At 66.1% G+C, this 42241-nt stretch carries 42 protein-coding genes and 1 tRNA gene; 20 read left to right on the top strand and 23 right to left on the bottom strand.

Going from position 1 to position 42241, the window contains the following annotated elements:
• Positions 1–540: acyl-CoA dehydrogenase family protein (locus VIR09_RS17515; RefSeq protein ID WP_332014026.1), on the top strand; the 540-nt coding region annotated here is incomplete at its 5' end.
• Between the two features lie 23 nt (positions 541–563).
• Positions 564–1349 (top strand): crotonase/enoyl-CoA hydratase family protein, encoded by a 786-nt coding sequence (locus VIR09_RS17510; protein ID WP_332014025.1) that lies wholly within the window; start codon positions 564–566, stop codon positions 1347–1349.
• A 45-nt stretch (positions 1350–1394) separates the two neighbouring features.
• On the opposite strand, the gene VIR09_RS17505 is transcribed toward VIR09_RS17510, so the two are convergent.
• The 3 genes from VIR09_RS17505 to VIR09_RS17495 all read right to left on the bottom strand — a co-directional run bounded on the left by VIR09_RS17505 (position 1395) and on the right by VIR09_RS17495 (position 4380).
• Positions 1395–1730: an SDR family oxidoreductase gene (locus VIR09_RS17505; RefSeq protein WP_332014024.1), complete on the bottom strand. Its 336-nt coding sequence runs from the start codon at positions 1728–1730 to the stop codon at positions 1395–1397.
• A 47-nt stretch (positions 1731–1777) separates the two neighbouring features.
• Positions 1778–3358, bottom strand: coding sequence for a sensor domain-containing diguanylate cyclase (locus VIR09_RS17500; RefSeq protein WP_332014023.1), 1581 nt, complete (start codon positions 3356–3358; stop codon positions 1778–1780).
• A 107-nt stretch (positions 3359–3465) separates the two neighbouring features.
• Positions 3466–4380 (bottom strand): LysR family transcriptional regulator, encoded by a 915-nt coding sequence (locus tag VIR09_RS17495; RefSeq protein ID WP_332014022.1) that lies wholly within the window; start codon positions 4378–4380, stop codon positions 3466–3468.
• Between the two features lie 143 nt (positions 4381–4523).
• On the opposite strand from VIR09_RS17495, the gene VIR09_RS17490 reads away from it, so the two are divergent.
• Together VIR09_RS17490 and VIR09_RS17485 are read left to right on the top strand one after the other, a co-directional pair.
• A complete protein-coding gene (locus tag VIR09_RS17490) occupies positions 4524–5540 on the top strand; it encodes a tripartite tricarboxylate transporter substrate binding protein (RefSeq protein ID WP_332014021.1) in 1017 nt (338 codons plus the stop codon).
• A gap of 10 nt (positions 5541–5550) precedes the next feature.
• On the top strand, positions 5551–7155 hold the full coding sequence (locus VIR09_RS17485) for a gamma-glutamyltransferase family protein (RefSeq protein WP_332014020.1): 1605 nt from the start codon (positions 5551–5553) through the stop codon (positions 7153–7155).
• A 156-nt stretch (positions 7156–7311) separates the two neighbouring features.
• On the opposite strand, the gene VIR09_RS17480 is transcribed toward VIR09_RS17485, so the two are convergent.
• Positions 7312–7998, bottom strand: a complete 687-nt coding sequence (locus VIR09_RS17480) for a LytTR family DNA-binding domain-containing protein (protein WP_332014019.1) — start codon at positions 7996–7998, stop codon at positions 7312–7314.
• A gap of 113 nt (positions 7999–8111) precedes the next feature.
• Between VIR09_RS17480 and VIR09_RS17475 the strand changes: the two genes are divergently transcribed.
• Complete coding sequence (locus tag VIR09_RS17475; protein ID WP_332014018.1) at positions 8112–9191, top strand: sensor histidine kinase; 1080 nt, start codon at positions 8112–8114, stop codon at positions 9189–9191.
• Positions 9192–9213: 22 nt separating this feature from the next.
• On the opposite strand, the gene VIR09_RS17470 is transcribed toward VIR09_RS17475, so the two are convergent.
• Genes VIR09_RS17470 through VIR09_RS17445 form a run of 6 tightly spaced genes read right to left on the bottom strand, consistent with a single transcriptional unit; the run spans position 9214 to position 14144 of the window.
• Positions 9214–9633 carry an Lrp/AsnC family transcriptional regulator gene (locus VIR09_RS17470; RefSeq protein WP_332014017.1) on the bottom strand — a complete coding sequence of 140 codons (420 nt, stop codon included), beginning with the start codon at positions 9631–9633 and terminating at the stop codon, positions 9214–9216.
• Positions 9634–9647: 14 nt separating this feature from the next.
• Positions 9648–10388 (bottom strand): arylmalonate decarboxylase, encoded by a 741-nt coding sequence (locus tag VIR09_RS17465; RefSeq protein WP_332014016.1) that lies wholly within the window; start codon positions 10386–10388, stop codon positions 9648–9650.
• Entirely contained in the window at positions 10385–11188 is an 804-nt protein-coding gene (locus VIR09_RS17460) for an ABC transporter ATP-binding protein (RefSeq protein ID WP_332014015.1), read from the bottom strand. Before VIR09_RS17460 ends, VIR09_RS17465 begins: the two co-directional genes overlap by 4 nt.
• 2 nt (positions 11189–11190) lie before the next feature.
• Complete coding sequence (locus VIR09_RS17455; protein WP_332014014.1) at positions 11191–12168, bottom strand: ABC transporter substrate-binding protein; 978 nt, start codon at positions 12166–12168, stop codon at positions 11191–11193.
• Between the two features lie 23 nt (positions 12169–12191).
• Positions 12192–12947 (bottom strand): ABC transporter permease, encoded by a 756-nt coding sequence (locus tag VIR09_RS17450; RefSeq protein WP_332014013.1) that lies wholly within the window; start codon positions 12945–12947, stop codon positions 12192–12194.
• Between the two features lie 57 nt (positions 12948–13004).
• Positions 13005–14144 carry a Xaa-Pro peptidase family protein gene (locus tag VIR09_RS17445; RefSeq protein ID WP_332014012.1) on the bottom strand — a complete coding sequence of 380 codons (1140 nt, stop codon included), beginning with the start codon at positions 14142–14144 and terminating at the stop codon, positions 13005–13007.
• Positions 14145–14269: 125 nt separating this feature from the next.
• Here VIR09_RS17445 and VIR09_RS17440 point away from each other — a divergent pair, with 125 nt between their 5' ends.
• The gene (locus VIR09_RS17440; RefSeq protein ID WP_332014011.1) at positions 14270–15160 is read left to right on the top strand and encodes a LysR family transcriptional regulator; all 891 of its coding nucleotides are present in this window, start codon (positions 14270–14272) and stop codon (positions 15158–15160) included.
• 30 nt (positions 15161–15190) lie between these two features.
• Here the strand turns inward: VIR09_RS17440 and VIR09_RS17435 are convergent.
• Positions 15191–15265 (bottom strand) — tRNA-Cys (locus VIR09_RS17435).
• Between the two features lie 170 nt (positions 15266–15435).
• On the opposite strand from VIR09_RS17435, the gene VIR09_RS17430 reads away from it, so the two are divergent.
• On the top strand, positions 15436–17700 hold the full coding sequence (locus VIR09_RS17430; RefSeq protein WP_332014010.1) for an Orn/Lys/Arg decarboxylase N-terminal domain-containing protein: 2265 nt from the start codon (positions 15436–15438) through the stop codon (positions 17698–17700).
• A 179-nt stretch (positions 17701–17879) separates the two neighbouring features.
• Entirely contained in the window at positions 17880–19175 is a 1296-nt protein-coding gene (gene ptsJ, locus VIR09_RS17425; RefSeq protein ID WP_332014009.1) for a transcriptional regulator PtsJ, read from the top strand.
• Between the two features lie 12 nt (positions 19176–19187).
• Here the strand turns inward: ptsJ and asd are convergent, their stop codons facing one another.
• From asd to VIR09_RS17410, 3 genes are all read right to left on the bottom strand, one after another.
• Positions 19188–20033 (bottom strand): archaetidylserine decarboxylase, encoded by an 846-nt coding sequence (gene asd, locus VIR09_RS17420; protein WP_332014008.1) that lies wholly within the window; start codon positions 20031–20033, stop codon positions 19188–19190.
• Between the two features lie 105 nt (positions 20034–20138).
• The gene (locus VIR09_RS17415) at positions 20139–20705 is read right to left on the bottom strand and encodes a redoxin domain-containing protein (RefSeq protein WP_332014007.1); all 567 of its coding nucleotides are present in this window, start codon (positions 20703–20705) and stop codon (positions 20139–20141) included.
• A gap of 59 nt (positions 20706–20764) precedes the next feature.
• Complete coding sequence (locus VIR09_RS17410) at positions 20765–21310, bottom strand: carboxymuconolactone decarboxylase family protein (RefSeq protein WP_332014006.1); 546 nt, start codon at positions 21308–21310, stop codon at positions 20765–20767.
• Positions 21311–21432: 122 nt separating this feature from the next.
• On the opposite strand from VIR09_RS17410, the gene VIR09_RS17405 reads away from it, so the two are divergent.
• The 6 genes from VIR09_RS17405 to VIR09_RS17380 all read left to right on the top strand — a co-directional run bounded on the left by VIR09_RS17405 (position 21433) and on the right by VIR09_RS17380 (position 26371).
• Positions 21433–22299, top strand: a complete 867-nt coding sequence (locus VIR09_RS17405; RefSeq protein WP_332014005.1) for an AraC family transcriptional regulator — start codon at positions 21433–21435, stop codon at positions 22297–22299.
• A gap of 112 nt (positions 22300–22411) precedes the next feature.
• On the top strand, positions 22412–23254 hold the full coding sequence (locus VIR09_RS17400; protein WP_332014004.1) for a YggS family pyridoxal phosphate-dependent enzyme: 843 nt from the start codon (positions 22412–22414) through the stop codon (positions 23252–23254).
• A 5-nt stretch (positions 23255–23259) separates the two neighbouring features.
• Entirely contained in the window at positions 23260–23532 is a 273-nt protein-coding gene (locus VIR09_RS17395; RefSeq protein WP_332014003.1) for a cytoplasmic protein, read from the top strand.
• A gap of 11 nt (positions 23533–23543) precedes the next feature.
• Entirely contained in the window at positions 23544–24239 is a 696-nt protein-coding gene (locus tag VIR09_RS17390) for a glutamine amidotransferase (RefSeq protein WP_332014002.1), read from the top strand.
• A gap of 262 nt (positions 24240–24501) precedes the next feature.
• A complete protein-coding gene (locus tag VIR09_RS17385; RefSeq protein ID WP_332014001.1) occupies positions 24502–24987 on the top strand; it encodes a cupin domain-containing protein in 486 nt (161 codons plus the stop codon).
• A 37-nt stretch (positions 24988–25024) separates the two neighbouring features.
• Positions 25025–26371: an MFS transporter gene (locus VIR09_RS17380; protein WP_332014000.1), complete on the top strand. Its 1347-nt coding sequence runs from the start codon at positions 25025–25027 to the stop codon at positions 26369–26371.
• Here VIR09_RS17380 and VIR09_RS17375 read toward each other — a convergent pair.
• From VIR09_RS17375 to VIR09_RS17360, 4 genes are all read right to left on the bottom strand, one after another.
• Positions 26343–27020, bottom strand: a complete 678-nt coding sequence (locus VIR09_RS17375) for a GntR family transcriptional regulator (RefSeq protein WP_332013999.1) — start codon at positions 27018–27020, stop codon at positions 26343–26345. The two genes, VIR09_RS17380 and VIR09_RS17375, sit on opposite strands and share 29 nt — an antisense overlap.
• A 144-nt stretch (positions 27021–27164) precedes the next feature.
• On the bottom strand, positions 27165–27908 hold the full coding sequence (locus VIR09_RS17370; protein WP_332013998.1) for a GntR family transcriptional regulator: 744 nt from the start codon (positions 27906–27908) through the stop codon (positions 27165–27167).
• Between the two features lie 33 nt (positions 27909–27941).
• Positions 27942–28919, bottom strand: a complete 978-nt coding sequence (locus tag VIR09_RS17365) for a tripartite tricarboxylate transporter substrate binding protein (RefSeq protein WP_332013997.1) — start codon at positions 28917–28919, stop codon at positions 27942–27944.
• Positions 28920–29018: 99 nt separating this feature from the next.
• Entirely contained in the window at positions 29019–29465 is a 447-nt protein-coding gene (locus VIR09_RS17360) for a cupin domain-containing protein (protein WP_332013996.1), read from the bottom strand.
• Between the two features lie 174 nt (positions 29466–29639).
• Between VIR09_RS17360 and VIR09_RS17355 the strand changes: the two genes are divergently transcribed.
• Together VIR09_RS17355 and VIR09_RS17350 are read left to right on the top strand one after the other, a co-directional pair.
• Entirely contained in the window at positions 29640–30521 is an 882-nt protein-coding gene (locus VIR09_RS17355) for a dihydrodipicolinate synthase family protein (protein ID WP_332013995.1), read from the top strand.
• Positions 30518–31483, top strand: coding sequence for a tripartite tricarboxylate transporter substrate binding protein (locus VIR09_RS17350; protein ID WP_332013994.1), 966 nt, complete (start codon positions 30518–30520; stop codon positions 31481–31483). The genes VIR09_RS17355 and VIR09_RS17350 overlap by 4 nt, the downstream gene beginning before the upstream one ends.
• 9 nt (positions 31484–31492) lie before the next feature.
• Here the strand turns inward: VIR09_RS17350 and VIR09_RS17345 are convergent, their stop codons facing one another.
• Both VIR09_RS17345 and serC read right to left on the bottom strand, forming a co-directional pair.
• Complete coding sequence (locus VIR09_RS17345; RefSeq protein WP_332013993.1) at positions 31493–32398, bottom strand: LysR family transcriptional regulator; 906 nt, start codon at positions 32396–32398, stop codon at positions 31493–31495.
• A gap of 54 nt (positions 32399–32452) precedes the next feature.
• Entirely contained in the window at positions 32453–33535 is a 1083-nt protein-coding gene (gene serC, locus VIR09_RS17340; RefSeq protein ID WP_332013992.1) for a 3-phosphoserine/phosphohydroxythreonine transaminase, read from the bottom strand.
• A gap of 131 nt (positions 33536–33666) precedes the next feature.
• Between serC and VIR09_RS17335 the strand changes: the two genes are divergently transcribed.
• Positions 33667–35163: a PLP-dependent aminotransferase family protein gene (locus VIR09_RS17335; RefSeq protein ID WP_332013991.1), complete on the top strand. Its 1497-nt coding sequence runs from the start codon at positions 33667–33669 to the stop codon at positions 35161–35163.
• Positions 35164–35169: 6 nt separating this feature from the next.
• On the opposite strand, the gene VIR09_RS17330 is transcribed toward VIR09_RS17335, so the two are convergent.
• The 3 genes from VIR09_RS17330 to VIR09_RS17320 form a co-directional block, all read right to left on the bottom strand.
• Positions 35170–36492 (bottom strand): serine hydroxymethyltransferase, encoded by a 1323-nt coding sequence (locus VIR09_RS17330; protein ID WP_332013990.1) that lies wholly within the window; start codon positions 36490–36492, stop codon positions 35170–35172.
• Between the two features lie 19 nt (positions 36493–36511).
• A complete protein-coding gene (locus VIR09_RS17325) occupies positions 36512–37711 on the bottom strand; it encodes a benzoate/H(+) symporter BenE family transporter (RefSeq protein WP_332013989.1) in 1200 nt (399 codons plus the stop codon).
• A gap of 157 nt (positions 37712–37868) precedes the next feature.
• Entirely contained in the window at positions 37869–38762 is an 894-nt protein-coding gene (locus VIR09_RS17320) for a LysR family transcriptional regulator (RefSeq protein ID WP_332013988.1), read from the bottom strand.
• A gap of 102 nt (positions 38763–38864) precedes the next feature.
• On the opposite strand from VIR09_RS17320, the gene VIR09_RS17315 reads away from it, so the two are divergent.
• The 3 genes from VIR09_RS17315 (at position 38865) to VIR09_RS17305 (ending at position 42160) form a co-directional block, all read left to right on the top strand.
• Positions 38865–39473: an NAD(P)H-dependent oxidoreductase gene (locus VIR09_RS17315; RefSeq protein WP_332013987.1), complete on the top strand. Its 609-nt coding sequence runs from the start codon at positions 38865–38867 to the stop codon at positions 39471–39473.
• Positions 39474–39507: 34 nt separating this feature from the next.
• The gene (locus tag VIR09_RS17310; RefSeq protein ID WP_332013986.1) at positions 39508–40521 is read left to right on the top strand and encodes an NADP-dependent oxidoreductase; all 1014 of its coding nucleotides are present in this window, start codon (positions 39508–39510) and stop codon (positions 40519–40521) included.
• A gap of 103 nt (positions 40522–40624) precedes the next feature.
• On the top strand, positions 40625–42160 hold the full coding sequence (locus VIR09_RS17305; RefSeq protein ID WP_332013985.1) for an argininosuccinate lyase: 1536 nt from the start codon (positions 40625–40627) through the stop codon (positions 42158–42160).
• Positions 42161–42241 lie beyond the last annotated feature (81 nt).

The raw sequence follows: 42241 nt of genomic DNA, 5'->3' as shown, positions 1-42241 counted from the left end.
ATGCGCTGGGAGCCGACCCAGGTCGCGACCGCGCCGCTGGTGGCGATCGACGCGGCCATCGACATCCGGACCTTGCAGGCCTGCGTGGTCGCGCCGCAGATGGCCGGCGCGCTCGGCAGCGTGCTGGAACGCACCTTGCAGTACGCGAATGAACGCCAGCAGTTCGGCCGGCCCATCGGCAAGTTCCAGGCCATCCAGCATCAACTGGCCGTCATGAGCGAGCATGTCTGCGCTGCGCGCATGGCGGCGCAGCTGGGTTGCCATGCCGAGGGCGTGGCGCCGGACCGACTGCGGGTCGCGGTCGCCAAGGCGCGTTGCAGCGAGGCGGCGCTGGTGGTGGCCGAACTGGCGCATGCGGTGCATGGCGCGATAGGCTTTACGGAAGAATACGATTTGCAGCTCTACACGCGCCGCCTGCATGCCTGGCGTCAGACGGCGGGCAGCGAGGCCTACTGGCAGGACGCGGCCGGCGTAGCGCTGTTCGCGCACGCAGGCCCGACGCTGGACCTGGTGCGCGCGATTACCGACGTCCCGGCTTAAGCTGGCTTAGAGGAGATTCTTGCATGGCATTCCTGCAGATTGAACGCGACGGCGGTATCGTCGTCGCCACCATGAACCAGCCGGAAACACGCAATGCGCTGACCGGCAACACCGCCATCGAAGAAATCGTCCAGCTGTGCGCTGACATACGGCAGGACGCAGGCGTGAAAGTGTTGATCCTGACCGCTGCGGGACCGATCTTCAGTTCGGGCGGCAACGTCAAGGACATGCGCCGTTTCTTCGACGATGCGCTGACGCCAGAACGCATCTGCGAAGAATATCGTCAGGGCATCCAACGCATTCCACTTGCGCTGCATGGCCTGGACGTGCCCGTCATCTGTGCCGTCAACGGCCCGGCCATCGGCGCCGGCCTGGATATCGCCTGCATGTGCGATATCCGCATCGCTGCCGATACGGCCACCTTCGCCGAGAGCTTCGTGCGCGTCGGCATCGTGCCCGGCGATGGCGGTGCCTGGCTGTTGCCGCGCGCGGTGGGCATGGCCAAGGCCAGTGAAATGGCCTACACCGGCGAGGCCATCAGCGCGCAGGATGCGCTGGCCTGCGGCTTGGTCAGCAGGGTGGTGCCGGCGGCGGAGCTGCTGCCGGCCGCCAGGACGCTGGCCGCGAAGATCGCCGCCAACCCGGGCGGCGTCATGCGCATGACCAAGCGCCTGCTGCGTGAAGGGCAGCAGAGTAGCCTGGCGTCGTTGCTGGAGTTGTCCGCCAGCTATCAGGCGCTGGCCCACAAGACAGCCGAACATCGCGAGGCGGTCACCGCATTCATCGAGAAGCGCGCGCCGAAGTTTTGAAGGGCGGCGCTGCCGATGCGTCAATGCATCGGCAGCGCCGGGTGTTCAGTGCGTGGCCATCCTGTGCAGGCCGCTGCCCAGATGCGCGGCGCCGTCGATCTGCAGGAGCTGGCCCGTCATCAGGTGGCCAGCCGGCGTGGCCAGCAAGGCAACCAGCTCGGCGACTTCTTCGACCGACGTGGCCCGCCCCATCGGCGTGGCGGAGACCAGGCGGTCCAGCATGGCTTGCGCGGCCTCGCCAGCCAGCCCCTCCGTGATCACCGCTCCGGGGCCGATGCAATTGAGCGCGATATCGTCAGCGGCCCATTCCAGCGCCTGAAATCCAAGAACCTCGAAACGTTGGCGGCCCTCATGCAGCGATACGCCGAACGGGTCGCGCACGCCTTGGCCGCGAGGTATACGCGGCGGCCCGCGGATCAGGGCTAGGGCTACGGACTCGCAGCCGACCAGACCTGCACCCGATCGCGCCCTGAATTCTTCGCCTGGTACAAGGCTTGATCGGCCTTGGCCATGACCTTGTCGATATCGGGGTCATCGGCCGGCCACAGCGCGATGCCGATGGAAACCGAGACATGGCCTACCGCCTGCGGCATGAGTTGGCTTGCCGTCGCCGCCCGGATGCGTTCGGCCACCTTCCCCGCGATGTCGCGCGAAGCGTCCGGCATCAGGATCAGGAACTCTTCGCCGCCGACACGGCACGGCGCGTCCTCCGCCCGGACGCAGGTCCTGAGAATGCCGGCCAGTGCGATCAGCACCTGATCGCCGGCGGCGTGCCCGAAGGTATCGTTCACGCGCTTGAAGTGGTCCAGGTCCAGCGCCAGCACCGCGAACGGTTGCTGAGTCCGCTGCAGCGCGGCGATCTGTAATGCCAGGCCTCTTCGATTGATGAGGCCGGTCATCGGGTCGGTGATGGTGTCGGAGCTGAGCTTGTCGATGCGCCTGGTCTGGGAATTCTGGCTCATGGTGACGGCGTTCCTGAGCCGCGCCGCCTCGTAGTACCAGCCCTTGATCTTGCCGAGGTCGCCGCCCGAGGCGCCGGGCTGGTCCCGTTCGATGACCTGCGCCAACTCCTCCAGGGGTCTGGAGATCCAGCGGCCCAACAGATAGATGAGCAGGAACATGAGCAGGCCCACCGGCAGGGCATAGAGCACGATCCTGTTGGTCAGGCTCTGCAGCGGGCGGAGCGTTTCGTCCAGGGGGCGCTGCGCCACCACGCCGCCGCCGCCGTTCTTGAGCGCGGCGTATCCGGCCAGCAGGTGCGTGCCGCGGGTGTTGACCACGGGCATCGCCCCGGTCTCGCCTCGCAGCACCGCTTCGACCACCGCGTTGTGCCTTTCGCTGGTGCCGATGCGTTCCTTGTCCTTGTGATAAATGATGTTCCCGTCGCCATCGATGACGTACAGGTAGGAGCCGTCGCGATAGAAATGGTCGCCCACCAGCTTGTCGAATTCATTGCCTTGCTGCAGGGGGAGGGCGGTGATGATCGTGCCGGCAAAGGTGCCCGCGGAATCCAGGTAGGGCTCTGAAAATGCCAATATCAGGTGGCCCGCCATGCCCACATAGGGCGTCGAGATCTGTCCCGACAGCCTTTTCTGGCCGGCTGCCAATTGCTGCCCGACGAGCGTCTTGCCCTCGAAGTCCGGATTGGCCGGGGCGGTGGCCAGGACGGTGCCGCTCTTGTCGGCGATGGCGGCGGTCATGGCGCCGTCGGTCTGATGTACAAGGCGCGCGAGCTCGTCCTCCATGGCGGACTTCGATCCCAGCAGGCCGGGGGCGCGTTCGGCGGAGAGGACCAGTTGCCGCTGTATGGATTCGATGTAGATGTCGGTGACCTCGGCCAGCTTGACCGCGTAGGCCCGGTTGGCCTCCAGGGTATTGGCGATCAGCTGTTCGCGCTGGACCAGGTAGGCCGCGTATAGCGTATTGGCGAAGGCAATGACTCCGCTGGCGAGCGCCAGCACGGTGACCAGCCGGCGCAACTTCAGTCTGGGCATCGCTGCAGGGGTCAATGCAAAGCTCCTTCGATCATTCTCTCTGACCATTGAATCGGGGCCTGCCGCGCCCGGCCATGCCTGCGCGCGTGGAGCTTTGAGTTTTGCGGCAAGCCTGCGGCAAGTCAAGAATCGCGTGGAGGGTGGCCCGCGGAGAGCGCCTCGATCAGGTGCTGTATGAATGCGTCCGTCGCTTCGGGCAGCCGGGCATGGCTGGCGGTCTGCACTTGCAGCGTGCGTTCGGCGAACACGGCTTGCTGCAACGCCACGGCCACCAGCGCGCCGTGGCGCAGCGGTTCGGCGAGCGTAATCTCGCCGGCCAGCGTGACGGCGTGTCCAGCCTCGACGATGGCGCGGATGACCGATGACGAGTTGCTGGAATAGGCGACATCGAAGGGCGGCCCGTCGCTGCCGGCGGCCGAATTGTCGAACAGCAGGCGCACGGTGGTGCCGGAGTCCGTCAGCGCGATCGGGTAGCGGCGCAGGTCGTCCAGCGACACGCTGGTGCGCCCGGCCAGTGGATGGCCCGGGACCATGATGGCGCGCACGGGCGAGAAGATTTCGTAGCGCACGGCGATGCCGCTGCCCGCGTTCAGGCTGAAGGCCAGGCCCAGGTCGATGCCGCCGTCGCGCAGGCGTTGCGTCACCACGCCGGGCGATGCGATGTGCACCTGGAACGCGACGTCGGGGTGCAGGGCGCGGTAGGCGCCCAGGATGGGCGGCAGCACGTTGCGCGCCACGGCCTCGTTGGAGCCTATGCGGATGGTGGTCAGTTCCGCATGACGCAAGCTGCGGATATCGCGCAGCACGTGTTCGGCATCCATGGAAACACGGCGCGCATAGTCGGCCAGCATTTCGCCGGCCCGGGTCAGCTCCATGCCGTGCGGGCGGCGTTCGAACAGGGTCGCGCCGCAGTCATGCTCCAGTTTCGCGACTTGCCGGCTGATCGCCGAAGGCGCTACGTGCAGGGTTGCCGCGGCGTCCTTGATGCTGCCGGCGCGTACGACTTCGAGGAAATACCGGTGCGCGGTGCTGAGCATGTGGTGATTCTCAATATGGCAATTGGCATGCTAATTATTGATATTGATTGCCGCAAAAGCAATTCATAGAATGGGCCGACCAGGGCCGTCAGGACACAAGGGCAACAGACCCGGCCGGCGGCTCTTCAACCAAGGGGAATCGCATGGCTACTGTTTGCAAATCGAGCCGCGCCGTCACGCGCTCGCAAGGATTGGGCTTCCTGAAGCGCGCCTTCGCCGCGCTTGCGCTGTCGGCGGCAGCAGGAGCGGGGGCGGCGGATTTTCCGCAGCGTTCGCTGCAGCTGATCCTGTCGTTTCCGCCGGGGGGCGCCACCGATGTCCTGGCGCGCGAGTTGAGCCAGAAGCTGGGAGACGCGCTGGGCCAGTCGGTGGTGGTGTTGAACCGGCCCGGTGCGGGCGGTTTGATCGGCATGCAGGCCGCCGCGCGTTCCGAGGCCGATGGCTACACGCTGTATATCTCGTCGGTGATGTCCAATTCCATCTACGAAGCCCTCAACGGCAAGCAGCAGGTGTCGCTGGACGGCGATTTCGACGCGGTGGGCGCGATAGCGAGCGCCCCGCACATCCTGGTCACGCCGGCGACGCTGGGCATCAAGGACTATGCCAGCCTGGTGGCCTATCTGAAGGCGGCGCCGGGCAAGTACAACTACGCGTCGATGGGCGCGGGCACGCTGTCGAACCTGGAAGGCGAGATCTTCAAGGAGCAGGCGGGCGTGGATGCCTTGCAGATTCCGTACAAGGGCAGCAGCCAGGCCCTGCCCGAGGTGATCTCGGGTGCATCGGTCTTCATGTTCGACAGCGTGACCAGCTCGCTGCCGCATAAGCAGGGCGGCCGCATCGACGTGCTGGGGGTGGCTTCCGCCAAGCGCCTGCCCGTCATGCCCGACGTGCCCACGCTCAAGGAGCTGGGCGTGCAGGGCCTGGAGGCCGAGAACCTGTTCGCGCTGATGGCGCCCAAGGGTACCCCCAAGGACAGGCTGGACATCGTGGCGGGCGCGCTGGCCCGGGCACAGGCCGATGCCGGGTTCCGCAAGGCCATCGAGGCCCAGGGCTTCCAGATCAGCGAGATCCCGGCCAAGACCCTGCCGCAATTCATCCTGGACCAGCAGGCATTCTGGCGCGACAAGGTCAAGGCCTTGAACATCACCGCAGGCAAATGATCGGACTCCCATGCCCATATCCAACGACCCCTTCTGGCAGCTGCCCTATCCATCGCAACGCATGCCGGTGCTGGCGGACAACGTAGTCAGCACGTCGCAGCCGCTGGCCAGCTCAGCCGGCCTGCAGATGTACGCGCGCGGCGGCAACGCGATCGACGCGGCGCTGGCCACCGCCATTGCGTTGACGGTCGTGGAGCCGTGCATGAACGGCATTGGCGGAGACATGTTCGCCATCGTCTGGCATGGCGGCCGCCTGCACGGACTGAACGCTTCCGGGCGCGCGCCGGCCGCCTGGGAGACGGCCAGGTTCGCGCATCTGGACGGCATGGATTCCATAGGCTGGGGCAGTGTGACGGTGCCCGGCGTCGTATCCGGTTGGCGCGCGATCTGGGAGAAATTCGGTTCGCTGCCGTTCGAAGACCTGTTCGAGCCGGCCATACGCTATGCGCGGGACGGCTACCTGGTCTCGCCCACGGTGCATCGCCAGTGGCAGAAACAAGTGCCGCGGCTGAGCGGGCAGCCGGGCTTCGCCGAGTCCTTTGCGCCTGGCGGCCGCGCGCCCCTGCCGGGAGAACGCTTCCGCAGTCCGGGCCAGGCCGCCACGCTGGAGAGCATCGCCCGCAGCAAGGGCGAAAGCTTCTACCGCGGCGAACTGTCTGCGGCGATCGCCGCCCATGCGCGCAACACGGGTGGCTACATCACCGAGGCCGACATGGCGAGCCATACCGCCGATTGGGTGGAACCGATAGGCATGCGCTACCGCGACCTGGAACTGTTCGAGATCGGCCCCAATGGGCAGGGTATCGGCGCCTTGATGGCGCTGGGCATGCTGGAACACTTCGACCTGGCGGGCTGTGGCCGCGACAGCGGCCGCGCGCTGCACTTGCAGATCGAGGCCATGCGGCTGGCGTTCGCCGACCTGTACGAGCACGTGGGAGACCCGGGCCACATGAAGGTGTCCAGCGCGCAGCTGCTGGATCCAGCCTATCTGGCTGAAAGAGCGAAGCTGATCGATCCGGACCGGGCGGGCGAGCCGCGGCCAGGCAATCCGCACAGCGGCGGCACCGTGTATCTGACCGCTGCCGACCGGCACGGCACCATGGTGTCGTTCATCCAGTCCAATTTCAAGGGGTTCGGTTCCGGCGTGGTGGTGCCGGGAACGGGCATCGCCATGCAGAACCGGGGCTGGGGCTTTTCCACCAAGGCTGGGCATCCCAACGTGGTGGCGCCGGGAAAACGGCCGTTCCACACCATCATCCCCGGTTTCTTGATGAAGGGCGGGCAGCCCTTGATGAGCTTTGGCTTGATGGGCGGCTCCATGCAGGCGCAGGGCCATCTTCAAGTCACCAGCCGGCTGGCCGACTTCGGCCAGAACCCGCAGGCTGCCAGCGACGCCCCGCGCTGGCGCATCAAGGACGACAACGTCGGCGTGGCGGTGGAATGGAACTGCCCGCCGGAAGCCGTCGAGCAGCTGCGCGCCTTCGGCCACAAGGTAGACGTGGCGCCGCGCTTCGATCTGGAGTTCGGCAGCGCGCAGATGGCCATGCGGCTGGAGCAAGGGGGGTATCTGGCCGCGTCGGATCATCGCAAGGATGGCTACCCGACAGGCTATTGAAGCCGCTCGCCGGACCGGCATTTGGTCGAGGCAAATCCGCGTTTCGTCGAAAAAGTCGTGATCTCTCCCGGGCCTTCGCCGACAATCGGCACGTTTTGAGTCGGCGCGGCAGAGCGGCCCACCCCCGGCGCCGGCCTGAACGCCGCGCCGGGCGCGTCAGCGTTGCGCCACCGCGCGCCGCAGCCGCTGGGTAGCGACCCGGCCCAGCACTACAGAAGCGACGCCGTTGTTGAAGGCCACCTCTGCCTGCGCGCCGGGAAGCTGCGACAGATGAGAGACATGCTCCAGATTCATGATGACGGACCGGGACAAGGCGCAGAAGGGCGGGCAGGGGAGCTGGGCCGCCAGGCGCTTGAAGGTAATGTGCATCAGCTCGTTGGCGTGGGCGGCACTGCAAAGCAGCACATAGTCGCCCTGGGCCTGCGCCATGGTCAGTTCATGGACCTTGATGAGCTTGGTGCCATTGCGCGTGCGCAGCGCCAGGTGGCCGCTGGCGCGTGGGCGCAGTCTTGCCAGCGTCTGTTCCAGCCGATCCGGCCGCACGGGCTTGAGCAGGTAATCGGCGGCCTGGACGTCGAAGGCGCGGGCCGCGTAATCGCTGTGCGCGGTGACGAAGACGACGGCGGGCGGGGCGTCCAGTTCATTCAGCAAATCGAAGCCGGTTCCAGCGGTCAGTTCGATGTCCAGGAACAGGGCATCCGGACGATGTTCGCGGATCAGGGCCCGCGCCTGTTCAAGGGTGGCGGCTTCGCCCGCGACCTGGACGTCGGCCGAGGCTTCGAGCAGCCGGCGCAAGTAGCGCCGTGCCGGGGCTTCATCGTCGATGACAAGCACACGCAGCATTTTCCTCCCTGGCGCCTTGGTGTGGCGGGTATAGTCGTCCGGTCTGGCAGCCGGGTAAATATAAGGCCTATGCCGTTTCCAGAGAACCCTTTGCAGGTCCGGAGGGCGCGTCCATGAGATTCACATCTTTCAGCCAGGGCTTGAGTCCGGGCGAATCGTCGCTCGGCTTCTGGCGGGCGCAGACCTTGGGGTGGCTGTTTCTGGCGGTGGTGGGCTTCTTCATCCGGCTGGCGATATTCGGCAATGCCAACGCGGCCTTCTGGCTGACGGTGGCGCTGGAGCCGCTGGCATTCGTCCTGACCAGCGCGGCGGCCCTGTTGCATGGCCGCCGTGCGGGCAAGGGCGATCCGCCCCTGCTGGTGCTGGTCTGCGCGGTGCTGTTCTGCCTGACCGCTTCGGCCCTGCTGGCATCGATCGCCTATGGCATTCATGGCCTGTTCCAGCCCGGCGCGATCCGGGTGTTGCCGGGCAACCAGTACCGGCTGGGCTTTCTCTACTACATGGGGATGCTCTCGATCTGGACGCTGATCTACTTCGGCGTGTCGGCCGAGCTGAGCGCGCGCACCGAGCGCCTGTCCAAGATGAAGGCGGAAACGCGTTCCCTGAAGCTGGAGCTCGAACACCTGCAACTGCAGATCGAGCCGCACTTCCTGTTCAACTCGCTCAACACCATCGTGGCCGAGATCGCCGAACGTCCCGCCATCGCGGAGGAAATGACCCGCAGCCTGGCCGACTACCTGCGCTACTCGCTGGATCGGCGCGGACGCGGCCTGTCCAGGCTGGAAGAGGAGATCGAAGCCGCCGAGGCCTACGTGCGCATACAGGCGCTGCGTTTCGACAAGAAGCTGGAACTGCGCTGCCAGATCGATCCGGCCACGCTGGAGATCAGCCTTCCGCACATGACGCTGCAAGGGCTGGTGGAAAACGCGATCAAGCACGGCATGCGTTCGGAGCACGGGCATTTTCCGATCGGCATACGCACGCGCCTGCAGGGCGAGGAATTGCTTATTGAAGTGGACAATCCCGGCCGGCTGCATGCGCCCTTCGATCTGGCCAAAGGCGGGAGCGGACTGGGGAATCTGTGCCGCCGCCTGGCGCTGAGGTATCCGGACAGGCACGAATTCCTGCTGGAGCAGCGGGAGGAGAGAACCGTCGCGCAGATCCGGCTGCGTGGCGCTCCCGAGCCGGCGTAGCGTACTGGCGCCTGCGCTGTGGTCAGCGGTAGGTCGCGAGCAGGATGCTGGTTTCGGTGGCGGCGATGCCTTTGATCAACCGTACGCGCTCCAACACCTTGGACAGATCGGCCGTGGAGTCCGCGCGTATTTCGGCCAACAGGTCCCAGCGGCCGTTGGTGTCGTGCAACTGCTCGATGCTGGGTTCCCCCAGCAAGCTGGCCAGCACCGCGCGAGTCTGGTTGCCGTCTACGGTAATGCCCATCCAGGCGCGCAGCCCGTCCTGATCGGAGTCGGGGCGCAGCTTCAGCGTGTAGCCGGCAATGACGCCCTCGTCTTCCAGCTTGCGCAAGCGGTTGGAGACCGTGCCGCGCGACACGCCCGCCTTGCTGGCCAGGACGGCAAGCGTCGTGCGCGCGTTGCGGCGCAGGATGCCGATCAAGCGGGTATCGATTTCATCCATGGCGAGTCCATATTTCAATGTTCCCGGAACAGTCGGCCGTGGCCGTCGATCCGGTCGTTGACCCCCGCCAACCGCAGGCAATGCCACATGCTGGCCTGATTGCTGCCGATGACGGGCTTGCCCAGCGTTTCTTCGAGGCGTTGGATGACGGCGGTGGAGCGCAGCGCGCCGCAGCTGACGAAGACGGCGTCCGCATCGGGCCGGTCCACGGCGCAGGCGAATTCGTACAGATAGTCGGGCGAGACGCGGTTCATGGTCTCGTCATCGGGCAGGGCCAGGCCCTGCAGCGAAACGACTTCGTGGCCGGCGCCTTCGAAGTAGGCACGCTCCAGTTCATTGACCGCGTCGTCATACGCGGTCGCAATGGCCAGGCGGCGGGCGCCGACCGCGGCCAGCGCCGCCGCGACGCCATCCAGCAGCGTGGCCGCGGTCGAGCCGGGCCGGGCCTGCGCAAGCAGCGCGCGCACTTTGTCGTTGCCGATCACGAAGCTGCCGGCGGTGCAGTTGTAGCAGACCACGTCGATATCGCGGCGTCCCGGAACCAGGCTGTCCAGGGCCTGGAGCAGCCCTCCCTCCATGTCGGCCAGGCTTTGCACGTTGCAGGCCGTCGCCATGGGCACGCGGCCGAAGCTCAGGCCCACGCCCTCGGGCGCCATGGCGTGCATTTCCCCCTCGGTCAGGCCGGCGTTGGCCACGCACAGGAAGGCGATGCGTGCCCGGGGGTAGGGGCCAGCGTCATAGCGGACGGGGTTCATTCCGTCATCCCCGCGGCATCGAAGCACTCGCGTATGGCGGTGGTCGCCTTGACGAAGTTGGGGTGGCCGACCATGGTGTAGTCGCGCGGCCGCGGCAGGTCGATGTCGACGGACAGCGCCACGCGGCCCGGGCGCTTGCTCATCACCACCACGCGGTCGGACAGGAATACCGCCTCCGAGATGCTGTGGGTAATGAACATGACGGTCTTCTTGCTTTCCAGCCAGACCCGTTGCAGTTCCAGGTTCATGGCTTCGCGCGTCATCGCATCCAGGGCGCCGAAGGGCTCGTCCATCAGCAGGATGTCGGGGTTGTGGATAAGCGCGCGGCACAGCGCCACGCGCTGCTGCATGCCGCCGGACAGCTGGTGCGGCAGGCATTGCTCAAAGCCTTCCAGCCCGCTGAGCTTGATCAGTTCGCGCAGCCGGGCCTCGTAGCGCGCCGCGGGCAGCTTGCGCATCTCCAACTGCAGCGAGATGTTCCTGGCGACGTCGCGCCACGGCAATAGCGCTGCGCGCTGGAACACGATGCCCACGTTGGCGCCCGGTTCTGTCACGCGCTCGCCCAGCACGCAGATCTCGCCGGCGGAGGGCGGCGTCAGGCCGGCGACCGCCCGCATCAGCGTGCTCTTGCCGCAGCCGGACGGGCCAAGCACGGACAGGAACTGGCCTTCGGGTATGGCAAGGTCGATGCCGTCGACCGCGACGTAGGAACCGAAACGCTGGACCATGCCGCGGATGTCGATGGCGGTCTCGGGCGCGCCCGCTTCCGGGGCGAGCGCCAGGGCTGCGTGGTGTGCCATGTCTATTCCCTGTTGTAGTCGTTGGTGTAGAGGGCGCTGGTCGGGAGCGGGCTGGCGATCTGGTTCGACTGCACGAACTGGTCGACCATGGCTTGCCAGTCCTTTTCCGAAGAGACCCCGAACGGCAGCCCCTTGGTGTTGGGTGTGCCGGCTGCCTGCAGCGAAAGCTGCAACTGGCGCACCAGTTGCTCGCGGTTGCGCGCCTGCTCCGGCCGCTGGCGCACCAGGGCGTCGACCGAGGCGGCGGGATCGGCCTGAGCCGCCTCGTAGGCCTTGCGCGTGGCGCGCAGGAAGCGGCGCGCGGTGTCGGGGTTGGCCTCCAGCCATTTGGTATTTGCCGCCAGGCCGCCTTCCAGCGCGTTGACGCCGAAGTCGGCATAGAAGAAGTAATGCACCTTGGCGCCCTGCGCTTCCAGCGGGGGGATATGGAAGTAGGTCACGCCGGTGATGGCGTCAGCGCGCCGTTGCAGGAACAGGGCGGTCTTGGTGCCCACGGCGGGTGCGATGACGTTGATCTTCTTCTGGTCCACGCCGTTCAGGGCGGCCAGCACCGGGAACATCTGCGCCGTCGATTCGGACGCGCTCATGCCCAGCACCTTTCCTTCCAGGTCCTTGGGCGCGCGCACCGGAGCGTCCGCATGGCTGATGATGACCATGGGCGAGCGCTGGTGCACGGCGAAAACGGCCTTCAGCGGCATGCCCGCGGCGACGCCCTTGAGCATGGTGCCGTAGTCCATGAAGCCGATGGGATCGATGCCCTGCGCAACCAGCTTGGCGGTGTTGCTGGAGCCGCTGCCTTCGCCGATGCTCAGGTCTATGCCTTCGGCCTTGTAGAGGCCCTTGTCTATACCGTAGTAGAGCGGCGCGTGCGTGCCGTAGATGCTGTAGTCCAGGCGCAGGCTCAATTTCTCTTGCGCGTTGGCTGCGCCTGCGGTCAGCAGGCAGGCCAGGGTCCAGACAAGTCGGGTCGTGAATTTCATGATGGTGTCTCCGGAGGGCGGGGTCAGACAGAGGGCAGGGCGTCGCTGCGCACGCTGATGTGCCAGGGGATCAGAAAGCGTTCGGAAAACTCGACCAGGTAGTAGAAGACCAGGCCGATGAGCATGAGCGCGACCAGTACGGCGAACAGCAGCGTGGTGTCCAGGTTGGCGTTGGCGGACAGCAGCACATAGCCCAGGCCGCTCTCGGCGCCCACCCATTCGCCTACCACCGCGCCCACGGTGGCGAAGGCGATGGCGACCTTCAGGCCGGAGAATATCTGCGGCAGCGCATACGGCAGCCGGATGCGCAGAAAGGTCCGCAGGGCGCCTGCCCGCATCGAACGCGCCAGGTCGTTCAGGTCCGCGTCCACCGAGCGCATGCCCGCCACCGTGCTGACCACGATGGGGAAGAAGGCCACCGAGAAGGCGATCAGGATCTTGGGGAACAGGCCCAAGCCGAACCAGATGATGATGAGCGGCGCGACCGCCACCTTGGGAAACGCCTGCGAAACCACCAGCAGCGGCATGATGGCGCGCTCCAGCGGGCGCGACCATACCAGCACGATGCCCAGCGGTATGCCGACCGCGATGCTGAGCAGAAAGCCGCCCAGCGTTTCGACGGAGGTGACCCAGCTGTGATGGCCCAGGAATGCCGAGTCCGCCCACAGGCGTTCGAGCACGCTCAGTGGTGGCGGCAGCAGATAGGCCGGCAGGCCGAACAGCGGTATCGAGACGTGCCACAACAGCAGCACCCCGATGACCGCGATGGTTGGATACATCCAGTTCTTCAACACGGCAATTCCCCTTGTATGTTGTTGGTGCGCCGGTTTTGGTTGTCAGGCGTCGATTTCGATCAGCTCCCGCGGGTAGCGGGTGAGCACTTCGCAGCCGTCCTCGGAGACGGCCACGCTTTCGCTGGCCATGAAGCCGCCTTCGGGCATGAACAGCGAGGGCACGAGGTGGAAGGTCATGCCGGGCTCCAGCACGGTGGGATCACCGGGGCGCAGCGCCAGGAAGCGCCCTTCGGCCCAGTTGGGCGGAAAGCCGATGCCTATGCCGTAGGCCGTGCGGTGGTCGAAGTACTGCGCCAGCCCGGCGCGTTCGAATACCGCCCGGCAGGCCTGGTCCACCTGGGCGGAGGTGACGCCGGGACGGATGGCATCGATGGCCGCGTCCAGCGCGGCGATGACGGTGCCGGCCAGGAACCGCTGCCGCTCGGTGGCGCGGCCGACCACGCAGTTGCGCGAGATCATGGCGTGATAGCGGTTGATGTTGGCCGCGGCCTCCAGGAACACCAGATCGCCCTGCTTGAGCTCGCGGCGCTGCCAGGTGGTAAAGCAGACGCCGCTGGCGCGGCCTGCGGCCACCAGCGGCACGCGGGTGTATTCGCTTCCGGCCTTGGTGGCGCCGTGCAGCATGGCAGCGGCGAGATCGTTCTCGGTGGCGCCAACGGCGATGGCGCGCACCGCCGCATCGATGCCGGCGACCGCGGCATCCGCGGCCTGGCGCATGAATCCCAGCTGCGCCGGGGTCTTGATCTTGCGCGCCTCTTCCATAGGCCCTTGCCAGTCGGCCAGGCGTTCGCCCAGGCGGGCCTGCAATTGCTTGTAGGCGGCCACGCTCAGGTAGCCGGAAGCCGTTTCCAGGCCAATGCGGCCGCTGGGCAGGATGTCTCGCAGATAGCCGGCCAGCACCTCGACCGGATCGCTGATGTCATCGATGGCGATAAAGCGCGCGATGTTGCGATTGCCGGTCGCTACGGCGTGGTTGACCTGGCGCGAGACCATGGCGATGCCGCCGTCGACCGTGACCACCAGGCACTGGAAGGTGAAGTAGCCGATGGAACGGTAGCCGGTCAGCCAGTAGATGTTCTCGGGGTCGAACAGGATGGCCGCCGCCAGGCCCTGGGCCTGGATGTCCCGCGCAAGCAGCGAGAGGTTCGCGGCATAGACGTCCGGGCCGAACGGCAATTCCATAGATGCATAGTTTTCCGACACGATGGGTCCTGGATAAAAGTCGAGCGATCATCCTAGGAACAATCTACATAACTGCCTAATACCAATAATTGCCATGTCTATAGCTAAATAGTTATAGTCGGCGCATGAACATCAGAGAGATAGAAATCTTCAGGGCGGTGATGCGGGAAGGCTCGGTGTCGCGGGCGGCGCAGGTGCTGCTGATTTCGCAGCCTGCCGCCAGCAAGTACATTGCCCAGCTGGAGCGCCGCGTGGGCGTGGCGTTGTTCGTGCGCAAGGGCGGACGTCTGCTGCCCACGCCCGAAGGCAGGGCGCTTTATGGCCAGGTCGACCGGCTTTTTTCCGGTCTTTCGCAGCTGGATAGCTTCATCAAGGATCTGGGCAGCGAAAAGCAGGGTCACCTGACCGTGGCGTCCTTGCCCTTGCTGTCCTTGACCGTCATGCCGGACGTGCTGGCCAGCTTCATGGCGGAGCGGCCCAATATTTCCGTGGCATTGCAGACGCGCAGTTCGGCGCGCATCGTCGAATGGGTGGCGGCGCGCCAGGTGGATATGGGCGTGTGCTTCTATGGGGGGCAGCACCCGGGCGTGGTGGCCGAGCCGCTGGTCAGTTTGCAGCTGTATTGCGCCATTCCCCCTGGCGACCCGCTGGAAAAGTTCGACACCATACGCGTCGAACAGCTGGCCGGCCGCGATCTCATCATCTACGACAACCTGGATCACACCCGCTTCTGGCTGGAAGCGCTGCTGGAGCAGCAGAAGGTCTATGCGCGGCGGCGCGTGCAGGTGTTCTGGACCTCGGTGGCGATGGAGCTGGTGATGCGCGGCGTGGGCATCGCGCTGGTCGACCGGCTGACTGCCGCACGCATCCCGGGCGGGCTGGATCAACTGCGGCCGCTGGAGCCGGGCGCCTCTTTCGACCTCAGCCTGGTATGGCCCGAGCATTGGCCGTCGTCAGTCATCGCGCTGTCCTTCGCGGACGCATTGCGGGAACACCTGCGCGATCACGCGGCCTAATGTGCCGCGCCCGACCTTCCGCCAGGAAACTGGAGGCGCGGGCTGGAATCGAACCAACCTTCGCGGATTTGCAATCCTGCTGCATAGCCACTCTGCCACCGCGCCATTTGTTTTGTCCTAAGACATATATAATTGTGTTCGAGGACAAAATAAATTGCAAGCGTCCGGCGCGGGCGGGCTGCTGTTTCGCGCGGCCCCGTCGGTAAACCGGGCCGCGCGGCTGTCCTTGCTGCCGGGCTGCCATGGGGGCGGCCTGGATTCGACCGAGGACAGCAATGCAGTTCCAGTTTCCCATCGTCATCATCGACGAGGACTTCCGCTCGGAAAACACGTCCGGCCTGAGCATCCGGGTATTGGCCGAGGCCATCAAGGCCGAGGGCTTCGACGTGCTGGGCACGACCAGCTACGGCGATCTCAGCCTGTTCGCCCAGCAGCAAAGCCGCGCTAGCGCCTTCATCCTGTCCATCGACGACGAGGAACTCGCGCATGGCGAGGGCGTGGCGCCGGCGCTACTGGCATTGCGGGAATTCATCAGCGAAGTCCGGCGGCGCAACGCCGACGTGCCGATCTACGTCTACGGCGAAACCAAGACCGCGCGCCACATTCCGAACGACATCCTGCGCGAACTTCAGGGCGTGATCCATATGTACGAGGACACGCCGGAATTCGTGGCGCGGCACCTGATCCGCGAGGCCCGGGCCTACCTGGAAGGCGTTAAGCCGCCGTTCCTGAAAGCGTTGCTGGACTACGCCGAGGACGGCTCCTATTCCTGGCATTGTCCGGGGCATTCCGGTGGCGTGGCGTTCCTGAAGAGCCCGGTGGGCCAGATGTTCCACCAGTTCTTTGGCGAGAACATGCTGCGCGCGGACGTCTGCAATGCGGTGGAGGAACTGGGCCAACTGCTGGACCACAACGGCGCCATCGGCGCGAGCGAGCGCAATGCTGCGCGCATCTTCAATGCGGACCACTGCTACTTCGTGACGAACGGCACCAGCACCAGCAACAAGATCGTGTGGCACCACATGGTGGCGCCGGGCGATGTGGTGCTGGTGGACCGCAATTGCCACAAGTCAGTCCTGCACAGCATCGTCATGACGGGAGCGATCCCCGTTTTCCTGCGCCCAACGCGCAACCATTTCGGCATCATCGGCCCGATCCCGCGCAGCGAGTTCGACGTCGAGACGATCCGCGAGAAGATCCGCGCCCATCCGCTGCTCCAGCACCTGGACGCCGACGCGGTCCGTCCGCGGGTGATGGCGCTGACGCAGTCCACCTACGACGGCATCATCTACGAAACCGAGACGATCAAGGCCGCGCTGGACGGCTACGTGGACGCTTTGCACTTCGACGAAGCCTGGATGCCGCACGCGGTGTTCCATCCCTTCTATGGCGCCTATCACTGCATGGGCAAGCAGCGCGCGCGGCCCAGGGAATCCCTGGTGTTCTCCACGCAGTCCACGCACAAGCTGCTGGCCGGCATCAGCCAGGCCAGCCATGTGCTGGCGCAGGACTCCATGACGCGGCAGCTGGACCGGCACCTCTTCAACGAGTCCTATCTGATGCACACCAGCACCAGTCCCCAGTACGCCATCATCGCCAGCTGCGACGTGGCCGCGGCCATGATGGAGCCGCCGGGAGGCACGGTGCTGGTGGAGGAGAGCATCGCGGAAGCGCTGGATTTCCGCCGCGCGATGCAAGAGGTCGGCACGCATTTCGCCGACGGCGATTGGTGGTTCAAGGTCTGGGGACCCGAGGCGCTGGCGCCGGAGGGCATAGGTTCGCCCGAGGACTGGATCATCCGCGCCGGCGACGGCGAGGCGTCGTGGCACGGATTCGGGGAACTGGCCGACGGCTTCAATATGCTGGATCCGATCAAGTCGACCATCGTGACGCCCGGGCTGGACCTGGACGGCAACTTCGCCGACAGCGGGATTCCGGCCTCCATGGTCACCAAATTCCTGGCCGAGCATGGCGTGATCGTGGAGAAGACCGGCCTGTACAGCTTCTTCATCATGTTCACGATAGGCATCACCAAGGGCCGCTGGAGTTCGCTGTTGACCGCGCTGCAGCAGTTCAAGGATGACTACGAGCGCAACCAGCCCATGTGGCGGCTGCTACCGGAGTTCTGCCGCAAGTTCCCCCGCTACGAGAGCATGGGCCTGCGCGACCTGTGTCAGCATGTGCATGCGACCTATGCCAGGCACGACATCGCCCGCTTGACCACGGACATGTACCTGACCGACGTCACCCCCGCGATGAAGCCCTGCGACGCCTACGCCTGCATCGCCCAGCGGCGCACCGAGAGGGTGGAGATCGACCATCTGGAAGGCCGCATCACCACCAGCCTGATCACGCCTTATCCCCCGGGAATACCGGTGCTGGTGCCGGGCGAGGTGTTCAACCGGACTATCGTCGATTACCTGAAGTTCTCCCGCGAGCTGAGCCGGGAATGCCCGGGGTTCGGCACGGACATCCATGGTTTCGTGGAGCTGCGCGACGCCGACGGAAACCTGCGCTATTACGTGGATTGCGTGCGGTAAGCCCGCTTTATGCGGACGGGGAATCCGTGTCAAACTTACGCCGGGAATTGACACGGCCGGAAGTCGGCCCGGCCAGGAGTTGGCCCGGCCAGGAGTTGGCCCGGCCAGGAGTTGGTCCGCATTGACTTGACGCGGCGCGGCCGCTGTCCGTGACAGGAACGGGATTGTCTTAGGACTCTATGAAAATACAAGGAAAGACCGCCGCGGAGATCTTCGATTGCGTGCGCGCGATGGCTCAGTCGGGGCAGCTGCCGCCGGGCCAGGCGCTGCCGCCGGTGCGGGATCTGGCGGTCGAACTGGATATCAACCGCAATACTGTCGCCGCTGCTTACAAGCGGCTGGTGACGGCCGGCATCGCCCTGACCCAGGGCCGCCTGGGCACCATCATCCGCGACCAATCCGGCCCCGGGGAACAGGAAGGCGCGCTGTCGGACTCGCCGTTGGCCGATCTGGCCAGCGGCAATCCAAATCCCGCCTGGCTGCCGGACCTGAGCGCTGCTTTCTCCATCCGGCCTTATCAGTCGCGGCTGTATGGCGAGCCCACGGTCAACGCCGGGCTGGAAAGCTATGCCCGCGCCTGGTTCGCGCCGGACTGCCCGGCGCCCTTCGAGATCAACCTGACCCATGGGGCGGTGGACGCCATCGAGCGGCTGCTCAGCTCGCATCTGGTGGCTGGGGACAGGGTGGCAGTCGAAAATCCATGCTTCCTGAGCAGCATCAACATGCTGCGCATTGCCGGCCTGCAGGCGCTGGGCGTGCCGGTCGACGCGGAAGGCATGCAGGCGGCGGCACTGGAGGCGGCGCTGGCCAAAGGCGCGCAGGCCGTCATCCTGACGCCGCGGGCCCACAATCCCACGGGCTGCAGCCTGAGCGAAAAGCGGGCGAAAGCGCTGGCGCGGGTGCTGGCCAGGTATCCCCACGCCATGGTCATCGTCGACGATCACTACGCCTTGCTGTCCGGCAAGGCGTACCACTCGGTGCTGCCGTCCGGCGCGCAGCGATGGGCCCTGGTGCGCTCTTTCTCCAAGACCTTGGGCCCCGACGTGCGCCTGGCGATGGTGGCCAGCGATCCCGCGACGTCACGGCAATTGCGGCTGCGGCTGGCTTCCGGCACCAGCTGGGTCAGCCATCTGCTGCAGGACATGGTCGAGGTCACGCTGGGCCGGCCCGAGGTCGCCAAGCAGATGACCCAGGCCCGCAAGGACTACGCGCAGCGCCGCAAGGCCCTGGAAAATGCCTTGCTGGAGCAGGGCGTGCCGTGCGTTGCGGACGGTGACGGCCTGAACCTCTGGGTGCCGCTGGATACCGACGACCAGGCGGTCGCGCTGGCCCTGGCCCATCGCGGCTGGCTGGTGCGCCATGGCGATGCCTTCGGGGTCCAGGAACCGGTCCGGGGCCTGCGCATCACCCTCTCCGCGATCGAGCCCGGCCAGTGCCGCAAGCTGGCGCGGGACATCCGGGAAAGCATGGGCTAGCCGCCACCGGCTTCAACGCCGGTCGGCCATGGCTTGTCCCAGCCTGACCGTCCGCCCCGTTTTCCAGCCTGGATGGAAGCGCCAGGCGCTGCCGGGCATCAGCAGCACCACGGTCGAACCCAGTTGGAAGTGCCCCATCTCGGCGCCTTGCGGCAAGCGCAGGGGAGCCAGGTCGCCATAATCCCATTGCTGCACGCGCCTCCCGTGCGGGGCTACCTGGCCATGCCAGGTCGTGGCGATGCTGCCGACGATGGCGGCTCCCACCAGCACCATGGCGTAGACGCCATGGAGGGGATGTTCGAACCAGCAGACCAGCCGCTCGTTGCGCGCCAGCAAGCCGTCCATGCCCTGCACGATCTCCGGCCTGACGGAGTAGAGCGTCCCCGGCACATGGCGCATACCCAGCAGACGGCCCTCGCAAGGCATGTGCACGCGATGGTAGTCGCGCGGACTCAGATAGATCGTGGTGAACCAGCCGCCGCCCAATGCCCGCGCCAGATCCGCATCGCCCAGCAGCGCAGCGGCGCTGTATTGGCGCCGCTTGGCCTGTATCAATTGCCCCAGGCTGATACGGCCGAACTGACTCACTGTGCCATCCGCAGGACTGGTCCAGTCCGCGTCGGCCAGCTTGCGGGCGCCCGGCTTCAAGGCCCGGGTAAAGAAGGCATTGAAACTGTCATAGGCCTTGGGGTCGGCGTGCAGCGCCTCGTCGAGATCGATGCCATACCACTTGGCATAACCGCGGATCAGCGGCTGGGCCACCCACGCCTGGCGGCATGAGGCGAGCCGGCCGGCGCAGCGCGTCAGCCAGAGCTTGGGCGCAACGCGCTGGAACGACAGGGAAAGAAACGTAGACATGAAACTCGTGGTTGCCGCGGACGCGATGCTCGGGCGGTAGGGTGTATATTGTCCTGAATTGTTGTTTATTATGGCATAGGACAAACAGAGAGCAGGCGCCTACCGCTAGGCCGGCGCGGGGCAGCTTTCCGCGTCGCACTCCGGGCGAGCGGATCCATCGGGTACTGCGGCGTTGTCGAGAGCGGCATCGTCCTCGGCCAGCAGCCTGCCGATGGCGGCGCCCAGGGCCAGGTCGTCGATGCTGCCGAAGTGCTGCAGGCGCACGTGTCCCCGACGGTCCAGCAGGACCAGGCTGGGCGTGCCGCGCAGCCCGTAGGCCTGCATGGTCATCGGAATCGCGCCGGACGCGGCGGGGCGGTCGATGCCGATGGGGAAGCTCCATCGATACTCGTGATTGAAGGCGCGCAGCGCGGCTGGACTCATGACGTCGTGGTGTTCGAAAACGGTATGCAGGCCGATGACCGCGACATCCTTGCCGCGGAACAGCCTGTGCACGCGTTCGGCTTGCGGCAGCCCGTGAGACAGGCACCCCGGGCACAGCATCTGGAACGCATGCAGCAGCACGACCTTGCCGCGCAGCGCGGCGAGTTCGATGGGGCCGTCCGCATTCAGCCATTCGTCCGCCAGCAAGGGCGGGGGCAATGCGTCGGCCATAGTGTCGGATCGGGTCATCTGAATGCTCCTTGGGCAGTGCGGGCGAGGCGGTCCCGCCCCGCCCGCACGGGGCTGAATCAGGCGGCGCGGCGTAGCTTCACGGCCGGGAAATCTACCGGTACGGCAAAGGCCACGTTGACGTAGTTGGTGAACAGGTTGAGCGCGACGTGCGCCAGGATCTCGACGATCTCCTGATCGTTGTAGCCGGCCGCGCGCACGGCCTGCACGTCGGCCTCGCTCGCTTGTCCGCGCGCTTCCACCAGCTTCAGCGCGAAGCGCAGCGCCGCGGCGGTCTTGGGATCGGCGGCCTCGCCGCCTTGGGCGGCCGACATTTCTTCGGCGCTGGCGCCGGCCTTGCGGCCCAGGGCGGTATGGGCCGCGAGGCAGTATTCGCAAGCATTGCGGTCGGCCACGGCGACCGCGATCTGTTCGCCGAGCTTGGCGGGGATCACGCCGCCGCCCAAGGCGCCGAAAGCGCCCCACATGCTTTGCAGCGCCGCCGGTGAATTGGCGACGGCCTTGAACATGTTCGGCGTGGCGCCAAAGGCGCCATGGATCTGCGTGAGCAGCGCCTTGCGGTCGGCGCTGGCGCTGCTGGCATCGATAAGAGGAACTCGGGACATGTCGGTAACTCCTGGAAATGAAAAAAAGGCCGCCGGTCTCGGACGGGCTGAACAAATCGTACGTAGAATGCCTGGACGTAGGATGTTGTTTAGTCCATAGAAATTGTCTTTCCGTCCAAGATATGAACGATCCTGTTCCTCTCCAGGTTGACCGGCTGTCGGCGCTGCTGGACCGTTTCCGGGTGCGCGCCACGCTGTTCCACACGGGTGCGCTATGCGGCACCCAGGCTTTCGAAGCGGTGCCGGGGCGCGGCTTTCTGCACGTGTTGCGCCGCGGCGAGATGGAGGTGCGGCATCGCCCGGGAGAGACCGCCACGCCGCGCCTGCGCCTGTCCGAGCCGACGCTGCTGTTCTATCCGCGTGCCGTGCATCACGAGTTCGTGAATCCCCCGCGCGACGGTTCGGATTTCACCTGCGCGGCGCTGGATTTCGACGGCGGCGAACGCAACCCCATCGTCCAGTCGCTGCCGTCCGTGGTGCGGATCCCGCTGGACGCGGTCGAAGGCTTGCGGCCTGCGCTGGACCTGCTGTTCGCCGAGGCCGATCACGTGCGCTGCGGCTCGCGCCTGCTGGCAGATCGCTTGTTCGAGGTGGTGCTGATCCAGCTGCTCCGGTGGATACTCGACCATCCGGAGGAGGTAGGCGTGACCAGCGGCCTGGTGATGGGCCTGTCGGATCCGCGCCTGGCCAGGGCGCTGGTGGCGCTGCACCGCTCGCCTTATGAAGACTGGTCCCTGGCCAGGATGGCGGCGATGGCGGGTATGTCGCGCAGCGCCTTCGCGGCGGCCTTCAAGGACGCCACCGGCGCCACGCCCGCGGCCTACTTGACCGACTGGCGCTTGAGCCTGGCGGCGTCCATGATGCGAGCCGGCCGAGCGGTCAAGCTGGTGGCCGCGGAGTTGGGATTCGCCAGCGCCTCGTCCCTGTCCAAGGCGTTCCGGCAGCGGATGGGTGTTTCACCGCGCGAATGGCTGGCCGCCAACGCCTAGCAGTGGCCGGCAAGCGCCGATGCCGTCGTGATAATATTGACCTATGACAAAACTGCGGGCGGCATAAGCGTTGTGGGAAACGCCAGCCGCCACTCCTACGCGAGGTTCAGGCATGAGCGAGCAAGGCCCAGGGCAAGACAACGGCACCCAGACACAGCACGACCAGCATGGCCGCTGGCCGCAGGCGCAATCGGTCGAGGATTTCCGCCGCAATCTGGCCGCGGTCAACGGGCGCATTGCCGACGCGGCCCTGCGCGCCGGCCGTGATCCGGCGACGGTGCGCCTGCTGCCGGTGAGCAAGACCGTGGAAGAGGCGCGCATCCGGCTGGCCTACGAGGCCGGCTGCCGCTACCTCGGCGAGAACAAGCTGCAGGAAGTGTCCAGAAAATGGGAAGCCATGGCAGACCTGACCGACTTGAGATGGTCGGTCATCGGCCACCTGCAGACCAACAAGGCCAAGCTCGTGGCCCGCTATGCGGCCGAGTTCCAGGCGCTCGACAGCCTGCGGGTGGCCGAAGCGCTGGACCGCCGGCTGCAGGCGGAAGGCCGCCAGCTGGATGTGTTCGTGCAGGTCAATACCTCCGGCGAGGCCAGCAAGTACGGATTGCAGCCGGAGGAGACCGCGGCCTTCCTGCGCGAACTGCCCGCGTTTTCGGGGCTGCGGGTGCGCGGCCTGATGACCCTGGCGCTGTTCTCGGCCGAAGCGGTGCGCGTGCGCGAGTGCTTCGTCCTGCTGCGCACGCTGCGCGACCAGCTGCGCCAGGATGCGCCCGCGGGGATAGGCCTGGATGAATTGTCCATGGGCATGTCCGGCGACTACGAGATCGCCATCGAGGAAGGCGCCACCGTGGTCCGTGTCGGGCAGGCCATCTTCGGTGCGCGCAACACGCCAGACTCCTACTACTGGCCTGTCGGCAACGGCGCGGAATCGCGCGAGTCCGACGGACAGGAGTAGCGCGCATGCCGGTGTATCGACTCATCATCAAACGCGACGGCCGCCTGATCGGCCATTTCGAATCCACCGCCGCGTCAGCGCTGGACGACAGCCGCGACATCGCGGCGCGCCTGCCGGCCAAGGACGGCTATCAGCTCAGCCTGCTGGTCGCCGACGGCGAGCGGCGCTTGCTGGAAAGCACGCCGCAAGGCATCCGGCTGCTGGCTTCGGAGCACGTGTTCGTCTCAACCCCCGAAGGCTTGCTGGGCGGATTGGACCGCCATCCGAGCCCGCAATAGGAGTATCCGGAATGAGCCTCAGCGCATTGGCGATCCGCCACGTTCCCTTCGAAGACCTGGGCATACTGGCGCCGGTCCTGGAAGAGCGTGGCTACAGCGTGCGATACCTGGAAGCCGGCGTCGACACCATCGACGCCGCGACTCTCGGCAATGCCGACCTCGTCGTGATCCTGGGCGGCCCCATCGGCGTCTATGAAACCGGGCGCTATCCCTTCCTGGAGCAGGAACTGCGCGCCATCGCGCACCGGCTGCGCCAGGACAAGCCGACGCTAGGCATCTGCCTGGGCGCACAGCTCATGGCGGCGGCGCTGGGCGCGGAGGTGACATCCACCGGCCGCGCCGAGATCGGCTATGCGCCGCTGACGCTCACGCCGCAAGGGCAGGATTCCGTGCTGAGCGCGGTTCAGGCCGTGCCCGTGCTGCATTGGCACGGGGACCAGTTCGCCATACCCGAGGGCGCGGCTCGTCTGGCCGAAACGCCGGGTTTCCCGAACCAGGCATACGCGCTGGGGCCCAGGATCCTCGGCCTGCAGTTCCACCTGGAGGCGGATTCCGCGCAGATCGAGCGCTGGCTGATTGGACATGCCTGCGAACTGAGCCTGCGGCAGATCGATCCCGCCGTCGTCCGCGAAGACGCCCGGCGTCATGGCCCGGAGCTCGAACGCTGCGCGCGCGCGGCGATGGAGCAATGGCTGGACCAGATCTGAATTTGTCCTGTGCCCTGACGCCTTCCGGCGGCAGGGCCTCTCCGCAACCATAGCCTTGCACAGGCACCCGGGGCGTATCGCACCCGGTTCTCGCCGGCCGCTGCTTGCGGCTATCGGCATTCCTCCCAGCCGTCATTCCGCGCGCTGAATCTAAGGGTTAAACCCAGTAGCCGCCTCCCTGCGCGATCAATAGGATCCCGTTTTATACAAATGGGATCCCATTTGTGTGTATCACTCTCCTTTTCATTTGGACGGGCAGAACATGAGCAGCATCGACAGCATCACAGGCAAGAAGATCATCAACGAGGGCGGCCGCGGCGGCCCGCTGACCGAAGACCATCAGGGCATGCGCGCCCGCCACGAAGACGACCTCGAGTGGACCAACCTGCGCTACGAAGGCCAGTTCGCGAAGATGATGTTTCATCCGACCGCGGAGGATCCGACGATTCCGAACGCCGGCATCGTGCGGTATGAAAAGGGCTCGGGTCACCCGTTGCATAACCATTACTTCGCGCAGATCTGGTACATCCTGGACGGCAAGTTCCTCATCGAAGGCAAGCTGCATGGCAAGGGTTCGATGATCTTCCATCCGGATCCCCATTTCGAAAGCGAGCTGCAGACCATCGAAGCCGGCACGATCCTGTACGTGCAATACGTTGGCCCGCATACGCGCCAGGGCGCGATCTACGACGGCCGCTTCAACGTCAGCGAACGCAGGAGCCTGGCGGAAGAAACCACCGCCGTGTAGGCGGGCGCACGCAACAAGAAAACAAGGGAGACCAGGGATGAACGCCATCTCAGAACAGCCGTCCGCGCGCTCGAAGAAGCACTACGTGACCGCGGGCCTGTCCAGCATGATCGGGACCACCATCGAGTGGTATGACTTCTTTCTTTACGGGATTGCCGCAGCGCTGATTTTCAACAAGATCTACTTTCCCGCGATCGACCCCATCAGCGGGACGTTGGCGGCATTCGGCACCTATGCGGTCGGTTTCATCGCGCGCCCGCTGGGCGGCATTGTCTTCGGCCATTTCGGCGACCGGGTCGGCCGCAAGTCGATGCTGATGATCAGCCTGATGCTGATGGGCATACCCACCATTCTGATCGGCCTGACGCCGAGCTATGAGGCGATCGGCTATTGGGGCGCGGTGGCGCTGGTGTTTTTCCGCTTCCTGCAGGGCCTGGCAGTCGGCGGCGAGTGGGGCGGCGCCGTGTTGATGGCGGTGGAACATGCGCCCGAAGGCAAGAAGGGCCTGTTTGGCAGCTTGCCGCAGGTCGGCGTGGCGCCTGGCCTGATCCTGTCGTCCCTGGCGATGGGCGCGGTTTCCAGGCTGCAGGAGCCGGACATGCTGAGCTGGGGCTGGCGCCTACCGTTTCTTGCGAGCGTGTTCCTGTTGCTGGTCGGCTGGTACATCCGCGCCAAGGTCAGCGAGTCGCCGGAATTCAAGCAGGCGCAGGCCCAGCCGAAGCAGGACATGCTGCCTCTGAAGACGGTGCTGAAGCAGCACAAGGTTCCTGTGCTGGCGGCGCTGGTGGCGTGCATCTCCGAAAAGACCTGGTTCTACACGCTCGCGACGTTTTCCTTGACCTATGCCGTGGGGACGCTGGGGTTGCCGCGCGAAACCATATTGACGGGCGTCATATGGGGCGCGGTCGGGGCGCTGTTCACCATTCCGTTGTTCGGACTGCTGGGCGACGTGATCAGCAAGCGTGCGATATTCATCGCCGGCGCGCTGGGAATCTCTCTTTTCAGCGCGACGTTCTTTTCATTGCTCGATCAGAAGACGGCGTATCACACCAACATCGCGATGCTGGTGGCGTTCGGCGTGGTCTACGCGGCAATGTACGCGCAGGAGTCCAGCCTTTTCTCCAGCATGTTTCCGCCTGCGGTGCGTTACACCGGCATCTCGCTGGCGGTGCAGATAGGCGGAGCGATAGGCGGCGGCACCGCGCCGCTGGTGGCGACGTACCTGCTGTCCCTGGGCGGCGGATCGCCGCGGCTGATCGTGCTGTATCTGGCCGGACTGGGCCTGATCGCGGCGGCTTGCGGCGTGCTGATGCGCCCCTACGGGCAGCAGCGCGGCGCGGAGGCAGCGAAGCTGGCTAGCGCCGCGTCTCCATCCATTCGATGACGAGTTCGGTCGTCCGGGATATGTGCGTGGCCATCGCTTCACGGGCGGCGGGGCCATTGCGCAGGGTCAGCGCCGCGATGATGTCCTCGTGCTGCTTGATGTTCTCTTCCATCAGGCGGGGCGGCATCTTCGAGGCAAAACCCAGCACGTTGGAGACGATGCTGCCCTGCAACTCGGCGACCAGTTCATGCAGGCGCTCGTTGTGGCTGGCCTGGGTGATCAGGCTGTGGAACTTGGCGTTGAACTTCAGCCAGTCGGAGCCGCTGTCGCTGCGCACGCGCGAGCGCAGGGCGTCCGCGTAGCGCTTCTGATGCTGCGCCAGCAATTCCAGGTCCTTGTCGTCGATCCAGTCCACCGCCAGTTGCGCGGCCAGCCCTTCGAGTTCAGCGCGGATCTGGAAGGCTTCGCGGATGGCGCGGATGGACGGCACGGTGACCACGGCGCGGCCGGTGCTGGTCAGCGTGATGGCGCGTCGCGCTTCGAGAAAGCGCAGCGCCTCGCGGATGGGGGTGCGGCTGGTTTCGAACTCGGTTGCAAGCTCGTACTGGCTCAAGGCATCGCCGGGCAGATATTGCCCGTTCCTGATCCGCCGCAGAATCTCTTCCGAGATCTCGATCGAGGATCTAGACGTGTTCCTGGTCTCGCTCATGCTCGAATCCGTGTCGCTTCCTGTGCATATCGGCAGGCGCTCCACGGGATGCGGATTGCCAGGCTGATCCGTGCTCCTGGCGTCTGCGTTGCGCCCTTTCGCCGGCATGGTAGCACGCGGCTTTCGGGAGAATCGGGGCCGAAGCTACCTGCGCGGCTTGGGGCGCTCCGGGCGCTTTTGCAGCCATTCGACCACGAACTCACCCGACTCATGGATGTGCGAACGCATGGCGGCGCGCGAGGCGTCGGCGTCGCGCGCCGTCAGCGCCTGGACGATCGCGGCATGGTGTTCGATGTTCTTCCTCATGCGGGCCTCGTACATGCCCAGCACGGTCATGTTGAGGATGTTCTTGGTGTAGTCGGTGTGCAGGTCCTTGATGATGCGTTCCAGCGACGGATTGCCGGCGGCGCGGAAGATCAGGGCGTGGAATTCCTGGTTCTTGATGACCCAGTGTTGCATGGGCGCGGCAGCCTGGCGCGGCGCGACCGTGCCGCCTGCGTTGACCTCGGCGTACAGTGCGCACACGGCCTGCGCGCATTCGGATTGGGTGGCCTGCAGCCTTTGCAGGTCGGCGTCGGAGATCCAGCGCGCCGCAAGTTCGGCCGCCATGCCTTCCAATTCGCCGCGCAGCCAATAGTTGGCGCCGATGTCCTTGATGGTCGGCGCCACCACGGTGGCGCCGTAGCGCGGCTGCTGCACGATCAGGCCCTTGATCTCCAGCTGCCGGAACGCTTCGCGCACCGGCGTGCGGCTGACGTCGTATTCTTCCGCCAGGGTCTCTTGCCGCAGCTTCTGCCCGGGCGCATAGGCGCCGTTGAAGATCTTTGCGGAGATCGACTCCACCAGGTGCTGCACCAGTTCTTCCGCGGCGGGATATGTGCGATCCATGGCCTGACTCCCACGTCCTTGACGGTTATGCGGCTATTTTCCGGGGTCCGCGGAGAATACCAGCCGCCACTTCTTTTGCTCCTGGCGCATGCGGTCCAGGAAGATCTGCGATCCCGTGGGCATGGGCTGGCTGCCTTGCGCATACAGCTGCGCCATGCCCTCGCTCCGCGCCACCGCCTGCATGGCGCGTTCCAGCTTGTCGAGTATGTCCTTGGGTGTCGCGGCAGGCGCGACCAGTCCCGATATCGAGCCTACATCGAAATCGCCGCCCAGGGTCTCGCGGGCGGCGGGAACGTCCGGCAGATTCGAAACCCGCTTTGCCGAGGTCACGCCCAGCGCCCGCATTTTGCCGGACTGGATGAACGGGCCGACCACCACGGTCTCGACCGCAGTCACGTCCACCACGCCGGAAAGCAGGGCGGTAGCCGCCTCGGCTCCGCTCTTGTAGGGCACGTGCATGAGCGTGGCGCCGGTCTGCTGCTGCATCAGGGCGAACACCTGGTGGATCGAAGTGCCTTGTCCGGAACTGGCGAAGGAGACCGCATCGGGCCGGCTGCGGGCGCGGGCCACCAACGCTGGCAGGTCCTGGATCGGCGAGGCTTCCGGCACGACCAGGGCCAGCGGCGTGTTGGCGATCATGGACACGTAGGCGAAATCCTTGAGCGCGTCGTAGTTCAGCTGCTTGTGGATGAGAGGATTGACCGCGACCATGCCGTTGGTGATCACCATCAGCGTGTAGCCGTCGGGCTTGGCCCGGGCCACGATGTCGGCGGCGATATTGCCGCCCGCGCCAGGCTTGTTCTCCACCACGACTGGCTTGCCGAGTTCGGCCTGCAGCTGCCTGGCTACCGTGCGCGCCGTGAGATCGGTGATGCCGCCGGCGCCGAAGGGCACGACCAGTGTGATGGGCCGATCGGGCCAGGTGTTGGCGGCCTGGGAGGGGCTGGCCAGCGTGAGCGGCAGCGAAAGCGTCAACGACGCGAGGCAGGCGCGCAGAAAGGGGGCGTGCATGATGTTTGTCTCCTTGGAATTTTCTATTTCTTTGTGTGCAGGCCCGGGCCTGCTACGGACGGCGGCGAGAGGCGGCGGCCGTCCGTGGAACTGCGGGTATCAGTGTTCGAGGTCCTGCTCGGTGATCGCGGGCGGTTCGCCCCGGATGTTCATGCGGCCTTCGTACACCGGCCGCCCGCCGGTCGTGGGACCCTGGTACTGGACGAAGAACAAGGTGCCGCCTGTCTCGGTGCTGAGCGCTTCTTCGATGTGCGGGTCCGGATGGAACACCACGGTGCCTGGGCCGTACATCTTTCCGCCCATGTTGAATTCCCCTTCGATCACGTACCAGACCTGGGCGAAATCGTGCTTGTGCAGGCGAAAGCCCGCGCCTGGCTCATAGCGCAGAAAGCCGGCATTGGGTTCGGTGGGGCGCTCTTCCCGCGTGTGGAAGAGGAACTTCGTTTTGTTCTTGAACCGGCCCATCTCCCATTCCATGTCCTCCGGCCTGCGGTATTCGGGCATGTGGTGGGTCTGCGCCTGTTCGGCCGCGACGTTGCTGCTCATGGCTTGCTCCTTGGTGAATTGGCCGGGAAAGTCTATCGGCCTTGCGCCCGAATTACTGGATACAAGATTCGCCTGGCGGCAGCGCGGGCGGGAGATATCAGGCGCCCAGGAAATAGGTATTGGACCGTCTTGCGCGGCCTCCCTAGACTGCAAGCCGTCATGGAGAAGCGAGCTATGCATTTGAAGGGAATCATCGGCTACCTGCTGACGCCTTGCGATGAGCGCGGGCGGGTGGACCACGCGCTGCTGGAAGCGCACGTCGAGCGGCTGATCGGCGAGGGCGTGCATGCGCTGGCGCCGCTGGGCAGCGTAGGCTGTCTGCCCTACCTGGACGACGGCGAACGCGAGGCCGTCATCGACACCGTCATCGGCGCGGCGCGCGGGCGTCTGCCCGTGCTGGCGGGTGTGTCCAGCCTCAGCACGGCCAGCACCGTGCGCCATGCGCGCTATGCCGAACGGGCGGGCGCTGCGGCCTTGCAGCTGCTGCCCAGCACCTACTGGAAGCTTACCCAGGACGAGATCCACGCCTACTACCGCGAGGTCTGCATGTCGGTTTCCACGCCGGTGATGGTCTACAACAACCCGTTCACCACGGGCATGGACCTGCCCGTCGAGTTCCTGGCCCGGCTGGCGGAGCTGCCCAACGTCAGCATGATCAAGGAAAGCAGTCCCGATCCCACCAAGATCGCGAGGCTGCGCGCGGCCTGCCCGGCTCGTACGGCCGTGTACATCGGCCTGAACTGCATGGCGCGCACGGGATTCGCGGAGGGCGCGGCGGGCTGGTGCACGGCGTCGGCCAACGTCAGCGCGTCCTACGCCCTGAACCTCTATCGCTGCGCCATGGCCGGCGACGCGCGCGGCGCGGACGAGTGGTTTGGCCGCCAGATCGACCTGTTGAATTTCCTCATGGACCATGGCCTGCCCAGGACCGTTGCGGCGGGCCTGCAATTGCGCGGTTTCGACAGCGGATGCTTGCGCGCGCCCTTGGCGCCGTTGGCGGCAGACCTGCAGCAACGACTTCTGGAAATTCTCAAAAAAATGGAGATAGCAGGATGAACAAGGGATTGCGCCGCTGCATGGCGGCTTTGCTGGGTGTGATGCTGCCGGCCGCGGCGGCCTGGGCCGGTCCGTATCCTGACCAGCCCATACGCCTGATCGTGCCGTTCGGCGCCGGCGGCGTGACCGACACCACGGCGCGGGTGTTCGCCGAAGGGCTCACGCGGGAGTTGGGCCAGCCGGTCGTGGTGGAGAACCGCGGCGGGGCGGGCGGCTCGATCGCCGCGGGCGCCGTGGCGAAGTCGCCGGCCGACGGCTACACGCTGCTGGTGATCACCAACGGCATGATCGCCGTCAACCCGCTGATCTACAAGAAGCTGCCTTACGACCCGAACAAGGATTTCACCTACATCGCTATGCTGGCCAATACGCCTACCGTCTTGGCCGTGGGCGCGGATAGCCCGTATGCGTCGCTGCCGGAAATCATCAAGGCGGCCGCGACCCAGGCCGACAAGATCGCGTTCTCCACCGCGGGCGAAGGTTCCGACAATTATCAGGTCCTGGAGCTGCTGCAACAGGCGACGGGGGTGAAGATGCTGCACGTGCCCTACAAGAGCGGATCGGAGTCCATGACAGCCGTCATGAGCCGCAACACGGATTTGACGGCCGTTTCCGCCGTCACCGCGGTGGGCTTCGTCGAGGCGAAGCAGATTCGTCCCTACGCGGTAACTTCGTCGCGACGCCTGGCCAACCTGCCTGACATCCCTACGGTCAAGGAAGTGCTGGGCAAGGACGTGGAAGGCGGGTCCCTGTCAGGCATTGCCGTTCCCAAAGGCACGCCGGCCGATGTCGTCGCGCGCTTGAACACAGCCATCGCCGCAGTCGCCAAGAGTCCGTCGGTGCAGGACAAGATCTACGCGCGGGGCAGCGAACCCGTGGACGGCACCCAGACCGCGTTCGAGCAGAAAGTCATCGCCGAACAGAAGAAGTGGGCGGGTATTCTTTCCCGTCCGCAGCAGTAAGTCCGGGTTTCAGGGCGCTTGCGCGCCCAGCACCTCGCGCGCCGTCTCGATGAACCAGCGAACGGCAGGGTTCACGGACTGCGCGGGCGCCGCCAGCGCCATGGCATAGGTCAGCGGTTCGCCCGCGACATCCGCGAGGTCCACGTAGGCCACGTTGTCGATGGCTATCCTGCGCAGCGCCGACGGCACGATGGCGACCCCCAGGCCCCCGGCGATGAGCGGCAAGCTGATGAGGGCGTGGGACGACTCCTGCGAGACCCGCGGATGGAATCCGGCCCGCTGGCAGGCCGCGACGATTTCGCCGGCGAAGCCGGGGCTGTCGGAATGCGCCAGCGTCACCAGGGCGTCGTCTGCCAGGTCCGAGAGCCTGGCGCTTGTCATGCCGGCCAGCCGATGCCCCGCCGGCACGGCCAATACCAGCCGCTCTCGCGGCAGGGAGGTAATCGTGATGCCTGGCACGCCGGAGGCGGGCGGCACCAGGAATGCCGCGTCCAGTTCGCCGCGCTGCAAGGCGGCCAGGATGCCGACGGTGCTGCCGCTGGTCAGGCGCAGCCGTATGTGCGGAAAGCGCTGTGTGAATTCCGGCAGGATGCGCGGCAGCAGGTTCAAGGCGGCGCTGGGCACCGCGCATACGCGCAGGGCGCCCATGCGCCCCTCTGCCGCATCGCGCGCGGCTTGCAGCGCGGCGTCGGCGCCTTCCAGCAGGCGCTTCGCTTCGAGCAGGAAGGCGCCGCCGGCGACGGTGAGACGCACGCCTAGGCGGTCACGTTCGAACAGGTCCGCGCCGATCTCGGTTTCGAGCCGCTTGATGGCGACGCTGAGAGGGGGCTGGGTCATGTGCAGCCGCGCGGCTGCCTTGCGATAGTTCAATTCCGTCGCCAGGACGACGAACTGCCTGAGCTGCCTGAAATCCATGCTGGTCTCCCCGTGTTTTATATCGGCATGGCCGACGCGCGGCGCAAGCCGGCTTCAGCCATGCGTGCGCAGGAAGTCTGTCATGAAATCGGCCAGCGCGGCCGTTGCCGGCAGGTCGACCGCGTTATAGAGGCTGGCCCGGACGCCGCCGGTGTGGGAGTGGCCCTTCAGTCCCATCAGCCCGGCGTTTTCGGCATGACGCAGAAACAGGGGTTCCAGGGCGGAATCGGCCAGGAAGAACGGCACGTTGTTGATCGAACGGAATTCCGGCCGGACCTTGTTGAGGTAGAAGCCGCCGCTGGCGTCGATGGCGCGGTACAGTAGCCAGGCCTTGGCCTGGTTGGCTTGGTGGATGCGTTCTATCCCGCCGGTCCGGCGGATCCAACGCAGCGTCAGTCCGGTCAGATACCAGGAAAACGTGGCGGGCGTGTTGAGCATGGAGTCCGCCCGCGCCGCGTGCGCATAGTTCAGCACGTCGGGCGTGATGGGCAGCGCGCCGTCCAGCAACGCCTCGTCCACCACCACCACCGTGACGCCGGCCGGCCCCATATTCTTCTGCGCGGCGGCGTAGATCAAGCCGTGCCGGGCTACGTCGATGGGCTTGGACAACAGGCTGGAGCAGGCATCGCACACCAGCGGAACGGATGCGTCCGGCGCGGCCGCGAATTGCAGGCCATGCACCGTCTCGTTCTCCGTGTAGTGCAGGTAGGCGGCGTCCGGATCGAGCTGCCATTCGCCGGGGGCGGGCACACGGTCGAAGCCGGACGCCTCACTGCTGGCCGCGACGCGCACTTCGCAATAGCGTCGGGCCGCCTCGATGGCCTTGCCGGACCAGAGTCCGGTGTGCAGGTAGTCCGCCGACGCCTTGCCGCGCAGCAGGTTCATAGGCACCTGCGAGAACTGCAGCGAAGCGCCGCCTTGCAGGAACAGCACCTTGTAGCGGTCGGGGACGTGCAGGATGGCCCGCAGGTCCAGTTCGGCCTGGCGGGCGATATCGATGAATACGCGCGAGCGATGGCTGATTTCCATCACCGACATGCCGGTTCCCGCGAAATCGAAGAACTCGTCGTGCGCTTCCTGCAGCACTTCCAGCGGCAGCGCGGCCGGGCCGGCGCTGAAGTTGTAAGACCTTGCCATGTTTCCTGATCCTGCCCCGCCGTGCGCGGGCTCTTGCACTATTGCGCCCGTGGTTGCCGAGGCGAACGGAAGAGTCTACGGATAGAATGGCCGGTCCGGACAGGCCAGTTTTCCTACTATGAGCAGACCGCATGGCCAAGACATTCGAGCTTGATACGCTGAAGATGCGCATGAACGATGCGGAGCTCCAGCGGCTGGAGCTGCATCAGCGGATTCAGCGGGCACTGCGCGCCCTGATTCTGGACGGCGCCCTGGGGCCGGGCCTCAAGTTGCCCGCGACCCGCGGCCTGGCGAAGTCGCTGGGGGTGGCGCGCGACACGGTGGAAAACGCCTACGTGCAGTTGCACCGCGACGGCTACATCGTGCGCCGCGAGGGCTCGGGCAGCTATGTGTCCGAGACGGTGGGCGCCGAGCTGCGTGGCGCCGCGCGCAGGCGCGCGAAGCTGGATCACAGGCCGGCCGCAGCGCAGCCTGGAGCGGGCCTGAGCCGGCGCGGACGCATGATCCTGGACAGCGGCGGGGTCGCGGATCAACAGGTCATCAAGGCGTTTGCCACGGGCTTGCCGGAAACCCGCACGTTTCCCACCGATGTCTGGGAGCGCCTGCAACGCCAGGTTCTGAAGGACTATCGCGCCCACGTCCTGCTGCATGGCGACCCGCAGGGCGCCGAACCGCTGCGCCGCGCCATCGCCGCCTACCTGAACCTGGAACGCGGAGCCAAGGTCCTGCCCGAGCAGGTCCTGGTGCTGAGCAGCACCCGCCAGGCCCTGTTCCTGTGCGCGCAATTGCTGGCGGACGCCGGCAAACCCATCCTGATGGAGAACCCCGGCTACTTCGGCGCCCGCAAGGCCTTTGAATCCGCGGAGACGCGCATCGTGCCCATCGACGTCGACGGGCAGGGCATGCGCATGGACCTGCTGCGCGCGGACCGCAGCGGCGCCAACTGCGTGTACGTGACGCCGTCGCACCAGTACCCCACCGGCGTGACGCTGTCGCTCGAACGCAGGCTGGAGCTGATCAACTGGGCTGCGGAACACGGCAAGTGGATCATCGAGGACGATTACGACAGCGAATTCCATTACGACGGCGTGCCCACTGCCTGCGTGCAGGGCCTGGACCTGCATCAGCGCACCATTTACCTGGGCACGTTCAGCAAGACGCTGTATCCAGGGCTCAGGATGGGATACATGGCGTTGCCGCCCGACCTGGTCGACGCCTTTGCCCGCGCGCGCAGCATCATGGACGGACATACTCCGCAGATCCTGCAGCTGACGCTGGCGCGCTTCATGGATGACGGCCATTACAACTCGCACGTGCGGGCCATGCGCAAGCTGTACGCCGGCCGTCGGCAGGTGCTGCTGGATTCGCTGGGCAAGCACCTGGGCGGCATTGTGCAGGCGGTCAGGCCCCCCGGCGGCCTGCAGATCCCGTGCCTGCTCGAGCGCGGATGGTCCGAGGAAAAGACCATCCGCCAGGCCGAGGCTGCCGGCCTGCGCCTGCCCGGATTGAGCCGGCTGTACGCAGGCGACTACAAACAGCAGGGCTGGCTGCTGGGCTATGCCTCCCTGACGGCTTACGAAATCGAAGCCGCCGTGCTGCGGCTGTCGAACGCGTTGAGGCGGACCTAGAACAACTCAGTAGGGCAGGGGGAAGCGTCTGGCCAGCCCGGCCACGCCCTCGCGGATGGCGCTTTCCGTGCGGGCGTCGACGGCGCCGGCGCGTACGCCGCCCAGCAGGGCCAGGATCATGTCGCCGATCTCCTCGAATTCAGCCGGACCCATGCCGCGGGAAGTGCAGGCGGCGCTGCCCACGCGTATGCCGGAGGTGACGGCGGGCCTGGCGGCGTCGTTGGGCACGGCGTTCTTGTTCAGAGTGATGCCCACCTGTTCCAGGGCGTGTTCCGCCGTGTTGCCGGCCAGTCCCCAGGGCCGCAGGTCGATCACGCCCAGATGGCAATCGGTGCCGCCCGAGACGATGGACAGCCCGCCTTCCGCCAGCCGGCGGCACAGCACGCGGGCGTTCTCGACCACCGCGTGGGCATAGGTTCGGAACGCGGGCTGCAGCGCCTCGCCCAGGGCCACGGCCTTGGCGGCGATGATGTGCATCAGCGGACCGCCCTGCAGGCCGGGGAACACCGCCGAATCGATCTTGCGGGCGAGTTCGCCGTCGTTGGTCAGGATCATGCCGCCGCGCGGGCCGCGCAGCGTCTTGTGCGTGGTGGTGGTGGTGACATGCGCGTGCGGTACCGGCGAGGGATACGCCCCGGCCGCCGCCAGCCCGGCGAAATGCGCCATGTCCGCCATGAAGATCGCGCCCACGTCGTCGGCGATGGCGCGAAAGCGCGCGAAGTCCAGCGTGCGCGAGTAGGCCGAGCCACCGGCGATGATGAGCTTGGGCCTTTCCTGCCGGGCAATGCGCTCGACCTCATCCATGTCCACCAGATGCGTGGCCGGATCGACGCCATAACTCAAAGCCTGCAGCCAGCGTCCCGACATGTTGACCTTGGAGCCGTGGGTCAGGTGGCCGCCCGCCTTCAAGTCCAGGCCGAGGATCTTGTCGCCCGGCGCCAGCAGCGCCAGATAGATCGCCTGGTTGGCCTGGCTGCCGGAGTGGGGCTGGACGTTGGCGTAGCGGGCGCCGAACAGGCGCGTGGCGCGCTCGATCGCGATCTCCTCGGCCACGTCGGCGTTAATGCAGCCGCCGTAGTAGCGGCGGCCGGGGTAGCCCTCGGCATACTTGTTCGTCAGTACCGAGCCCTGGACTTCCAGCACTGCGCGGCTGACGAAGTTTTCGGAGGCGATCAGTTCGATCGAGTGCATCTGGCGGCGCCGTTCGGCGTCGATGGCGCCCCAGATGCCGGGATCGGCTTGTGACAGGGGCAGGGCGCTGATGGCAGGCAGCGCGAGGTTGTCGGGCAGGGCAGTGTTCGTCACGGTGGTTCCGGTTTGGATGGGCATGATGTGGCAATAAGAGACGTCAGGAGTTGGCGGCCAGGGTCCGCTGGCCGCCGTGGATCAGCAGATGTGCGGTCAGGCCGGCAACCAGGCCCCAGAACGCGCCGCCCACGCCTAGCAGGGTGACGTTGGCGGCGGTGGCCAGGAAGGTGATGAGGGCGGTTTCCCGGGTGCGGGCGTCGGCCATCGCATTGGCGAGGCTGCCGCCGATGGCGCCCAGCAAGGCTAGCCCCGCCAGCGTGGTGATGAACGCCTTGGGCAGCACCATGAACAAGGTCGCCAGCGTGACGCCGAACGTGCCCACCAGGATGTAAAAGACGCCGCAGGCCAGGCCCGCGATGTAGCGTTTGGCGGGGTCCGCATGCGCGTCTCGGCCGGTGCAGATCGCGGCGGTGATCGCCGCCACGTTGAAGGCGTGCGCACCGAAGGGCGCCATGACGAGCGAGCCCAGTCCGGTCACGGTCAGGATGGGGCTTGCGCTGGTCTTGTAGCCGTCGTTGCGCAGCACCAGCATGCCGGGCATGTATTGCCCCGTCAGTGTGATGATGAAGAGCGGCAGGGCGACGCCCAGCAAGGCCTGCAGCGAGAACTGCGGCATCTGGAAGACCGGTGCGGCCAGGCTGAGGTGGACGGCCGAGAAATCGATGCGGCCTTGCGCGATGAGCAGGCCCAGGCCGATGACCAGGATGCCGACCACCGCAAAACGCGAGGTAAAGCGCTTGAGCAGCGCGTAGGAGATGACCAGCACGATGACCAGCAGCGGGTCGGCGCTGGCGCCGCCGAAGGCATTGACGCCGAACTGCAGCAGGATGCCAGCCAGCAGGCCGGCGGCGATGCCGCCCGGAATCATGCGCACCAGCTTTTCGAAAGCGCCGGAAAGGCCCAGCACGATAAAGCCCAGCGCCGACAGGATGTAGGCGCCGATGACCTCGCCATAGGGCGTGAACGGCATCACGGTGGCCAGAAACGCCACGCCGGGTGTGGACCAGGCCGTGATGACAGGCGCCTTGTAGCGCCAGCTCAGCAGCGCGCCGGTGACGCCTACTCCGACGGAAACCGCCCATACCCAGGAAGTGGTCTGGGCCGGCGACAGCCGGGCCAGCTCGGCCGCCTGGAACACCAGCACGAAGGTGCCGCCGTAGTTCACCAGCACCGAAATCAGGGCTGCGACGATGGGAGAAAAGAAATCGGCGGGTCTGAGGCCTGCCGGCGATGCGTTCATGTATCACTCCGCGTTCATGGTGGGGCCTGGCCGCGCGGCCAGGCTTGAACGGGGAGTCTAGGTTGCTTGCGGTATGTTGATACCTGCCACATTGAGAGTCATGGGCAGACCGCTTTTTGGCGCGGCGACGGCGTTGGGGCGAACGCGTGGCCCGGCCTTACATGGATTTCCGGCTTTCCTCACGCATCAACTGGCCCAGGCGGCGCGCGCCAGGTCCTGCCGCATCGGGATCGGGATAGACCAGATACAGCGCGCCCCAGCGCTGTGCGCCGTCCTGTAGCGGCAACGGCTTCAATTCGCCCGAGGCCAACTGCTCGCGGATCCAGTCTTCCGGGTACCACGCGAAGCCCATGCCCATGCAAGCGGCGCGTATCGACGTGCTCTTGTGGCTGACGGTGAGGCGCTGCTCGGTGACGTTCCAGACGCTGGGCCGCACGCGCTGCCGGCCGCTGTCGCGGATCACCAGATGGCGGTGCGCCTTGAGGTCTTCGAGCGACAGCGGCCGGTTCATCAGATGCAGGGGATGCGAGGGCGCGGCGGCGGCGACCGCGCAGTAGCGCAGGAGAGCGTCGCCGACATGGCCTGCCGGGATGTGGTCGGCGCAGACCGCGAGATCGGCCTCGCCCGAGAGCAGCAGCTCGTCGGTGCCGCCCATTACCGATTCATGCAGTTCGATGCGGGTCTCGGGGAACTCTTGGGCGAAGGCATCCAGACAGCGCAGCAGCAGCTCCGTGGGGAACAGACTTTCCACGGCCAGCGTCAGCATCTGTTCGCGCCCCTTGGCGAGATTGCCGGCCGCCCGTTCCAGGCGCAGGGCTTCGCTCACCAGGGACTTGCCGCGCCGGTAGAGGATCTTGCCGTCGTCCGTCAGCAAGGCCTTGCGTCCGTCCATGGCGAACGCCGCCACGCCCAGCCGTGCCTCGATCTGGCGGATGGCATAGCTGATGGTCGACTGCGACTTGCTGAGCGTCTCGGCGGCCTGGGCGTAGCCGCCCGCATCCACCACGGCGACCAGGGCTTGCCATTGCTCCAGCGAGATTTTAGGTGGCATATATATCTATCTATTAGATAAATTTCTGCGAAATATTGAACTATTTTATCTGATGGCTAGATGATTCAATGGCTCATCGTCATCGCGACACAAGGAGCCGACATGAACATCCTGGTTATCGCCGCCAGCGTGCCTGCTGGCTCTTATTCCGCATCGCTTGCCGAGCGCTACGTGGCTGGCGCCCAGGCCGGCGGCCAGGCGCGGGTCGTCTGGGCGGATCTGGACGCGGAATCCTTCGATCCGCGCATGACCGCGGCTGATCTGGCTTTCTATCGCGGCAAAGGACCTTTGCCCGGCGCCGTGCGGCGCGAGCAAGTGCGCGTGGAGGCAGCCGACCTGATCGTGCTGGCGTTCCCGATCTATTGGTGGGCCATGCCGGCGCTGGTCAAGGGCTGGATCGACCGCGTCTTTACCAAGGGATGGGCTTTCGGCGCCAGCGGCGGGCAGCCCGGCCGCCTGGCCGGCAAGCGCTTGCGCCTGATCGCGACCGGCGGCGCTGGTGCGCAAGCCTATGACGGACACGGCTACCGCGCCGCGATCGCCACGCAGATCGAACACGGCGTCTTTCACTACAGCGGCGTGAGCGACGTACGCACGCACCTGTTTCTGGATGTCGAGAGCGGCGACGAAGCGGCGCGCTTGCGCGGGCTGTCGGATGCGCACGCGCTCGGTCTGTCGCTCGCGGCGGCTGGCACACAGGCCGCACGCTGAACTTTTTTTCCTACTCCTTTCAATGAGGCTCGCCATGTCCATCACCACCCGTGAAATCCACTTGAAGAATCGCCCTACGGGGCTGCCCACGCCAGACGACTTTGCGCTGGTCGAAACGACATTGCCCGCACCCCGGCCGGCGCAGATCCTGGTGCGAAATCTATGGATGTCGGTCGATCCGTACATGCGTGGCCGCATGGATGAGCGCAAGAGCTACATTGCGCCCTTTGCACTGGATCAGGCGCTCGAAGGCGCTGCGGTCGGGGTGGTCGAGCAGAGCGCCGATCCGCGCTTTGCCGCTGGCGACCGCGTGGTGCACTTCGCCGGCTGGCGCGAGCATGCGCTGATCGACGCGGCGCACGCCACCGCTGTCGCCGACGACGGCATTGCTTTGCAGACTTACCTGGGCGCTCTGGGCTTTCCGGGCCTGACGGCGTACGTGGGGCTGACGCGGATCGCCAACGCGAAAGCCGGCGAAACCCTCTTCGTGTCCGCGGCCAGCGGCGCGGTCGGCAGCGTGGTGGTCCAGATGGCGAAGCAGATGGGATTGCGTGTCGTGGCGTCCGCGGGTTCGGAGGACAAGGCGCGGTGGTTGCGCGATGTGGCGGGGGCCGATGCGGTCATCGATTACCGCAGCGCGCCTGATCTCACCGCAGCGCTGGCCCAGGCCGCGCCGCAGGGCATCGACATCTACTTCGACAATGTCGGCGGCGATCATCTGGACAGCGCGCTGGCGCTGGCCAATGACCATGCGCGTTTCGTGTTGTGCGGCATGATCTCGGGCTACAACGAGGGCAAGCCGGCCATCGGCGTGCGCAATCTGTTCTCGGCCATCGAAAAGCGCATTAAGCTCCAGGGCCTGATCGCGTCCGACCACATTGACGTGCTGCCGGAATTCATCCCCCGCATGAGCGCGTGGATCAAGGCCGGGCAGGTGCAGTTGCGGGAAACGGTGGTGGACGGCCTGGAGCGCGCGCCCGAGGCCTTCATTGGCCTGTTCAAGGGCGCCAACACGGGAAAGATGCTGGTCAGGCTGACCAAGTCCTGAAGAGCCGGCTCGCGCGGGCCGGCCGCAGGCTCGGTGAAATCCGCCATTTCCCGCCGCCTGGCCCGCCGATACACTGGCCGCTCGCCATCCAAACGAGACAGCCATGAGACAACTACTTCCCGCCCTGGGCGCCGCGCTTGCCTTCACGCTGGGCGCGCAGGCGTCGGCCCAGCAAGCCCAGCCCGCGGCATCCCCGCCGCGCGATCCGTTCTTTTGGCTGGGCGAAATCAACAAGGCCACCGCCGTCATCAATACCGACGAGGGCTTGCTGGACAAGTCCATGGCGCCGCGCCTGGCCGCCGGCGTGGCCAAGGTGATCAGCGATGGCAATCAGCCTGGCGCCAAGCGCCCGGCCAGCGTCATCACCTTCGAGCCGCTGCTGATCAAGGCGGCGGGCGAGGACGTGACGCTGCTGCACGCGGGGCGCTCCAGCCAGGACATGCATGCGACCTACCGCAGCGCCATCCTGCGCGACAAGCTGCTGGACCTGGCGGCCCAGTTGAACGCTACCTCTACGACTTTGGTGGAGCTGGCGGGCAAGCATGCTGCGACCATCGTGCCGAACTACACCAACGGCGTGGCGGCGCAGCCCAACAGCTACGGCCACTATCTGCTGGGGCAGGCCGCCGGCATGGCGCGCGACGCCCAGCGCATCCGCGAAGCCTACGTGCGCATCGACCGTTCGCCGATGGGCACCACGGTGCTCAACGGCACCAGCTGGCCGCTGGACCGCAAGCGCATGGCGCAGTACCTTGGCTTTGCCGCGCTGGTGGACAATGCTTATGACGCCTCGCAGATCTCGTCGATGGACCAGCCCGTCGAAGTCGCGTCCATCGTGACCAGCATCGCGCTGCGCACCGGCAACTTCGTCGAAGACGTGATGACCCAGTACGCCCAGCCGCGCCCCTGGATCCTGCTGGAAGAGGGCGGCGGCAACACCTATGTGTCCAGCGCCATGCCGCAGAAACGCAACCCTGGCCTGCTCAACGACACCCGCAGCGACGCGTCGACCGCCGTGACGCTGGCCATGGGGCCGGTGGTGCAGACGCACAACATCACGCCGGGCATGAGCGATCCCAAGGACGTGAAGCAGAACTCCGCCATGGTCGACGCCGGCATCTCGGCGCTCAAGCGTTGGGACCGGGTGCTGAAAGCCATGGTCATCAGCCCCGACCGGGCGCTGGAAGAGCTGAACAGCGACTGGACGGCCTCGCAGGAACTGGCCGACGTGCTGATGCGCAAGTACAAGTTGCCGTTCCGCGACGGCCATCACTTCGCGTCCGAAGTCGTGAGCTATGCCAAGACCAACAACATCAAGCCGCTGGACTTTCCGTATGAGCAGGCGCGCCGCATCTATGCCGATGCCATGAAGGACTCGAAGTACGGCAACGAACTGCCGATGAGCGAGGCGGAATTCCGCTCGACGCTGGACCCCGTCGCCATTGTCAAGAACCGCGCCACTTCGGGCGGTCCGCAGCCGGCGGAAATGGAGCGCATGCTGAAGGAGGCGCGCGCGCAGCTGGCTGCCCAGGACGCCTGGATCAAGGAACGCCGCGCCCACATCAACGATGCGCTGGCGGACCTGGACAAGAAATTCGGCGCGCTGGTGGCCAGCGCGCCGAAGGATAAAGGTCAGTAGAGGCCTGATCATGGCGGCCTGGCGACAGGCCGCTGGCAGCCCGCGCTTCCGGCCTGGGCCGGGAACGCGGGGCGGCCCTCA

The sequence above is a fragment of the Achromobacter sp. genome, from assembly GCF_036567245.1.
Classification (GTDB): domain Bacteria; phylum Pseudomonadota; class Gammaproteobacteria; order Burkholderiales; family Burkholderiaceae_B; genus Achromobacter.
This window is presented reverse-complemented; position numbering and strand designations above follow the sequence as displayed.

Bases quoted from the DNA above. Each gene is read 5' to 3' on its own strand.
- VIR09_RS17490 (WP_332014021.1), top strand. From the start codon at position 4,524: ATGGCTACTGTTTGCAAATCGAGCCGCGCCGTCACGCGCTCGCAAGGA.
- VIR09_RS17440 (WP_332014011.1), top strand. From the start codon at position 14,270: ATGAACATCAGAGAGATAGAAATCTTCAGGGCGGTGATGCGGGAAGGC.
- VIR09_RS17445 (WP_332014012.1), bottom strand. From the start codon at position 14,144: ATGGAATTGCCGTTCGGCCCGGACGTCTATGCCGCGAACCTCTCGCTG.
- VIR09_RS17465 (WP_332014016.1), bottom strand. From the start codon at position 10,388: ATGAACCCCGTCCGCTATGACGCTGGCCCCTACCCCCGGGCACGCATC.
- VIR09_RS17350 (WP_332013994.1), top strand. From the start codon at position 30,518: ATGAACAAGGGATTGCGCCGCTGCATGGCGGCTTTGCTGGGTGTGATG.
- VIR09_RS17470 (WP_332014017.1), bottom strand. From the start codon at position 9,633: ATGGATGAAATCGATACCCGCTTGATCGGCATCCTGCGCCGCAACGCG.
- asd (WP_332014008.1), bottom strand. From the start codon at position 20,033: ATGTCTACGTTTCTTTCCCTGTCGTTCCAGCGCGTTGCGCCCAAGCTC.
- VIR09_RS17335 (WP_332013991.1), top strand. From the start codon at position 33,667: ATGGCCAAGACATTCGAGCTTGATACGCTGAAGATGCGCATGAACGAT.
- VIR09_RS17460 (WP_332014015.1), bottom strand. From the start codon at position 11,188: ATGGCACACCACGCAGCCCTGGCGCTCGCCCCGGAAGCGGGCGCGCCC.
- VIR09_RS17365 (WP_332013997.1), bottom strand. From the start codon at position 28,919: ATGCACGCCCCCTTTCTGCGCGCCTGCCTCGCGTCGTTGACGCTTTCG.
- VIR09_RS17325 (WP_332013989.1), bottom strand. From the start codon at position 37,711: ATGAACGCATCGCCGGCAGGCCTCAGACCCGCCGATTTCTTTTCTCCC.
- VIR09_RS17400 (WP_332014004.1), top strand. From the start codon at position 22,412: ATGAGCGAGCAAGGCCCAGGGCAAGACAACGGCACCCAGACACAGCAC.
- VIR09_RS17430 (WP_332014010.1), top strand. From the start codon at position 15,436: ATGCAGTTCCAGTTTCCCATCGTCATCATCGACGAGGACTTCCGCTCG.
- VIR09_RS17495 (WP_332014022.1), bottom strand. From the start codon at position 4,380: ATGCTCAGCACCGCGCACCGGTATTTCCTCGAAGTCGTACGCGCCGGC.
- VIR09_RS17355 (WP_332013995.1), top strand. From the start codon at position 29,640: ATGCATTTGAAGGGAATCATCGGCTACCTGCTGACGCCTTGCGATGAG.
- VIR09_RS17475 (WP_332014018.1), top strand. From the start codon at position 8,112: ATGAGATTCACATCTTTCAGCCAGGGCTTGAGTCCGGGCGAATCGTCG.
- VIR09_RS17480 (WP_332014019.1), bottom strand. From the start codon at position 7,998: ATGCTGCGTGTGCTTGTCATCGACGATGAAGCCCCGGCACGGCGCTAC.
- VIR09_RS17320 (WP_332013988.1), bottom strand. From the start codon at position 38,762: ATGCCACCTAAAATCTCGCTGGAGCAATGGCAAGCCCTGGTCGCCGTG.
- VIR09_RS17450 (WP_332014013.1), bottom strand. From the start codon at position 12,947: ATGTATCCAACCATCGCGGTCATCGGGGTGCTGCTGTTGTGGCACGTC.
- VIR09_RS17360 (WP_332013996.1), bottom strand. From the start codon at position 29,465: ATGAGCAGCAACGTCGCGGCCGAACAGGCGCAGACCCACCACATGCCC.
- VIR09_RS17390 (WP_332014002.1), top strand. From the start codon at position 23,544: ATGAGCCTCAGCGCATTGGCGATCCGCCACGTTCCCTTCGAAGACCTG.
- VIR09_RS17410 (WP_332014006.1), bottom strand. From the start codon at position 21,310: ATGTCCCGAGTTCCTCTTATCGATGCCAGCAGCGCCAGCGCCGACCGC.
- VIR09_RS17375 (WP_332013999.1), bottom strand. From the start codon at position 27,020: ATGAGCGAGACCAGGAACACGTCTAGATCCTCGATCGAGATCTCGGAA.
- serC (WP_332013992.1), bottom strand. From the start codon at position 33,535: ATGGCAAGGTCTTACAACTTCAGCGCCGGCCCGGCCGCGCTGCCGCTG.
- VIR09_RS17310 (WP_332013986.1), top strand. From the start codon at position 39,508: ATGTCCATCACCACCCGTGAAATCCACTTGAAGAATCGCCCTACGGGG.
- VIR09_RS17370 (WP_332013998.1), bottom strand. From the start codon at position 27,908: ATGGATCGCACATATCCCGCCGCGGAAGAACTGGTGCAGCACCTGGTG.
- VIR09_RS17330 (WP_332013990.1), bottom strand. From the start codon at position 36,492: ATGCCCATCCAAACCGGAACCACCGTGACGAACACTGCCCTGCCCGAC.
- ptsJ (WP_332014009.1), top strand. From the start codon at position 17,880: ATGAAAATACAAGGAAAGACCGCCGCGGAGATCTTCGATTGCGTGCGC.
- VIR09_RS17385 (WP_332014001.1), top strand. From the start codon at position 24,502: ATGAGCAGCATCGACAGCATCACAGGCAAGAAGATCATCAACGAGGGC.
- VIR09_RS17405 (WP_332014005.1), top strand. From the start codon at position 21,433: ATGAACGATCCTGTTCCTCTCCAGGTTGACCGGCTGTCGGCGCTGCTG.
- VIR09_RS17380 (WP_332014000.1), top strand. From the start codon at position 25,025: ATGAACGCCATCTCAGAACAGCCGTCCGCGCGCTCGAAGAAGCACTAC.
- VIR09_RS17415 (WP_332014007.1), bottom strand. From the start codon at position 20,705: ATGACCCGATCCGACACTATGGCCGACGCATTGCCCCCGCCCTTGCTG.
- VIR09_RS17315 (WP_332013987.1), top strand. From the start codon at position 38,865: ATGAACATCCTGGTTATCGCCGCCAGCGTGCCTGCTGGCTCTTATTCC.
- VIR09_RS17485 (WP_332014020.1), top strand. From the start codon at position 5,551: ATGCCCATATCCAACGACCCCTTCTGGCAGCTGCCCTATCCATCGCAA.
- VIR09_RS17395 (WP_332014003.1), top strand. From the start codon at position 23,260: ATGCCGGTGTATCGACTCATCATCAAACGCGACGGCCGCCTGATCGGC.
- VIR09_RS17510 (WP_332014025.1), top strand. From the start codon at position 564: ATGGCATTCCTGCAGATTGAACGCGACGGCGGTATCGTCGTCGCCACC.
- VIR09_RS17345 (WP_332013993.1), bottom strand. From the start codon at position 32,398: ATGGATTTCAGGCAGCTCAGGCAGTTCGTCGTCCTGGCGACGGAATTG.
- VIR09_RS17305 (WP_332013985.1), top strand. From the start codon at position 40,625: ATGAGACAACTACTTCCCGCCCTGGGCGCCGCGCTTGCCTTCACGCTG.
- VIR09_RS17455 (WP_332014014.1), bottom strand. From the start codon at position 12,168: ATGAAATTCACGACCCGACTTGTCTGGACCCTGGCCTGCCTGCTGACC.